Source organism: Leifsonia sp. Y878 (assembly GCF_057669685.1).
In genome coordinates this window covers 1-56,086 of the sequence record NZ_JBYHFS010000002.1, presented here as the reverse complement: position 1 = coordinate 56,086, position 56,086 = coordinate 1, and the positions used below count along the sequence as shown (strand labels likewise).

At 64.4% G+C, this 56,086-nt stretch carries 55 protein-coding genes and 3 tRNA genes (1 of these 58 cut by a window edge); 20 read left to right on the top strand and 38 right to left on the bottom strand.

Translation table 11 applies throughout. The features are described 5' to 3' along the window. On the top strand, positions 1-670 hold the 3' portion of the coding sequence (locus tag AC25Y4_RS06565) for a GH1 family beta-glucosidase (protein ID WP_488119593.1). 821 nt of this gene lie to the left of the window's left edge; 670 of the gene's 1,491 nt are visible here — the last part of the coding sequence; its start codon lies off the left edge, out of view; its stop codon occupies positions 668-670. A 63-nt stretch (positions 671-733) separates the two neighbouring features. Here the strand turns inward: AC25Y4_RS06565 and AC25Y4_RS06560 are convergent, their stop codons facing one another. The 13 genes from AC25Y4_RS06560 to AC25Y4_RS06500 all read right to left on the bottom strand — a co-directional run bounded on the left by AC25Y4_RS06560 (position 734) and on the right by AC25Y4_RS06500 (position 12,130). Continuing rightward, a complete protein-coding gene (locus tag AC25Y4_RS06560) occupies positions 734-2,260 on the bottom strand; it encodes an aldehyde dehydrogenase (NADP(+)) (protein ID WP_488119592.1) in 1,527 nt (508 codons plus the stop codon). 56 nt (positions 2,261-2,316) lie between these two features. Next, positions 2,317-3,318, bottom strand: coding sequence for a proline racemase family protein (locus AC25Y4_RS06555; protein WP_488119591.1), 1,002 nt, complete (start codon positions 3,316-3,318; stop codon positions 2,317-2,319). Positions 3,319-3,320: 2 nt separating this feature from the next. Then, entirely contained in the window at positions 3,321-4,259 is a 939-nt protein-coding gene (locus AC25Y4_RS06550; protein ID WP_488119590.1) for a dihydrodipicolinate synthase family protein, read from the bottom strand. Then, positions 4,256-5,722, bottom strand: a complete 1,467-nt coding sequence (locus tag AC25Y4_RS06545; protein WP_488119589.1) for an FAD-dependent oxidoreductase — start codon at positions 5,720-5,722, stop codon at positions 4,256-4,258. The genes AC25Y4_RS06550 and AC25Y4_RS06545 overlap by 4 nt, the downstream gene beginning before the upstream one ends. Beyond that, positions 5,719-6,045: a (2Fe-2S)-binding protein gene (locus tag AC25Y4_RS06540; protein ID WP_488119588.1), complete on the bottom strand. Its 327-nt coding sequence runs from the start codon at positions 6,043-6,045 to the stop codon at positions 5,719-5,721. Before AC25Y4_RS06540 ends, AC25Y4_RS06545 begins: the two co-directional genes overlap by 4 nt. Then, complete coding sequence (locus AC25Y4_RS06535) at positions 6,045-7,241, bottom strand: NAD(P)/FAD-dependent oxidoreductase (RefSeq protein ID WP_488119587.1); 1,197 nt, start codon at positions 7,239-7,241, stop codon at positions 6,045-6,047. The genes AC25Y4_RS06540 and AC25Y4_RS06535 overlap by 1 nt, the downstream gene beginning before the upstream one ends. A 19-nt stretch (positions 7,242-7,260) precedes the next feature. Continuing rightward, positions 7,261-8,556 (bottom strand): alpha/beta fold hydrolase, encoded by a 1,296-nt coding sequence (locus AC25Y4_RS06530; RefSeq protein WP_488119586.1) that lies wholly within the window; start codon positions 8,554-8,556, stop codon positions 7,261-7,263. Positions 8,557-8,668: 112 nt separating this feature from the next. After that, on the bottom strand, positions 8,669-9,340 hold the full coding sequence (locus tag AC25Y4_RS06525; protein ID WP_488119585.1) for a GntR family transcriptional regulator: 672 nt from the start codon (positions 9,338-9,340) through the stop codon (positions 8,669-8,671). Positions 9,341-9,503: 163 nt separating this feature from the next. Next, positions 9,504-9,668, bottom strand: coding sequence for a hypothetical protein (locus AC25Y4_RS06520; RefSeq protein ID WP_488119584.1), 165 nt, complete (start codon positions 9,666-9,668; stop codon positions 9,504-9,506). A 145-nt stretch (positions 9,669-9,813) separates the two neighbouring features. Beyond that, a complete protein-coding gene (locus AC25Y4_RS06515) occupies positions 9,814-10,428 on the bottom strand; it encodes a DNA-3-methyladenine glycosylase I (RefSeq protein WP_488119583.1) in 615 nt (204 codons plus the stop codon). Between the two features lie 31 nt (positions 10,429-10,459). Further along, complete coding sequence (locus AC25Y4_RS06510; RefSeq protein WP_488119582.1) at positions 10,460-11,098, bottom strand: methylated-DNA--[protein]-cysteine S-methyltransferase; 639 nt, start codon at positions 11,096-11,098, stop codon at positions 10,460-10,462. Continuing rightward, the gene (locus tag AC25Y4_RS06505) at positions 11,095-11,574 is read right to left on the bottom strand and encodes an RNA polymerase sigma factor (RefSeq protein ID WP_488119581.1); all 480 of its coding nucleotides are present in this window, start codon (positions 11,572-11,574) and stop codon (positions 11,095-11,097) included. The genes AC25Y4_RS06510 and AC25Y4_RS06505 overlap by 4 nt, the downstream gene beginning before the upstream one ends. Before the next feature lie 19 nt (positions 11,575-11,593). Beyond that, positions 11,594-12,130, bottom strand: a complete 537-nt coding sequence (locus tag AC25Y4_RS06500; RefSeq protein ID WP_488119580.1) for a methylated-DNA--[protein]-cysteine S-methyltransferase — start codon at positions 12,128-12,130, stop codon at positions 11,594-11,596. A gap of 150 nt (positions 12,131-12,280) precedes the next feature. On the opposite strand from AC25Y4_RS06500, the gene AC25Y4_RS06495 reads away from it, so the two are divergent. Both AC25Y4_RS06495 and AC25Y4_RS06490 read left to right on the top strand, forming a co-directional pair. Then, positions 12,281-12,469, top strand: a complete 189-nt coding sequence (locus AC25Y4_RS06495; protein ID WP_488119579.1) for a DUF1918 domain-containing protein — start codon at positions 12,281-12,283, stop codon at positions 12,467-12,469. 39 nt (positions 12,470-12,508) lie between these two features. Further along, positions 12,509-13,060, top strand: coding sequence for a GNAT family N-acetyltransferase (locus AC25Y4_RS06490; protein WP_488119578.1), 552 nt, complete (start codon positions 12,509-12,511; stop codon positions 13,058-13,060). On the opposite strand, the gene AC25Y4_RS06485 is transcribed toward AC25Y4_RS06490, so the two are convergent. After that, positions 13,031-13,573, bottom strand: coding sequence for a GNAT family N-acetyltransferase (locus AC25Y4_RS06485; RefSeq protein WP_488119577.1), 543 nt, complete (start codon positions 13,571-13,573; stop codon positions 13,031-13,033). The genes AC25Y4_RS06490 and AC25Y4_RS06485 overlap by 30 nt on opposite strands. 132 nt (positions 13,574-13,705) lie before the next feature. Between AC25Y4_RS06485 and AC25Y4_RS06480 the strand changes: the two genes are divergently transcribed. After that, complete coding sequence (locus AC25Y4_RS06480) at positions 13,706-14,611, top strand: phosphotransferase family protein (RefSeq protein WP_488119576.1); 906 nt, start codon at positions 13,706-13,708, stop codon at positions 14,609-14,611. 47 nt (positions 14,612-14,658) lie between these two features. Here the strand turns inward: AC25Y4_RS06480 and AC25Y4_RS06475 are convergent, their stop codons facing one another. The 3 genes from AC25Y4_RS06475 to AC25Y4_RS06465 are packed head-to-tail and all read right to left on the bottom strand — an operon-like array spanning position 14,659 to position 17,959. After that, entirely contained in the window at positions 14,659-15,582 is a 924-nt protein-coding gene (locus AC25Y4_RS06475) for an acetamidase/formamidase family protein (protein WP_488119575.1), read from the bottom strand. 3 nt (positions 15,583-15,585) lie between these two features. Continuing rightward, the gene (locus AC25Y4_RS06470; protein ID WP_488119574.1) at positions 15,586-17,019 is read right to left on the bottom strand and encodes an APC family permease; all 1,434 of its coding nucleotides are present in this window, start codon (positions 17,017-17,019) and stop codon (positions 15,586-15,588) included. Between the two features lie 37 nt (positions 17,020-17,056). Then, positions 17,057-17,959 (bottom strand): proline iminopeptidase-family hydrolase, encoded by a 903-nt coding sequence (locus AC25Y4_RS06465; RefSeq protein WP_488119573.1) that lies wholly within the window; start codon positions 17,957-17,959, stop codon positions 17,057-17,059. A gap of 190 nt (positions 17,960-18,149) precedes the next feature. Between AC25Y4_RS06465 and AC25Y4_RS06460 the strand changes: the two genes are divergently transcribed. After that, positions 18,150-18,902 (top strand): FadR/GntR family transcriptional regulator, encoded by a 753-nt coding sequence (locus AC25Y4_RS06460; RefSeq protein WP_488119572.1) that lies wholly within the window; start codon positions 18,150-18,152, stop codon positions 18,900-18,902. Between the two features lie 65 nt (positions 18,903-18,967). Here the strand turns inward: AC25Y4_RS06460 and AC25Y4_RS06455 are convergent. The 6 genes from AC25Y4_RS06455 to AC25Y4_RS06430 form a co-directional block, all read right to left on the bottom strand. Further along, positions 18,968-19,041, bottom strand: a tRNA-Met gene (locus AC25Y4_RS06455). 34 nt (positions 19,042-19,075) lie between these two features. After that, a tRNA-Thr gene (locus tag AC25Y4_RS06450) sits at positions 19,076-19,147 on the bottom strand. A gap of 83 nt (positions 19,148-19,230) precedes the next feature. Further along, entirely contained in the window at positions 19,231-21,087 is a 1,857-nt protein-coding gene (locus AC25Y4_RS06445) for a glycoside hydrolase family 13 protein (RefSeq protein WP_488119571.1), read from the bottom strand. Positions 21,088-21,110: 23 nt separating this feature from the next. Beyond that, positions 21,111-22,016 (bottom strand): sugar ABC transporter permease, encoded by a 906-nt coding sequence (locus tag AC25Y4_RS06440; RefSeq protein ID WP_488119570.1) that lies wholly within the window; start codon positions 22,014-22,016, stop codon positions 21,111-21,113. Then, on the bottom strand, positions 22,016-23,641 hold the full coding sequence (locus AC25Y4_RS06435) for an ABC transporter permease subunit (RefSeq protein WP_488119569.1): 1,626 nt from the start codon (positions 23,639-23,641) through the stop codon (positions 22,016-22,018). Before AC25Y4_RS06435 ends, AC25Y4_RS06440 begins: the two co-directional genes overlap by 1 nt. Positions 23,642-23,734: 93 nt before the next feature. Then, positions 23,735-24,970, bottom strand: a complete 1,236-nt coding sequence (locus tag AC25Y4_RS06430) for a sugar ABC transporter substrate-binding protein (protein WP_488119568.1) — start codon at positions 24,968-24,970, stop codon at positions 23,735-23,737. A gap of 173 nt (positions 24,971-25,143) precedes the next feature. Here AC25Y4_RS06430 and AC25Y4_RS06425 point away from each other — a divergent pair, with 173 nt between their 5' ends. Next, positions 25,144-26,817 (top strand): glycoside hydrolase family 13 protein, encoded by a 1,674-nt coding sequence (locus tag AC25Y4_RS06425; RefSeq protein ID WP_488119567.1) that lies wholly within the window; start codon positions 25,144-25,146, stop codon positions 26,815-26,817. 114 nt (positions 26,818-26,931) lie between these two features. Here AC25Y4_RS06425 and AC25Y4_RS06420 read toward each other — a convergent pair whose 3' ends face one another. The 6 genes from AC25Y4_RS06420 to kdpF are packed head-to-tail and all read right to left on the bottom strand — an operon-like array spanning position 26,932 to position 34,730. Next, the gene (locus AC25Y4_RS06420) at positions 26,932-27,648 is read right to left on the bottom strand and encodes a response regulator (RefSeq protein WP_488119566.1); all 717 of its coding nucleotides are present in this window, start codon (positions 27,646-27,648) and stop codon (positions 26,932-26,934) included. Next, on the bottom strand, positions 27,645-30,158 hold the full coding sequence (locus AC25Y4_RS06415) for a DUF4118 domain-containing protein (protein ID WP_488119565.1): 2,514 nt from the start codon (positions 30,156-30,158) through the stop codon (positions 27,645-27,647). Before AC25Y4_RS06415 ends, AC25Y4_RS06420 begins: the two co-directional genes overlap by 4 nt. A 2-nt stretch (positions 30,159-30,160) precedes the next feature. Then, on the bottom strand, positions 30,161-30,769 hold the full coding sequence (kdpC, locus tag AC25Y4_RS06410; protein ID WP_488119564.1) for a potassium-transporting ATPase subunit KdpC: 609 nt from the start codon (positions 30,767-30,769) through the stop codon (positions 30,161-30,163). Between the two features lie 31 nt (positions 30,770-30,800). Then, positions 30,801-32,963: a potassium-transporting ATPase subunit KdpB gene (gene kdpB / locus AC25Y4_RS06405; RefSeq protein ID WP_488119563.1), complete on the bottom strand. Its 2,163-nt coding sequence runs from the start codon at positions 32,961-32,963 to the stop codon at positions 30,801-30,803. Between the two features lie 3 nt (positions 32,964-32,966). Further along, positions 32,967-34,640 (bottom strand): potassium-transporting ATPase subunit KdpA, encoded by a 1,674-nt coding sequence (kdpA, locus tag AC25Y4_RS06400; protein ID WP_488119562.1) that lies wholly within the window; start codon positions 34,638-34,640, stop codon positions 32,967-32,969. Then, positions 34,641-34,730: a K(+)-transporting ATPase subunit F gene (gene kdpF, locus AC25Y4_RS06395; protein WP_488119561.1), complete on the bottom strand. Its 90-nt coding sequence runs from the start codon at positions 34,728-34,730 to the stop codon at positions 34,641-34,643. It lies immediately after the preceding gene. Positions 34,731-35,169: 439 nt separating this feature from the next. On the opposite strand from kdpF, the gene AC25Y4_RS06390 reads away from it, so the two are divergent. After that, complete coding sequence (locus AC25Y4_RS06390; RefSeq protein ID WP_488119560.1) at positions 35,170-35,748, top strand: hypothetical protein; 579 nt, start codon at positions 35,170-35,172, stop codon at positions 35,746-35,748. Positions 35,749-35,839: 91 nt separating this feature from the next. Here AC25Y4_RS06390 and AC25Y4_RS06385 read toward each other — a convergent pair whose 3' ends face one another. Together AC25Y4_RS06385 and AC25Y4_RS06380 are read right to left on the bottom strand one after the other, a co-directional pair. Beyond that, a complete protein-coding gene (locus AC25Y4_RS06385) occupies positions 35,840-36,358 on the bottom strand; it encodes a hypothetical protein (RefSeq protein ID WP_488119559.1) in 519 nt (172 codons plus the stop codon). A gap of 5 nt (positions 36,359-36,363) precedes the next feature. Further along, the gene (locus AC25Y4_RS06380) at positions 36,364-36,510 is read right to left on the bottom strand and encodes a hypothetical protein (protein ID WP_488119558.1); all 147 of its coding nucleotides are present in this window, start codon (positions 36,508-36,510) and stop codon (positions 36,364-36,366) included. A gap of 184 nt (positions 36,511-36,694) precedes the next feature. On the opposite strand from AC25Y4_RS06380, the gene AC25Y4_RS06375 reads away from it, so the two are divergent. Beyond that, positions 36,695-37,264 carry a DUF6611 family protein gene (locus AC25Y4_RS06375; protein WP_488119557.1) on the top strand — a complete coding sequence of 190 codons (570 nt, stop codon included), beginning with the start codon at positions 36,695-36,697 and terminating at the stop codon, positions 37,262-37,264. Here AC25Y4_RS06375 and AC25Y4_RS06370 read toward each other — a convergent pair. The 4 genes from AC25Y4_RS06370 to AC25Y4_RS06355 form a co-directional block, all read right to left on the bottom strand. Next, complete coding sequence (locus tag AC25Y4_RS06370) at positions 37,261-38,511, bottom strand: M23 family metallopeptidase (RefSeq protein WP_488119556.1); 1,251 nt, start codon at positions 38,509-38,511, stop codon at positions 37,261-37,263. The genes AC25Y4_RS06375 and AC25Y4_RS06370 overlap by 4 nt on opposite strands. A 337-nt stretch (positions 38,512-38,848) precedes the next feature. Further along, a complete protein-coding gene (locus AC25Y4_RS06365) occupies positions 38,849-39,697 on the bottom strand; it encodes an inositol monophosphatase family protein (protein WP_488119555.1) in 849 nt (282 codons plus the stop codon). Positions 39,698-39,755: 58 nt separating this feature from the next. Beyond that, positions 39,756-39,965 (bottom strand): DUF2795 domain-containing protein, encoded by a 210-nt coding sequence (locus tag AC25Y4_RS06360; protein WP_488119554.1) that lies wholly within the window; start codon positions 39,963-39,965, stop codon positions 39,756-39,758. Positions 39,966-40,119: 154 nt separating this feature from the next. Next, positions 40,120-40,204, bottom strand: a tRNA-Tyr gene (locus tag AC25Y4_RS06355). A 187-nt stretch (positions 40,205-40,391) separates the two neighbouring features. On the opposite strand from AC25Y4_RS06355, the gene AC25Y4_RS06350 reads away from it, so the two are divergent. Continuing rightward, entirely contained in the window at positions 40,392-41,411 is a 1,020-nt protein-coding gene (locus AC25Y4_RS06350) for a LacI family DNA-binding transcriptional regulator (protein WP_488119553.1), read from the top strand. Positions 41,412-41,486: 75 nt separating this feature from the next. Then, on the top strand, positions 41,487-41,975 hold the full coding sequence (locus AC25Y4_RS06345) for a YajQ family cyclic di-GMP-binding protein (RefSeq protein ID WP_414804481.1): 489 nt from the start codon (positions 41,487-41,489) through the stop codon (positions 41,973-41,975). Positions 41,976-41,988: 13 nt separating this feature from the next. Here the strand turns inward: AC25Y4_RS06345 and AC25Y4_RS06340 are convergent, their stop codons facing one another. Further along, a complete protein-coding gene (locus tag AC25Y4_RS06340; protein ID WP_488119552.1) occupies positions 41,989-42,984 on the bottom strand; it encodes a stage II sporulation protein M in 996 nt (331 codons plus the stop codon). 17 nt (positions 42,985-43,001) lie between these two features. Between AC25Y4_RS06340 and AC25Y4_RS06335 the strand changes: the two genes are divergently transcribed. Then, positions 43,002-43,853 carry an RDD family protein gene (locus tag AC25Y4_RS06335; protein ID WP_488119551.1) on the top strand — a complete coding sequence of 284 codons (852 nt, stop codon included), beginning with the start codon at positions 43,002-43,004 and terminating at the stop codon, positions 43,851-43,853. Here the strand turns inward: AC25Y4_RS06335 and AC25Y4_RS06330 are convergent. After that, a complete protein-coding gene (locus tag AC25Y4_RS06330; protein ID WP_488119550.1) occupies positions 43,806-44,819 on the bottom strand; it encodes a DMT family transporter in 1,014 nt (337 codons plus the stop codon). The genes AC25Y4_RS06335 and AC25Y4_RS06330 overlap by 48 nt on opposite strands. Positions 44,820-45,108: 289 nt before the next feature. Between AC25Y4_RS06330 and AC25Y4_RS06325 the strand changes: the two genes are divergently transcribed. The 9 genes from AC25Y4_RS06325 to AC25Y4_RS06285 are packed head-to-tail and all read left to right on the top strand — an operon-like array spanning position 45,109 to position 55,092. Continuing rightward, positions 45,109-46,266 (top strand): ROK family transcriptional regulator, encoded by a 1,158-nt coding sequence (locus tag AC25Y4_RS06325; RefSeq protein ID WP_488119549.1) that lies wholly within the window; start codon positions 45,109-45,111, stop codon positions 46,264-46,266. Then, a complete protein-coding gene (locus AC25Y4_RS06320; protein WP_488119548.1) occupies positions 46,263-47,447 on the top strand; it encodes a Gfo/Idh/MocA family protein in 1,185 nt (394 codons plus the stop codon). Before AC25Y4_RS06325 ends, AC25Y4_RS06320 begins: the two co-directional genes overlap by 4 nt. A gap of 59 nt (positions 47,448-47,506) precedes the next feature. After that, on the top strand, positions 47,507-48,802 hold the full coding sequence (locus AC25Y4_RS06315) for an ABC transporter substrate-binding protein (protein WP_488119547.1): 1,296 nt from the start codon (positions 47,507-47,509) through the stop codon (positions 48,800-48,802). 5 nt (positions 48,803-48,807) lie between these two features. Next, complete coding sequence (locus AC25Y4_RS06310; protein ID WP_488119546.1) at positions 48,808-49,773, top strand: carbohydrate ABC transporter permease; 966 nt, start codon at positions 48,808-48,810, stop codon at positions 49,771-49,773. 46 nt (positions 49,774-49,819) lie between these two features. Further along, positions 49,820-50,659 carry a carbohydrate ABC transporter permease gene (locus AC25Y4_RS06305; protein WP_488119545.1) on the top strand — a complete coding sequence of 280 codons (840 nt, stop codon included), beginning with the start codon at positions 49,820-49,822 and terminating at the stop codon, positions 50,657-50,659. Positions 50,660-50,670: 11 nt separating this feature from the next. Beyond that, entirely contained in the window at positions 50,671-51,708 is a 1,038-nt protein-coding gene (locus AC25Y4_RS06300) for a Gfo/Idh/MocA family protein (protein ID WP_488119544.1), read from the top strand. Beyond that, on the top strand, positions 51,705-52,763 hold the full coding sequence (locus AC25Y4_RS06295; RefSeq protein WP_488119543.1) for a Gfo/Idh/MocA family protein: 1,059 nt from the start codon (positions 51,705-51,707) through the stop codon (positions 52,761-52,763). The genes AC25Y4_RS06300 and AC25Y4_RS06295 overlap by 4 nt, the downstream gene beginning before the upstream one ends. Before the next feature lie 55 nt (positions 52,764-52,818). After that, positions 52,819-53,862: an L-threonine 3-dehydrogenase gene (tdh, locus tag AC25Y4_RS06290; RefSeq protein WP_488119542.1), complete on the top strand. Its 1,044-nt coding sequence runs from the start codon at positions 52,819-52,821 to the stop codon at positions 53,860-53,862. Positions 53,863-53,877: 15 nt separating this feature from the next. Continuing rightward, a complete protein-coding gene (locus AC25Y4_RS06285) occupies positions 53,878-55,092 on the top strand; it encodes a glycine C-acetyltransferase (RefSeq protein WP_488119541.1) in 1,215 nt (404 codons plus the stop codon). A 123-nt stretch (positions 55,093-55,215) separates the two neighbouring features. Here the strand turns inward: AC25Y4_RS06285 and AC25Y4_RS06280 are convergent, their stop codons facing one another. Further along, positions 55,216-55,656: a pyridoxamine 5'-phosphate oxidase family protein gene (locus AC25Y4_RS06280; RefSeq protein ID WP_488119540.1), complete on the bottom strand. Its 441-nt coding sequence runs from the start codon at positions 55,654-55,656 to the stop codon at positions 55,216-55,218. Positions 55,657-56,086: the final 430 nt, after the last annotated feature.

Sequence of the window (56,086 nt, the reverse complement as noted above, 5' to 3'; positions counted from 1 at the left end):
GCTGCACGGCGCATACCCTGAGGACGTCTTCGTTGACACAGCGGATGTCACGGATTGGGCATTCATCCTCCCAGGCGACCTCGAGCTGATCCACCAGCCGCTCGACCTGCTCGGTGTGAACTACTACTCCACCACCCTCGTACGGATCTGGGACGGCGTCAGCCCGCGAGCCAACAACGACGGCCACAAGGACATGGGTGGATCACCGTGGCCGGGCGCCGACCGCGTCGAGTTCATCGCGCAGGCCGGCCCGTACACAGAGATGGGCTGGAACATCGAGCCGGCCGGCCTCGAAGAGCTGCTGGTGGCGTTGCACGAGGAGTTCCCGGCCCTGCCGCTGATGATCACGGAGAACGGCGCATCTTTCGCTGATGTCGTCACCTCTGAGACCACAGAGTCCGGCGAGACCGTCTCCGTTGTGCACGACGAGCAGCGCACCGACTACCTGCAGCGCCACTTCACCGCCGCTCACCGGGCCATGGCCCGCGGCGTCGACCTGCGCGGCTACCAGGTGTGGTCGCTGATGGACAACTTCGAGTGGGGCTACGGCTACTCGAAGCGGTTCGGCATCGTCTACATCGACTTCGAGACGCAGGAGCGCATCATCAAGGACAGCGCCAAGTGGTACTCGAAGGTCATCGCCACCCGCACCATCCAGCCGCTCAGCTAACGAGAGCGACACCAAAAAGGCCGGGCCGCACCGAATCATTCGGTGGGGCCCGGCCTTGTTGTGTTAGCGGGCGTCGCCCTGCAGGGTTCCCCACGACTGGGATGAACCGGCGGCGTTCCGCTGCTGCGGAACATTCCACGGGTTGTCATCGCGCAGTGGAGTCGGCAGCAGTTCCTGCGGAACGCTCTGGTAGGCGACTGGACGCAGGAATCGGCCGATGGCCGCGCTCCCCACAGAGGTGCCGCTGTCGTTGCTGGTGGCCGGCCACGGCCCGCCATGCTGCTGCGCCGGCGTGACGGCGACGCCAGTTGGCCAGCCGCCCAGCAGTACACGTCCGGCGTTCTGGGCGATCCAGTCGATAATCCCGCGGAGGGCAGCGCTGTCTTCACCGGTGCCGGCGTGCACCGTACCGGTGAGGTTGCCCTCGAACAGCTGGCTCGCCTGCGCCGCGAGCTCTGCAGCGTCGTCGTACTCGACGAGCACTGACAGCGGGCCGAAAGCCTCATCGCCCAGGGTGTCGCGCCCGGCAAGCAGGTCGGTGGACGACACCGACACGATGGTGGGCGTCGCCCAGCCATTGCCGTCGTCGTCGACACGAACTGAACCCAGCACGATGGGCGTGACTCCAGCGGTTCCGAGGATCGCGTCGCGCCTGGCCTGGTAGCCGGCGGTGATCCCAGGGTTCAGCAGGCGGTGTTCTCCCACAGCGGCCGCCTTCGCCACCAGAGCATCGGCCAGGTCGTGACCGCTCGGCACGAAGAGGAAGCCCGGCTTGGTGCATAGCTGGCCGGCTGAGCCCGACACGCTCGTGACGTATCCGCCTGCGATGGCGTCGGCATCCTCATCGAGCGCGGCCTGGGTGACGAACACCGGGTTGACGCTGCCGAGTTCACCGTAGAACGGGATGGGGGCTGGGCGTGCCGCAGCGATGTCGGCCAGAATGCGGCCGGCCTTGATCGACCCTGTGAAGCTGGCGGCTGCGATGCGCGCGTCCTGCAGCAGCTGCACGCCCTCTGCCTGGCCGGTGATGAGCTGCAGGATTCCGGCTGGCGCTCCAGCGCCCTCGAGCGCTGCGGCCACGATCTCTGCCGTGCGCGCAGAAAGCAGCGGATGCCCAGGGTGCGCCTTCACGATAACGGGGCACCCAGCGGCGAGGGCAGCGGCCGTGTCTCCGCCGGCGACGGAGAACGCGAACGGGAAGTTGCTGGCGGCGAAGTTCAGCACGGGGCCGACCGGTATGCGGTAGCGGCGGAGGTCTGGACGGGCACCGAGCACGAAGCCGGGGTCTGCATCGTCGATGCGCACATCGAGGTACGACCCGTCGATGACGACCTCGGCGAAGAGCTTCAGCTGCACGGCCGTGCGGCCGACCTCACCGGTGAGGCGCGCAACCGTCAGGCCCGTCTCGTCCTGCGCGATCGCGACGAGCTCGTCGCGGGCCGCGATGAGGGCATCCGCTGCCGCCACCAGGGCAGCTGCACGCACGCTCGGCTCTGTGGCGGCCCAGACGGGCGCCGCAGCCACTGCGCGGTTCGCGATCGCATCGAGCTGCTCTGGGGTGGTGACGGGGGTACTCGTTGCGGTGCTCATGGCACGACGCTCCTTACAGATAGAACGGGGTGAAGCAGAGGAAGAACGGGGTGAAGCTAGAACTGGAATCCGGTGGGGAACGGGTCTGCGGGGTCGAGCAGGTACTGGCCGATGCCGGTCACCCAGGCCCGACCTGTGATGGTTGGGATGACGGCGGGGATACCGGCAACCGTCGTCTCCCGAATCAGGCGTCCGGTGAACGTCGAGCCGATGAATGACTCGTTCACGAAGTCCTGGTCGAGGCCGAGCTCACCGCGAGCCCAGAGCTCTGCCATGCGCGCAGACGTGCCGGTGCCGCACGGTGAGCGGTCGAACCAGCCGGGGTAGATCGCCATCGCGTGCCTGGAATACTCGGCCGTCGAGCCCGGCGCGATGAACTCGACATGGTGGCAGTGGTCAAGCCCGTCGATCTCTGGGTGCTTCGGCGGGTTCGTGGTGTTGATGGCGTCCATGATGGCCAGGCCGGCGGCGAGGATCTCCTGCTGGTTGGCGCGGTCGAACGGCAGGTTGACCGCATCGAGGTCGACCATGGCGTAGAAGTTGCCGCCGAAGGCGAGGCTGTACTCGATGGGGCCGTAGTCGGGCACATCGACGGTGTCGTCGAGCCGCACGCTGTATGACGGCACGTTCTCCAGCGTGACGGAATCCGCATGGCCATCGCTGACGGCCACCCTGGCGATCACGAGGCCGGCCGGAGTGTCGAGGCGGATGGTGGTGACCGGCTCGACGACCTCGACCATGCCGGTTTCCACCAGCACGGTGGCAACCCCGATGGTGCCGTGCCCGCACATCGGCAGGCAGCCGGACACCTCGATGTACACGACGCCCCAATCGGCATCCGCTCTCGTCGGCGCCTGCAGGATCGCACCGCTCATGGCCGCGTGGCCGCGTGGCTCGTTCATGAGGAACAAGCGGATATCATCCATGTGCTCCATGAAATGGAGGCGCTTCTCGTTCATGGTCGCGCCGGGGATGACCCCGATGCCACCGGTGATGACCCTGGTGGGCATCCCCTCTGTGTGGGAATCAACCGCTGTATACATTCGCGATGAGCGCATGACTATGCGGCGGAATACGCAGCGCGGCGCACAGCCAGGTAGTCGAGCGCCTTCTTCGTGTCTGCACGCACCTGGGCGTCGACGGCCGGGCTCAGCGGTCCGCGCGGCGGACGCGTGGGTCCGCCGTAGCTGCCGCCAGCGAGGTCGATCGAGAGCTTGATGGCCTGCACGAACTCGGTCTTGGAGTCCCAGCGGAACACGGTGACAAGCTGCGTGTAGATCTCAAGTGCCTCAGCGATGCGGCCATCCTTGACGAGGTTGTAGATCTCGACGGCCTCACGCGGGAACGCATTCGGGTAGCCGGCGAACCAGCCGGTCGCGCCGGCAACGAGTGACTCGAACAGCAGGTCGTCTGCGCCGGCGATGACGTCGATGTCGCAGAGTTCCTTGATTTCCAGCACGCGACGGATGTCGGCGGAGAACTCCTTGACCGCGACAACCTCAGGGATCTCGGCCAGCTTCGCCACGAGGCTCGGCGTCAGGTCGACCTTGGTGTCGTACGGGTTGTTGTACGCCATGATCGGCAAGCCGACCTCTGCCACACGCTGGTAGTGCTCGATGACCTCTGATTCGTTCGCACGGTAGAGGGTCGGCGGCAGCAGCAGCACGCCATCGGCGCCGTCTTCCTTCGCGTACTCTGCCCACTTCTTGGCCTGGTGCCAGCCGACACCGTGCACACCGGCAACGACGAGACCGCGGCCGTCGACAGCCTCAACGGCCACCTGGACGACCTTGCGGCGTTCCTCGTCGGTCAGCGAGGAGTACTCCCCCAGCGAACCGTTCGGGCCGACGCCGCGGCATCCGTTGCTGATCAGCCAGTCGCAGTGCGCGGCGAACTTGTCGTAGTCGACCGCGAGTCCGGCGGGAGCCGACGAGTCTTCCTTGAATGCGAGGGTCGTGGCGACGATGACGCCGCCGAGATCGAATGCCTGCTTGGTCATTTCGGTCCTTTCGTAGGTGCTTGGTGTGATTCGTGAAAACCTGCGGTGGCATCGCCTGCCGAAACCACGGGAGCTGCCAATTCGCCCAGCCGGATCGGCGCGGCGATTGGGCGACGATCCGTCGATACGCCATCGGAAAGGCCACCGGTGCGGGTGGCGAGCAGCGCCTCGACGGTTCGCCCGCAGACGCGACCCTGGCAGAGGCCGAGGCCGGCCCTGCTGCTGAGTTTCAGCGCGCGAAGCGAGTGCGAATGGGTGGCGTCGGCCGCACTGCAGAGCGCCCCATAGCTCACCTCTTCGCAGCGGCACACGATGGTGTCGTGCGTGAGCATCGTCGGCCAGCCGCTCCGAATGCCGTGAGCCGCTTCGATCCGCTGCGCGAAACCGCGGAATGTCGTTCGCTTTCGCGTCGCCTTGGCGAGTGTCGCGTCGGCCGCGGTGCCGCCGGCGGCGACATGTCCGGCGATGCTGCCCTCTGCGAGCGCCAGGTCGACTCCGCCGATGCCGGTGATCTCGCCTGCGGCGAAGACCCCTGGGACGCTGGTCTCCTGGCCTGCGTCGACCTGCACGAAACGCTCAGGGGTGAGCGCGCAGCCGGCGGCGATGGCCAGCTCAAGCCGCGGCGCGAAGCCGTGGCTCACGCAGACGGCGTCAACGGCGATCCGCTTCTCGGTGCCGGGAATCGGCGACCAGTCAGCCGTGACGGATGCCACAGTGACCGCTTCAACCCTGTCGGTGCCGTGCGCGGCGATGACGGCCTTGCCCAGTCGGTACGGGATGCGGTTCTTCAGGTGCCCAGCCACATACCCGCCGAGCTCTGCGCCCTTGCTCGCCGCGGGGAAGAGCTGCCAGAAACGTGGCAGCCAGCCGCGCACCAGCGCCGGCATCCGGTTGGCTTCGAAGACGCCGAGCACGCGTGACCCCGTTGCCGCCAGTGAGGCTGCGACGGGAAGCAGGAATGGCCCTGCTCCGGCAACGACGACGCGGTCACCCACCGCGAGGCGCTCTCCCTTGGCGAGTGCTTGCGCTGCGCCTCCGGTGAAGACGCCTGGCAGGTCCCAGCCGGGGAACGGCAGGGTGCGGTCGTGCGCGCCTGTTGCCAGCACGATCGCGTCCGGGTGCAGCACGAGCCGGTCGCGGCCGACGCCGTCTGGTTCGCCGATGACGACGTGCACTGTGCCGGCGGCGTTGTCCCTCAGCTCGATGGCCCAGACCTGCGCTGAGGTGATGATGCGGCATCCGTCGTCGCCCTCGAGCGCGGCAGCCATGGCACGGAATTGTGCCCAGCCGTGGTGCAGGATGCGCTCATTGACCGCTGGGCGCTGCTCTGGCAGGTGCCGCCAGAACTGGCCGCCCAGCTGGTCTGACGAGTCGAGAATGGTGACGGATGCCCCAGCCTCGCGAGCGGCGAGAGCTGCGGCGAGACCGGCTGGTCCTGCCCCGATCACGAGAACGGTGTTCACTCTGCACCACCGCCCGGCAGCTCGTCGTGCTGCGTGACGACGACATCACCAGCGGATGCCCGGCGCTGGCAGGCACGCACGTCGCGTTGGCCGTTCACCACGACCACGCAGTCGAAGCACACGCCGATGCCGCAGAACACGCCGCGTGGGGCGTTGCTCACCGAGGTGCGCCGGAAGCCGAGGGTGCCACTGCCGAGGATGACCCCGGCCAGGCTCTGCCCTGCGACGCCGGTCGCAGGTTCACCGTCGACCGTGATCGTCACCGGCGTTGGTGGGGCTGGGCGCACGGGGTCGAGGCCGTTGTGGAAGAGTCGGGGAGCCATCAGGCCACCTCCGTGAGGTGAGGAATCAGGTGGGGTGCCAACGACGGGCGTGACAACGAGAACGGGGTCGCGTCGAGTGCGGTGGGCGTGCCGAGCATCAGGTCCCTGATCATGGCCGCCGTCGCCAGGCTGAGGCCGATGCCGGCGCCTTCGTGTCCTGTCGCGTGCCAGAGTCCTGGCAGTCGCGGGTCTTCGCCGATGACGGGCAGGTGGTCTGGCATGAACGGGCGGAAGCCGCCGTAGCTGCGCATGATCGCCGCGTCTGCGAGGAACGGGAACAGGCGCATGGCCTTGGTCGCGATCTCGTGCAGCGCATCGACTCTCAAACGGGAGTCGAAGCCGACCTGCTGCCTCGACGAACCGATCAACACGGTGCCGGCTCCGGTGGACTCGACAACGCTGGAGGTCTGCAGGGCGCTGTCATCCGACCCGACCGCGCCCACATAGTCGGCGTCGTAGACCTTGTGGAAGATGCGATGGCGCATCCGGCTCGTCACCAGCACCTCGCCCCTGCGAGGTCGAACCGGGAGGTGCACACCGAGGAGCGCTGCGACTTCGGCCGACCACGGACCGGCAGCAACGACGACCCGCGGTGCACGGAGCGCGCCCTCTGGGGTGATCACGCCGACGAGCGCACCCGCAGAATCGAGCAGCGGACCGAGCACGGGGGTGTTCTCCAACACACGGGCGCCGTAGAGCCTGGCGGAGGCCATGAGCGCGTCCGTCGCGATCGTCGGCTGCACCTGCGCGTCTTCCGGGTAGTGCACGGCCGCCTGGATCCAGGGCGCGATGTCGGGTTCGAGCACCCTGGCCTCGTCGGTGCTGATGACGCGGGCGTCAACCCCTGCGCCCAGCTGGCGGGCGGCGAACGCCAGCAACGGCGCGGCACCTTCCGGCGTTGTCGCGACGACGAGGCCGCCCTTTGGGTCGTATTCGACAGACGGGAATGACTCGCCGAGCTGCTCGCGGAGGTCGATGGCCGCCTGCTTCCACAGCGTTGCGGTGTACTGCGCGAGGGCGAGCTCGTGGCCTGCGCCCTTGTCGGAGACCAACAGATTTCCCTCGCACGCCGATGACGTGCCGCCGGCCACCGTGCCGCGATCGATGACCGTCACGCTCAATCCCGCAGCGGACAGCGTGCGCGCGCAGGCGGCACCGATGATGCCGGCGCCGACGATGATCACATCCTGTGCCATGCCCAGCCTGTTGTTTCCATCACGGTCGCTCTCCGCCTGTTCTCGCAACGAGTTCGGTGAGCCGGGTGAACACCCGATCAGACCCGATGCCATCGTGTTCGTATTCATTGGTCACCCACGCTTGGGTGTTTCCGACGTTGGCTGACGTCTCCAGCTGCAGGTGCGAGTCGACATACATGTCGTCGTAGTAGACGGCCGCGGCGACCGGCACCTCATTGGCTGCGAGCGCGTCACGGTCGTACAGCGCACTCCAGTCGGTCTGCGCCGCCATCAGTTCCACCGCGCCACGGAACGGCCGCAGCGCGCGAATCTCTTCGAACATCCACGGGTACATCATTTCTCCGGTGAACAGCAGCGGCCGTGCTGATTCAGCGAATTGCGGATGGCGAGCACGCTCGCGCTCTGCCGCCCAGTTCGTCGCACCCGTGGTGTCTGCGGCGTAAATGCTCTCCTGCATGACGGCGAAGAGCGGGTTGTCAGCGTAGGAGGTGCGGGCTTGCACCTGGCTGAGGAATGTCTCGCTCAATCGGTCGTTGCCGGTGGCGAATGCCTCGTCGACCAACCAGTGCATGCGCTCGAATCCGGGCTTCATGCCGAAGTCGATGCCGAGGCTCTGGAAGCGTCGTACCGTCAGGGTGTCGCCGTCTGGCAGCACGACGTCGCCCGCCGCGAGCAGGTCAGCGATGCGGCCGACCTGTTCTTCGTCGTGCGGGAAGCGGGCGTAGAACTCGCGGTTCTTACCCTCCGTGCGCGGGTATGTGCGCCGGTAGACCTCGCTGGCGTCTGGGCGCACACTGGCCAGGCCGCCCGTGACGTAGCAGGCGCGAAGCCCCTCAGGTGCGAATGACAGGTAGCTGAGCGTGAGGAATCCGCCGTAGCTCTGGCCGAGGGTTGCCCACGGCTTTCCACCGAACACGGTGCGGCGCAGGAACTCGGCGTCCTTCACGATGGAGTCTGCCCTGAAGTGTCCGAGGTATGCGGCCGCGGCTGCATCGTCATCGAATGACGCGATGACCTGGCCGTCGATGCGCGAGCTGCGGCCTGTGCCGCGCTGGTCGAGCAGCACGACGCGGTGAGTCGCGAGGGCGTGCCCGAGCCATCCGCTCGGCTCGGTGGGCCGTGGACCCTTGCCGCCTGGGCCGCCCTGCAGGAACACCAGGTATGGCAGGTCGTCCGCACGGCGCACCGGGTCGACGATCTCGCGCGCGAACACGGTGATGCGCCGGGTCTCTGTGTCGTCGAACCAGTTGAGGGGCACCTCGACGTCGTGGTCAGTGATGCTCATACCGGGCACCGTGTAACTGGCGGTGATCATGCCAGGACTCCTTCTGTTCACACTGCGTGATCAAGACCCTATGGTGATAGGTGACATATTACAATCCTGCACAACCCCTGCTGCGCGTGGCTTCGCGGCCACGGGCGTGCGCCTAACTGATTTCTGGCGTGCCGGCCCACCAGCCGACAACGTGGCCGAGGTGCAGCACGACGAGCTCTTCCAGGCCCGCACCGTCGCCCTTTTCGAGCAGATCGAGCATGAGGTGGTGCTCGTGCGCCGAGTCACGCAGCTTGCTGCTGTGAGTCATGCGGGCCAGGTTCACCATGCGGGTCTGCTGGCGCAGTTCCCGCACCATGTCGACCAGATGCGTGTTGCCATAGAGCTCAAGGAGCCCGAGGTGGAAGTCGCGGTCGCGCTCCACGAAACCGGTGAGGTTCGCGGTGTCGGCGTGTGTGCTGATCTCGTCGGCAATGGCACGCCATTTCGGCAGGGTCTCGACAGGGAAGTTCGCGGCGAGAGCGCGCATTGCAGGCGCCTCGAGCAGCTGTCGAAGTTCGAGGATCTCCCTGAGGTCCTGCTCACTGACATCGGTCACCCTGAAGCCCTTATTGCGTACAGACACCACGAAGCCGCGCTGCTCGAGGTCAAGCATGGCTTCGCGCACCGGCGTGGCCGACACCTCGAACTGGGCGGCAAGGGTGGGAACGGAGACAAGCGTTCCCGGCGCCAGCTCGCCAGAGATGATTGCGGCAGAGAGTGATTCGCCGATGCGATCGCGCAAACTCGCCAGCTGCTCCACCTTATGGATCGCTGAGACGGTCATCGTGTACTCACTCTCGTAAACGCGGTTTCGCGCTGTTGCCGGCCGCGCGCCCGGTGAACCATATCGAATGGTAGCCGACGGCGTGATCCGTTAACGAGCGAAGGACCGCGTGAGTACTCACACGGTCCTTCGGGCGCACTCCCTCAGGAGTGGCAATCAATGGCTAGACGTTCTTCCGTCCGGAGATTGAGCGCATCAAGAATACGATGACTGCGATGACGGCCAGAACGATTCCGACCCACAGCAGGAAATTCAACGACTGCACGAATCCACCAGTGATGAGGAGGAGGACAGCAACGATTACAACAATGATCAGCAGGAGATTCAAGGGGTGACTCTTCTCTGTTCTTTTTCGCGGAGACGATCTCCGGCCTGATAGCTTACCCCCAAATAGGGGTGACGTGGTAGAAAATCATGAACCCGGGCGTGTCGCGCCTCCCGAAGAAGGGCTGATCACGTCAATAACGGAGCCCTCACCATACGCCGGACGAGCCGCGCCGGTGACTGTCGAGCAAGTGGGTGTCGACGATCCCTGTCGCCTCCATGAGTGCGAACATCGTGGTCGGGCCGACGAAGGCGAAGCCCTTCTTTTTCAGCGCCTTAGACAGTGCGATCGATTCCGTAGATTGCGTGGGAACCTCCGCGTGCGACCGCGGCTGCGGGGTCTCTGACGGACGGAACGACCAGATGAAGTCGACGAGGCCACCGTCCTCGCGCAGCGCGACAGTGGCCCGCGCATTGGTGATCGTGGCGAGCACCTTGAGCCGGTTGCGCACGATGCCGGCATCCGCCATCAAGCGTTCGTAGTCGGCATCCGTGTATGCGGCGATGAGGTCTGGATCGAAGTTATCGAAGGCGGCCCGAAAGGCCGGGCGCTTCTTCAGGATGGTCGCCCACGACAGCCCAGACTGAAACGCCTCGAGGCTGAGCCGCTCAAAGAGGCCGTGCTCATCGCGCACCGGCATGCCCCATTCGGTGTCGTAGTACTCGCGCATCAGCGGATCGGTGGCCGCCCAGGTCGGCCTGGCCAGCCCGTCAGCGCCATGCACGACAGCGCCATGCACGACAGCTGTCACGATTTCGCTCACCGCAGGTTCTCCTTGCTCATCGAAAGGTGCATCACACGGATGCCGCCTCAAGCGTAAGCAATATGCGCTTGGCTTCCGTACCTCCCGCATAGTTGCCGAACGATCCGTCTGAACGCACAACGCGATGGCACGGCACGATGAGGGGCAGCGGGTTCGTGGCGCACGCGGTTCCGACGGCGCGCACTGCATTCGGACGCCCCGTCGCGCGCGCAACCTCTGTGTAGCTCTCCGTGTGGCCGTAGCGGATGTCGGGCAGATGCTCGATCACGCTGCGTCGGAATCCGGCCGTCAGCCGCAGATCGAGCGGCAGGTCGAAGGTGCGGCGCGTGCCGGCGAAGTACTCGTCGAGTTCGCGAGCGAGCGCGTCGAGCCTGGCCGGCGCGCGCAGGATCCGCGGGCTGATCCGCGTGCCGAGAGTCTCGAGCACCGCATCGTGGTCTTCACGATCGAACGCCACCCGCACAACGCCCTGGTCGGTTGCCGCGAGCAGCATGAGACCGACAGGCGTATCGAGGGTGCGGTATGCGACGTCCAGGTCGCCGCGCTCGGCGGCAGTGAGCCCGAGTGCGGCATGCAACCGGTCGAGGTCGCTCTGCGCGACAGCACTGGCCGGCGCGAGCAGCGCAGCGATCTCTGTGTCGTCAATGTCAGTGTCGTCAATGTCAGTCATCCGACTAGTCCTTTCACGCGCAGCCGCACTCGCAGTGACGAGATGCCGTCCGCTGCGGCGCGACGGGCGGCATCCGTTGTGCCACCGAGGATTTCGGCAACATCGCGATGCGGGAGCCCGACGATGTAGTGGTACGTCACGGCCTGCCTTTGCTTGGCGGGAAGCGTGCCGATGGCCGCCCAGAGGTCGCGGTCGCGGCCGTCTGGAATGCCGAGTCGCGACTCCCCTTCCAGCAGCCGTTCGACCGGGATCGGCGTGCGGCCCCGCAGCCGAATGATGTCGATGGCCTTTCGGTGGGCGATAGTGACGAGCCAGGCTTCGACGTTCGCGCCTTCGCCGAGCTCCGGGTACGCCCTGAGGGCCGCGAGGAAGGTCTCCGACCAGGCATCATCGGCGTCGACGGCTCCGACGACCGCGCGACAGACACGCAGAACCGTGGCCCCGTGCTCGGCGACAACCTGCTCGAATGGTTTCATGGCCTCAGATTTCGAAGGCTCAAAAGAGCCGGTCGACGCCGGCCTCTGCCGGTTCTTCGAGGCCGAGGAGGTACCGTTTGCGGTCAAGGCCACCCGCGTAGCCGGTGAGGCTGCCGTCGGCTCCGACCACACGGTGGCACGGCACGATGATGCTGAGCGGATTCTTGCCGTTGGCCGTTCCGACCGCGCGAGCGAGATTCCGATCGCCGAGCAGCGTGGCCAGCTGCCCGTATGAGCGGGTCTGCCCATACGGAATCTCCCGCAGCAGCGCCCACACCTTCAATTGGAATCCATCGCCAACCGGCGCCAGGGTGAGGTCGAACGTGGTGCGGTCACCGGCGAAATATTCGGCAAGCTGAGTGACGGCATCCGTGAATGCATCATCGTCGCGCAGCCCGAACGCCTCGGCCTCAGGTCGGCGCTTGTGCTCAGCGAAATACACGGCAGAAAGGCCCGCGGATCGGCCGACGAGCGTCAACTCGCCCACCGGGGAGTCGATGATGCGATAGCGGATGCCTGCATCACGAGAGAGATCCGCACTGCTTTCGATGCTCATCACGAGTTCCATCCTGTCGTTCCTATTCTGTCGAATCGGTGCCTCTATGGGGTAGACGTAGCCCAGTATCCAAACGTGAGATCGCTATTCCATTCCGCACCCGCGGCGTAGCGTGGCAGCACGGGTACGTGACAGCCGGAGGTAAGTGACATGCAAGCCCACGTTGGCGACCGAATCATCATTCGAGGCAAGACAGTCGAGACCCCTGATCGGCACGGCTCGATCATTGAGGTGCGCGGGCAGGATGGTAACCCGCCCTATCTCGTGCGGTTCGAGAATGGCCACGAGATCGTGGTGTATCCCGGCACTGACTTTGTGGTGGAGCATCCGCACGACTGAGCTTGCCCGGCTGAGCGCAGTGTTTGCAAGAATGAGGGCATGAACCACGGCACGCCTGCGAACCCGACCCTCCTGGTGCGAGACCGCCGCGCCTCGGATGCAGGAACTCTCGTTCCTGCCCTCGCAGAGGTGCACCGCCTCGATGGATATCCCATCATGGAGAGGCACGTCAACGCCCAGTGGCTCTTCGACGGAGACGTCGAGCAAGCATGGGTCGCTGAAGTCGAGGGAACGTGCGTTGCACATGTGTCGCTTGTTCGAGCGTTTCGTGCACCAGGCCTCGCTGACGCGCTCGAATTGGATGCGCCATCGGTTCTGGGGCTCACCCGGCTGTTCGTCACACCCGCAGGCCGAGGTCTGGGTGCCGCCTCTGCGCTCATAGCGCGAGCAGAGGCCTACGCCACCGAGTCAGGCGCATCGCTGGCGCTCGAAGTCGTCGACCACAATCAGGACGCCGTCACCTTGTACGAGCGACGGGGATGGAAACGGATCCACTCCTACGAGTCTTCGTGGTTTGGCGTGGACGGGCCGCATCCGATCTCCCACGTCTACCTCGCGCCGCTACTCACTCAGGATGCGTTGGAACAGTAAGTGGTCCTGCCAGCTGCCGGCGATTTTGAGATAGTTTCTGGCCACGCCAATGGGTTCGAATCCGGCCTTCTGTAACACGCGCTGTGAGGCGACGTTGTGCAGCAGGGTGCCGGCTTCGAGGCGGTGCAGGCGGAGCTCGTCCCTGCTGTGCGCGACGAGGTGGTCGAGGGCTGCGGATGCGAGGCCAGCTCCAGCGTGTTCCTTGTCAACCCAGTAGCCGACGCTGGCGCTCTGGAAGGGTCCGCGCACGATTCCTGAGAGCGTCATCCGGCCGATGATGGTGTTGCCGTGCACCATGACGAGCGGATACCCGGCTCCAACTCCCAGCTGCGCGATCTGGTTCGCCAGGATCTGGCCCTGTTCGGTCGACTCGAAGAACGACTCCGCGCGTTCCGGCTCCCACGGCGCGAGGTGTTCCCGGTTGCGTCGATACGCATCGCGAATCGACTCAAGGTCGCGGGCCGTGACCAATCGAAGTGTCACATCGTCTGACAGCGCAACGGGATAGGGCATCCATCGATGCTAGCCACCCCGGGGCGCCATGTCGCGGATGAGGTCCGCGACGCGGGCGACGGTCAAGAAGTAGCTGGCGCTGCCCCACCACTGCTCACCGGCCTCACTGCCCGAACGGCCATACTGATCACCATGGATTCCATGGGCCCAAACCAGACAGTCCTCGATTGGGCCGCAGGCCGCGTCGGCGCATCCGCTAGCTCCTGGGAGCGCACGCTACACGGTGGCGAGCATGCCGTGACAAGTGTCATAACTACGTCGAATAACAAGTCACTCGTGCTGCGGCAATTCCCGCGGGGCGACACCGCGGTGCGGCGCGAAGTCGTCGTCCTTGGCGCGCTCGGCAGCGCTGGCATTATCGGCGGCGCTGGCGGTTTCGCACCACTGCTCCTCGCGGCCGACGTCGACGGAGCTGAGTGCGGTCAACCGACAATCCTGACGTCCCTCATGCCCGGTGTGGCCAACATCACCCCGCGGAACCCCATTTGGTTCGCGCAACAACTAGGCCAGCTCCTCGCGTGCATCCATGCTCATCCATTGCATTCTGGGTTGCCGGACATCATGGCAAAAACCACGCGGATACCCGCCCTCGGCGACCAGTGGGACGTCTTGCTCGACGACTCCCCCGTCGTCACGCACAATGACTTCTGGTCTGGCAACACCCTGTGGCAGGGTGACCGTCTCACTGGGGTGGTGGATTGGTCTGGTGCCGGCCTGGCGCCGCGTGGATTCGACGTGTCCTGGGCTCGTCTCGACCTCGTCCTCCTCTACGACGAAACAATCGCGGATGCCTTCACACAGTCATACGAGCAGACCAGCGGCGAGCGCGTCCCGCACCTGCACCTGTGGGACCTGTTCGCCGCCCTCAACGCGGAACCGAACATCGAGAGCTGGGCTCCCAACTATCAGGGCCTCGGCCGAGAAGACCTGGGGCCAGCCAGACTTCGACAGGATCTCGAAACCTGGCTGGTAAACGTGCGGCACCGCGACAAAGAAGCGCGAGGCTCATACGTCTCCGAGATACCTCCCGACGCATGACGAAGGCCCCGATTCCGGATCGAATCGGGGCCTTGATCATGTCTTCACTACGCCAGCACGCTTTTCGCCAAGCGGTGAATCGTGACGGCACCAACGGCGGCAAACGGATGCAGCGGGTCAGGCTCGCCAGACCCGGTCGGTCCGCCCAGACGGGAATGCCCGACCGCGCTCATCACCGCGTATGCATCACCCTTGCTCCAGCCGTTGTCATCGACGAGGAACGAGAACATGTCCTCGTACCCGCGCTGGATGCTTGTCTGCACTGGATCGCCGAGTCCGACGAAGATCCACTCGTCTGCGGTCTCCACACGCGGTGCACGCAGTGCCATCCCGCGCACGAGATCGATGCTGACGACGGCAATGCCTTCGGCTTCGATCGCCACGAAGGACGATTCGCCCTCCGCCATGATCGCGTGGATGTCGCCGATTGAGAGGTACGCACCCTCGACCATAACCGGCAGATAGACGGTCGATCCCGGTCGGCATTCGGTGACATCCATGTTGCCGCCCTGCGGAGTCGACGGCATGATCGTCGAGTTCGACCCTTCTGCTGGGGCCGTGCCGATGCATCCGATCATCGGGCGCGGTTCGAAGACGTGCCGATCTGTCACGTGCACGCCAGCGTCGTCGATCGGCACCTTGCGGGTGAAGACGTCGTCGCCCATCAGGTGTTGCAACGCGCCAGAACCAGGCAGGCTCACCGACCAGCCGTGCTCCTTCAACCGAATCTCGTGGATGGTCACGGCGAGGGCGTCGCCGGGCAGCGCCCCCTCGACGTAGACGGGGCCGGTCACCGGGTTAATGCCCGCGGTGACCTGTGCGAGGTCCTTCAGCTCGTGCAGCTGCGCGTAGACGGCATCGCTCGTTTCGAAGCCGATGCGCTCTCCCGTGCCTGGCGTGATGCGAATGGCCGGCTCCACATCTGCGGAGAAGCCGAACTTGCCGTGCGACTTGTCGAGAAAGTGATCCATGGGTTACAGCCCCCCGCGTTCGCCCGTTGCCGGAACCTCGAGTGACTCGGCTTCGCCGGCAAGATCGGTCTTGCGGCCAGTGACCCGGTAGTAGAAGAAGACCCCTGCACCGAGAATCAGCCAGACGATACCGCCGAGCTTTGCCTCGATGCTCGCGTTCAGCAGCACATAGCCGATGATCAAGAAACCGATGATCGGCATGACGAGGTGCAGGAGGAAGTTGCGTGACTTCTTGCGCACGATGTAGAACACGATCACCGAGAGGTGAAGCATCATGAAGCCGAACAGCGCACCGAAGTTCACGAGCGACGAGATCAGGTCGATCTGGCCCACGAAGAACAGCACGAGCACGGCCGAGAGCGCTGAGACAAGCAGCACGGCGTTGCGGGGCACCTGGCGTCCGCTGATCTTGCTCAGGAACTTCGGCAGCTGACGGTCGCGGCTCATCGAGAACAGCAGGCGCGATGTTGCGGCCTGGGCGGCCATGGCGTTGGCGATACCGACGGCCAGCACGTTGACCACGAAGAACGCGTTCATCCAGCCGGTGTTCGAGGCAGCCTGCACGATGGTGAAGAAGGCGTTGCCCACTTCGTCGTCACCGAACGACTCACGCCCACCGGCGAGCGCTGCCGCGAGCCAGGTCTGCAGGATGAAGCAGAATGCGACGATCACGAGGGCAATGATCATTGCCTTGCCGGCCGAGTTGCGGCTACCGGTCGATTCTTCGGCCATGGTCGAGATGCCGTCGAACCCGAGGAAGCTAAGCACTGCAATCGACAGAGCGGATGCGATCAGTGGCCCTGTCATCTTGCTCGGGTCCCAGATCGGGTCGATCGTCAGCTCAGCGCCCGGGATGGTTCCGCTGTTGAGTGCGGTGACGGCGATGACCACGAAGATCAGGATGAATGCGAGCTCAACGACGAGGAAGATGCGGTTCATGCGCTTGATCGAGCTGATTCCGAGCAGGTTGATCGTGGTGTTGATCGCCACGAAGACCAGCGCCCAGACCCAGCGAGGGGTGTCGGGGAAGATTCCGACCATCGACTCGGCCGCGAAGACGTAGAGCAGCGTCGGCACCAGCAGGTAGTCGAGCAGGATTGCCCAGCCAGCGAAGAATCCGGCCGTTGGATGGATGCCCTTTCCGACGTAGGAGAAGACCGAGCCGGCCAACGGAATCGACTTCGACATCTGCTGGTAGGCGACAGCGGTGAAGATCATCGCGATGAGGCCGATCAGGTAGACCAACGGAACCATGCCATCGGCCGCGTTGTAGACGACGCCGAAGATTGCCCACGGCGCGATCGGCACCATGAAGATCAGGCCGTAGATCAGCAGGTCCATGGTGGAGAGCGAACGCTTCAGCTCTTGTTTGTAGCCAGCTGCCTCGAGCTGTTGCTGTGGGGTAAGCACAGTGGATCCGGTTTTCAATGTTGACACGGTGGTGTCCTTTCGACGGCGGGTGGGTGTGGTGCGGTCAGGACCTGTGGAGGGGGTCGTGACTGGCGAGGAATTCGCCGATGACGCGGCGGAACGCGTCGGGATGCTCCAGGTGTGCGCAATGGCTGGCGTCGGGGAAGACGTGGCTGGTCGCGCCACTGATTCCGTCAACAAAGGGTTGCCACGTCAGAGGGGTCGCCTCGTCGTGTTCACCCGCCACGACGAGCGTCGGGGTGTCGATGGCCCCGAGCCGGTCGATGATGGTCCAGGAGCGCATGCTCCCGATCACATGGAACTCATTGGGGCCGTTCATGGTGTGGTACACCGTGGGTTCGGCCTCCATTTGGTCGACACTCTCCTGATAGTCAGTCGGTGTCGGGGTGAGCATGCAAACGTGCCGTTGGTAGAAGACGTCGGCGGCGCTCAAGTATTCGGGGTCGAAAATGGTGCCAGCCTGCTCGTGTCGGTCGAGCGCATCCTGCACCTCGGCCGGCAACTGGGCGCGCAGTTCTGCCGCGGCTTCGCTCCAGAGCTGCATGGATGCAGGCGAATTGCAGATCATGAGGCCACGAAGACCTGCGGGTTGCCTGGTCGCGATCTCGGCGGCGAGCATGCCACCCCACGATTGGCCAAGCAGGTGGTATTCGGTCAGTCCCAGGTGCTCGACTAGGTTCATGAACTCATCGACGAACAGCTGCGGATTCCAGAACTCCGCCGGTGCGTCTGGCAGATGGGTGCTGTTGCCACAGCCCAACTGGTCGTAGTGGATGACCGTGCGTCCGGCATCCGCCAACTCAGCGATGTTGCGCACGTAGTTGTGCCCGATGCCCGGCCCTCCGTGCAGCACGATGAGCGGAATCGCGCCCTGCTGCGGCGCCTCTGGCGACGCAATGCGAACCCAGGTCTCCCACTCACGAAACGGGATGGTCTCGGTAGCCACGTGGTGCACTTCAGGTCCTTTTCTCGATGGGTACGACAGCAACGTGCCCAGGTCACGGCGAACGCTCAGCCGGCGGAGGTGGGTGTGCAATATCATGGCGCATTAATGGTCTTGTGCCAAGACCATTGTTGAGTCTTAACATGGTCGTAACGCGGAAGCCGAAGACGGATGCCGCCAGAATGCACGAGGAATGGGGACTTCGATGGCTGGTGCACTCGGCACGCCGGTGGCCACCCCGTCACAAGCTGACGAAGTCACCGACCGCTTGATCACTGCGATTGCCATCGGCGAATACCTGCCTGGGTCGAAGCTGCCGGCAGAGCGCGACCTGGCCGCGTCCCTGCATGTGGGACGGATGACGGTGCGAGCAGCACTCGCGCGGCTGGTCGATCACGGCCTGCTCGAGACCCGACTCGGTCGTGGCGGCGGATCGTTCGTGCTTGAGCAGTGGGCAGCCACCTCGAGCGACTCTGTTCAGCGCACCCTGACTGCTCGGTTCGACGCGATGCTTGAGACCCGCGACGCTATCGAACGGCTCCACGGAACTATTGCGCGGGCGGCAGCTGAGAACCACACAAGCGCCGACAACCTCGTTTTACAGCAACGACTCAACGCCTTTCGCGACGCGGATTCCGGCGTGCAGAAGCAGCACGCCGACGAGTTGCTTCACACCGCGATCTTCGACGCCGCACACAACACAACCTTGAAGACGGTGCTCGTCGACCTCGAGGCTGGTCTGAGCATCGTCGCCCCAGCGCATCTCTGGGGCTCAGGGGAAAGCATGCTCACCATGGAACGCCGCGCCCTGCTCGAGCATGTGAACCTGGTCTCTGCGATCTGCGAACGACGCGCCGACGACGCGAGCAGGATCGCGCGCGAGCACGCAGGGATCGACCTGGAACTACTCGAATACGCGATGTCGCAAGCCGGGCGAACCCAGTAGGCGTCAAGCAGGCATGAAAAAGGCCCCGATTCCAATGGAATCAGGGCCTTTTTCGAATGTCCGTGTAGCGGGAGCGGGACTTGAACCCGCGACACCACGATTATGAGCCGTGTGCTCTAACCACCTGAGCTACCCCGCCGCAACCTAATCGAAGAGTACTACGACCAAGTCTGAGCCCCCTGTGGGAATCGGACCCACTACCTCTTCCTTACCAAGGAAGTGCTCTACCAATGAGCTAAGGGGGCGCGCATCTCGAAGAGAAGCATGCCGCTTTTGGCAACCGAACTAGATTATCACCCCGGCGGGCCGGTTGCGTACACGAGGCGCCTTATACCCCCCGAACGCCGGGCAGAACCCACGCCGTAAACGACGTTTCCCCCGTAATTACGCGGAAGTTTCCGTCTGAAATCACAATTTCTCCGCTGCCAAATTCTCGCTGCGCATCCACGATTCCTGCCACTGCGTGCCCGGGTAGCGTCAGTTCACCTCCGGTACGCGCTGCCAGCACGAGAACGGATGCCTCCGCGGCCTCCCGCACGAACAGGAGAAGATCGTCGTCCACATGCAGCCAGCGCATGCCGCCGCCATTTAGCGCCGGCTGGGATCGCCTGAGGGCGATCAGGTCGCTGTATAGGTCGATCACTCGCTCGGTCTCAGGAGCGGATGCCTGATCCCACGGAATCGGGGTCCGCGAGTGTTCGCCGTCAACACCGGTCAAGCCGAACTCGTCGCCAGCGAACACCACAGGGATGCCGGGCAACGTGACCGATAGCCCGAGCGCGACAGGAATCGCTCCCACGAGAGCCCTCGTGCGGAACCGCGGAGTGTCATGAGTGTCGAGCGCGTTCATCGTCGCCAGGCGGGTGCGCCACGGGAAGCCCGCCGCGAACCGCGTGTGCGCCTCGAAGAACTGCCGTCCGGTGAACGTCGGCACCTGGTTCGCGGCGAAGCCGATGCCACCGCCGGCCTGGCTCCCAGGCTCTGACAGCCAGCTCCACAGCGGCCGGGTGAAGTTGGCGTACGTCATCGCCCCGTGCCAGGCGTCGCCCTGGAAGTCGCTCGATGCGTCGTTCGTCGACTCGCCAAGCAGGATCGTGTCTGGATTGATGTCGATCATCGTGCGGCGGATGGTCTGGCGCACCTCGGCATTCAGGTCTTCGTCCTTGAGCCTGCCCGTCATGTTCGCCACGTCGATACGCCAGCCGTCGAAGCTGAACGGCGGCTTCAGCCAGCGGGCAACGACGGAGTCCGGCCCCTCGATGAAGCGGCGGCGCAGCTCTGTCGAGTTCCAGTTGAACTTCGGCAGGCTGGGCACACCGAGCCACGACTCGTAAGCCGTGTGCTCCGCATTCCGCCAGTAATAGAACTCGCTTTCAGGGGCATCCGGTTTGCCGAGGGCAGCGAGGAACCACTCGTGCCGGTCGCCGGAGTGATTCGAGGTGAGGTCGCCGATGATCTTGAACCCTCTGGCATGCGCGGCGTCAACCAGGCGAATGAGCGCCTCGTCACCGCCAAGCAGTGGGTCAACCTCGTCGAAGCTCGAGGCGTCGTAGCGGTGGTTCGACCCGCCTGGGAACACCGGAGTCAGGTAGATCAGCGTGACGCCGAGGCGCTCAAGGTGATCGAGGTGTTCGATCACGCCGTCGAGGTCTCCCCCGTAGAACTGCTGCGAGCGACCAGGCGGCAGCTGGTCAACCTCGTCGCCCCACGCCGCTGGGATAGCCCACTCCGGCAGCTCACGCTCGTCTGCGGCGATGGAACGCCCGAATCGGTCGGGGAAGATCTGGTACATGACGCTGGATGCGGCCCAGTCCGGCGCAGCCGGGTACGCGAGCAGCTTGAAGTCCTCAGAATCGAGGGTTTCGACAGCATGCAGGCCCGTCGCGTTCAGCCAGAACTGCCGACCGTCGGCCATCGCCAGGTGGAACCGGTAGCCGTGCACAGGGTTCTCCACCTCGACGGATGCCTCCCACCAGGTCCAACCATGGCCCGCGCCGTCTGCAGCAGCTACAACGGATGCCGGTGCAAACCTCGGCTCCCGATTCGGGTTCGACCTGGTGTGCACCGAGGCCACATCGCCGAAGTCAGCGGGGATGCGCACGCGCACCTGCACGATGTCGCCGAGCTCCGGCTCCTGGGTGGACACATACAGCGGGGATCCGTCGTGGTGCGGAAGCAGCGTCATGACTCGAACTTACTTGACCGGCGCTACTTGACGGAGCCGGCCGTCAGGCCGCCGACGATGTACTTCTGCAGGAACAGGAACAGCGCCATCACCGGCAGTGCGGCAAGCACGGCGCCGGCGGAGAATGCGCTCCAGTCGGCGTAGTTCGGGTTCGACACCAGCTTGTAGAGGCCGACGGCGAGCGTCTGCTTCTCCGGGTCGATGAGGAGCACGCTGGCCACCACGAACTCGTTCACCGTCGAGATGAATGAGAGCAGGGCCACCACGGAGAGGATCGGGCCGACCAACCGCAGAATGATGGTGAAGAAGATCCGGGCGTGCCCTGCCCCGTCAATCTTCGCCGCCTCATCAATCGACGACGGCACGGTGTTGAAGAAGCCGTACATCAGGTAGGTGTTCACGCCGAGCGCCCCACCCATGTAAACCATGATCAGGCCGATGTGGGTATTCAGCCCAATGGCAGGGAAGATGTCGCTGATCGTGCTCATCACCAGGAAGATCGCCACGACGGCCAGCAGCTGCGGGAACATCTGCACCAGCACGATGGTCAACAGCCCTGCACGACGCCCGGTAAAGCGCATGCGCGAAAAGGAATATGCCGCGAGCGCACCGAGGAACACGGTGCCAAGCGCCGTGATGCTGGCAATGAGCAGCGTGTTTCCGAACCAGGCGGCGAACGGCTGGTCCGGGTTGGTCAGCAGGCGCTCGTAGGCGTCGAAGCCGATCGAGGAGAAGAGTGCGTTCGATCCCGTCAGCGTTCCGGCCGGGTTGAGCGACGCAGAGAGCACGTACAGCAGCGGGAACACGGAGAACACGACCAGGACGGCACCGATGAGGTGGCGCCAGCCTGTCGCCCTGAACCAACGGCTGAAACTGAATGGACGGCGGGTGGAGATGATCTCCCCTGACGCAGTAGTGATGATTGGCATCAGCTGAGCTCCTCCAACGCCTTCGTTTTTCTGAAACTGATGATGGCAATAAGCGCGACGACGATGAAGATGATGATCGAGAACGCACTGGCCAGGCCGTAGTCACGGGTTTGACCCGTGAAGGCGACCTTGTAGACCATCGAGATCAAAATGTCCGTCGATCCGACGTTGACACTGGCCGCCGGGTCACGGGGCCCGCCGCCGGTCAGCATATAGATGAGGTTGAAGTTGTTGAAGTTGAAGGCGAATGACGAGATCAGCAGCGGCGCAACCGTCACGAGCAATAGCGGCAGCTTGATCAGCCTGAACACTGCCCACGGCTTGGCGCCATCGACGGTGGCCGCTTCTTCGAGCTCTTCCGGAATCGACTGCAGCGCGCCAGTGCAGACCAGGAACATATAGGGGAAGCCGAGCCACAGGTTCACGACCAGGATGCTGATCTTCGCCAGTGTCGGGTCGGTCAACCAGGGAATCGAGGCACCCCCAAGCAACACCTGGTTGATGAAGCCGAAGCTCTCGCTCAGCATTCCGGCCCAGACCAGTGCGGAGAGGAAGGCAGGGAACGCGTACGGCAGGATCATTGCGATGCGGTAGAACTTGCGTCCTCGCATCCGCTTGTCGTTGAAGACGATGGCCAGGAAGAGGCCGAGGAAGAAGGTCGAGGCGACCGAGATGAGCGCGAAGGCGAACGTCCACAGGGTGACGCCGATCAGCGGGCCGCGGATGCTCTCCTCCGTGAAGGCGCGGGTGAAGTTGTCGAAGCCGACGTTGACCTTCCAGCCAGGCAGCAGCTGCGTGCCGTCCGTCGCGGTGAAGGCGCCATCCCCGGTGTCGGCGTAGACCGTGCCAGTGGTGACATCCGTCATGGTGTCTGCCGTGGCATCGAATTCGAGGGTGGAGCTGTAGACGTACGCGCTGCTGCCGTCTGACGTGCGGAGGGCACCGTCGTTCGGGTCGCTGGAGAACGGCACAGCCATGGCCGTGATCTCGTCGGTGCGCTGCAGCACGGCTGCGAAGTTGAGTGCGGTGTATCCATCGAGGGCGACGGCCTTGCCGCCTTCCATCGTGGCGTTGTCGACGGCGTGAAGGGGCGAGTCAGCGTTGCCGACACTCACGTCTCCGTCTGGGTCGGTCACGAGCAGGTTGAGCTGCCCGGCCTGATCGAGCACGGTGACGGCGTAGGTGGGTGAGTCAGGAACGCGTTCGAGCGCAGAGCCCATAAGAGCAGAGATGGCCTGGCTCTTATCGCCGTTGTGGCCCGTGCTGTAGTTGGTGAAGCCGATGTATGCGGTGTAGCCGATCACGAAGATCTGGAAGATGACGAGGAAGATCACACCGGGCGTCAGATACTTGGCCGGCAGCTTGCGCTTGGAGAAGTAGATCCAGTTCACCAGGGCAGTGACGATGACGACGAGGGCGAAAATCACCCACTCGGCCTTGGCGAACAATATGAACAGCGCGTAGACGGCGATGGCGTCCACCAGCCCAAGCGACACGATCTTGACCAGCAGGGTCTTGACCCCGACGGATGCCGATTCGGCGATGCTCGAGGCCTGCTTCTGCCGCTTCGTGGGCGGCTTCTCGGGGCCGGCTACGACGGCTTCCTCTTCTATGGTGGCGCTCATTGCTCTTACTTTCGACACGTCGTTGTGGTGCATGGGACAAAGCCCCCGGGGCTGCCGTGTATTCGACGGCCCCGGGGACTCGGGGTGCTGCTGTTAGCCGATTGCTGCCTGCACGTCGGCGGCCAGCTTCTGCCAGGTGGCAACCGGGTCTGCACCGTTGATGATGGCGGCTTCCGCGATGCCCCAGTACTGCCAGACCTGGCCCATGGCCGGGATGGCCGGCATCGGCACAGCGTTGGCGCCTGCAGCGGCGAACCCGGCGATGAGCGGGTCTTCCGAAGCGGTCTCTGCGGCCGCAGTCAGAGCGGGCAGAACGTTGCCAGACTTGAACAGCGCGAGCTGCACGTCTTCGGTTGCGATGTAGTTGACGAGGAAGTCGTTCGCGGCAACCTTGTTCTTGCTCTGCTCGTTGACGAAGAAGCCCTTCACACCGGCGAACGGCTGCGCCGTCTCAGGCCCTGCGCTCGGGATGGCGTCAACGGCGACGTTGATGCCGGCATCCGTTGCAGCGGCGACGTTCCACGGGCCGGTCAGCCAGAAGGCTGCCTGGCCGGTCGTGAAGGCTTCCTTCGCGATGTCGCCGGTGATCTCCGTGTTGAAGACTCCGGTTCCGGTCTTGCCCTGGCTGCCGAGCCAGGTTGCGAATGAGTCGCCACCGGCGTTGCCGAGTTCGAGGTTGGTGGCGTCATAGCCGCCGTTCGCATCGGTGCCGAAGACGGGTGCTCCGAAGCCGGTCTGGAACGGGTACAGGTGGTACGGGTCGCCCTCTGTGCCCTGCTGCACGATGAACGGGTACGTGACACCGGCGGCAGTGCCCTGCGCGATCATGTCGTCGTAGCTGGTGGGAGCGGTCGGGGCGAGGTCAGCGTTGCGGAGCAGCGCAAGGTTCTCGACGGCGTACGGCAGCTGGTAGACCTTGCCGTCATAGGTGGCCGCGTTGAGGGCGACGGGCAGGAAGTCTGCCGACTTGTCGCCGAGTTCGATGGGAGACACGACGCCGTTGGTGACCAGCTCGCCGAGCCAGTCGTGAGCGCCCATGACCACGTCAGGACCCTTGCCGGTTGGCGCCTGCTGGATGAAGTCATCCTTGATCTTCGCGGTGTCCTTCGACACGAGGTCGACCTCTACGCCGGTCTTCTCCTGGTACGCAGCTGCCGCGTCCTTCAACGCATCGACGCGTTCAGCGTCAACCCATACGGTCAGGGTGCTCGAAGCGGATGCGGCGCTGTCGCCAGACCCAGAATCTCCAGCTGAACATCCGACCAGGGCCAGAGAAGCTACGACCATGACTGCACCAGCAGTCAGAAGGCCATTCTTTTTCACCGTCATTGGTGTTGCCTTTCGTGAGAATGCTGGCAAAAATGCAAGCGATTACATGTATAGCTGCTCGTGCGCGGATTGACAACTCAACGTTTATCCATCGAGATCAGTTCGTGATGATCGCCCACGCCGCCAACTGTGCAAACGCTTCCAAAGGCGCCAGATGCCGTAAGGTATCGCTCATGACAGGCAACACAGAGTGGTGGAGAACCGCCGTTATTTATCAGATCTACCCGCGCTCCTTTGCGGACGCCAATGGCGACGGCATGGGCGACCTTGCCGGCATCGAAAGCAGGCTGCCAGCACTGAAGCAGCTGGGCATCGACGCAATCTGGCTTTCGCCGTTCTACACGTCGCCTCAGCGTGACGCCGGATACGACGTTGCCGACTACTGCGACGTCGATCCCCTGTTCGGCACCCTCGCCGACTTCGACGTGATGTTGACCAAGGCACATGACCTCGGCATCCGCGTCATCGTCGACCTCGTGCCCAACCACAGCTCAAGCGAGCACCCGTGGTTCCAGGCGGCACTCGCTGCAGGGCCCGGCAGCGAAGAGCGCGGACGCTACATGTTCCGCGAGGGCAAGGGCGAGAACGGCGAGCTTCCCCCGAACAACTGGGAATCGGTGTTCGGCGGCCGCGCCTGGACGCGCGTGACCGAGGCCGATGGCACGCCGGGCCAGTGGTACCTGCACCTGTTCGACACGACTCAGCCCGACCTCGACTGGGACAACCCCTGGGTGCGCGAGCAGTTCCGCGACATCCTGAGCTTCTGGCTTGACCGTGGTGTCGATGGCTTCCGCGTCGACGTTGCACACGGCATGATCAAGGCCGCAGGCCTGCCAGACTACTTCCCGCCGGCCGAAGGCGGCAGCATGGGCGGCGGCAGCGCCACCCTCGAACCCGCGATCAGCACCGAGCCGCCGGCTCCCGCTCCCTACTGGGCGCAGGAAGGCGTGCACGAGATCTACCGTGACTGGCGCGAGCTGCTCAACTCGTACCCCGGTGACCGCATCCTGGCCGCAGAAGCATGGGTCGACCCGCTGTCCCAGGTCGCCAAGTGGGTGCGCCCAGATGAAATGCACCAGGCGTTCAACTTCGCGTACCTCGAGACCCCGTGGAACGCTGCTGCGCTGCACTCGGTGATCGATGCGTCGCTTGAGGCATTCGGCGCGGTCGGCGCCCCAAGCACCTGGGTGCTCTCCAACCACGACGTCGTGCGTCACGCCTCCCGCCTTGCCCTCACCGCAGAGAACCTGCAGGGACACGGCATCGGCCCGAAGACCCCCGGCCTGCCGGACCCGGTCGTCGGACTCCGCCGTGCACGTGCAGCCACGAGCCTCATGCTCGCGCTCCCGGGTTCCAGCTACCTGTACCAGGGCGAGGAGCTCGGCCTGCCAGAGGTCGTCGACCTGCCTGACGAAGCCCGTCAGGACCCGACCTGGTTCCGCACCAACCACGAGCGTTATGGCCGTGACGGATGCCGCGTGCCGATTCCCTGGGAGGCCAACAGCCCCTCATACGGCTTCGGCCCGTCAGACCAGAGCTGGCTGCCGCAGCCCACAGAGTGGGCAGAACTTGCCCGCGACGAACAGGTCGGCGTCGCAGGCTCGACGCTTGAGCTCTACACGCTCGCGCTGAAGCTGCGCCGCGAGCTAGGCCTGGCGCTCGGCGCCGTCGAGTGGCTTGACGGCTACGAAGCGGATGTCGCGGCGTTCCGCAATGGCGACCTGATCGTCATCGCCAACACGGGCTCTGACCCCGTTGAGCTGCCGGACGGCGAGATCCTGCTCAGCAGCGAAGCGTTGGCCGGTCGCACGCTGCCCGGTGACACCACCGCCTGGATCCGCGCGTAATCCTCCTCGTTGATTGAGGAACGAGCGCCAGCGAGTGTCTCGAAATCCAGTGGGCCGATCTCTGAACTTCCGGAGATCGGCCCTCGGTGGTTTCGAGACGGCCTGGCGGCCTCCTCAACCAACGACCGGGTCTGGCTGAAACCGATAGCCCATGCCCGATTCGGTGAGCAGGTAGCGCGGTCGGCCGGGGTCCGGTTCGATCTTCTTGCGGAGCTGGGCAATATAGAGCCGCAGGTAGCCGGTGTCTGTGATGTGCTCTGACCCCCAGATTTCGGTGAGCAGGCTTTGCCGGGTGACCAGTTTGCCTGCGTTCCGCACGAGCAGCTCAAGCACCTGCCATTCGGTCGGGGTGAGGCGCACCAGCTCTGCACCGGCAACACCAGCAGAACCAGCAGCAGCGACCCTGGTGATGCTCTTGGCTGCCAGGTCGATGGAGATGTTCGCAATGGTGACCACCGGCGTTGCCTCCTGGTTCGGCACCCGGCGCGTGAGCGCCCTGATTCGCGCCAGCAACTCGTCGATGGCGAACGGCTTGGTCACATAGTCGTCGGCGCCGGCGTCCAGCGCATCCACTTTGTCGCCGGCACCCGTGCGGCCGGACACCACCAGGATGGGCGCACGGGTCCAGCCCCTGAGCGCTTCGATCACCTGGATGCCGTTCAGCTGGGGCATGCCGAGGTCGAGCATGAACAGGTCGGGGTTGTGCTCGATGGCCGCGTTGACTGCTTCTGTACCGTTCGCCGCTGTGATGATGTCGTAGCCGCGCGCTGACAGGGTGATGCGCAGTGCGCGGAGGATCTGCGGGTCGTCGTCGGCTATAAGGATTTTCATGCGGTTTCCTGTCGATTGTCCTGTCGCTGGGGATCCTGGCGTTCACCAGCGGGAAGGGTGATGACCATGGTGAGCCCGCCGCCAGGGGTGTCTTCGGTGTCGAGGCTGCCGCCCATGCCCTCAGCGAATCCCTTGGAGAGCGCGAGCCCGAGGCCGAGTCCGGTGAGGTTGTCGGTGTCGCCGAGACGTTGGAATGGCACGAAGACCTCGTCGCGCCGTTCAGCGGCGATGCCGGGGCCATGGTCAATGACGCGAATCTGCACGGTGTTTCCGAAGCTGCTGGTCGAGATCCGCACGCGCGTTCCCTCTGGGGCGAAACGGTGAGCGTTGGCGAGGAGATTCACGACGACCCGCTGCAACAGTCCGGCATCGGCCAGCAGCGCCGGCAGCACGGGGTCGAGGTCGAGTTCGACGTCTCCAGGGCCCAGGCCCAGCTCGTCGAAGGCCGGCAGGATCACGTCTTCCGCGTCGACCGGCGCCAACGAGATCCCCAGCACGCCGGCCTGCAACCGGCTGACATCCAGCAGGTTGGTGACCAGGCTGGACAGGGTGGCAAGACTCTCCTCTGCCGTGGCCAGCAGCTCTGCCCTGTCAACGGGTGACCACGACACCTCTGTGGAGCGGAGCCCGGTGACCGCGGCAGTGGCGGCCGCGAGCGGACGCCTGAGATCGTGGCTGACCGCGGAGAGCAGCGCGCTTCTCACCCGGTCGGTTTCGGCGAGTGGGCCGACCTCCCTCGCCGTCTCGCTGAGGTCTGAATGTTCAAGTGCGGCATCAATCTGTGTGGCGATGACAGCCAGGAGCCGACGTTCGGACGAGGCCAGGTCTGCCCCGTGGAGCTCGAGTATCGCGCGGCTTCCGACGGGGATGGTGCTGAAGGTCTCACCAGCCGGCTCCCCGTCGACGCACAGCACCTGGTCGCCCTTCATGAGGCGCACCCCGGTGAGGTTGAAGGCTTCCCGGGTGCGGCTGACCAGCGCCTGGAGCGCGCCTTGCCCACGGAGCACACTTCCGGCGATCGTGGCGAGCAGTTCGGATTCGGCTGCCGCACGCGACATCGCCCGTGATCGCCGAGCGGCCTGGTCGACGACGTAGCTGACCAGCACTGCGTTGAGGATGTAGAGCACCAGGGCCAGGAGATGCAGAGGCTTGTCGACGGTGACGGTATAGAGCGGTTCGACAAAGAAGTAGTCGAGGGTGAGGCCGGAGAGCAGCGCGGCGAACAGTGCTGGCCAGATGCCGCCGACAATCGCGACCAGCACAACCAGCAGCTGATAGGCCAGCACATCGCTGGTGATGGAGTCGGTGGTGCGCAGGGTGATCAGCAGCCAGTTCAGCAGCGGTCCGCCGATCAGGGCGATGGCGAGACCATAGACCCGGCGCTTGGTGGTGAGCCCACCGGAGATTCGAGGAAGTGTGAAGCGGCCGCCTGCACCAGCGTGGTTCACAATGTGCACGTCGATGTTGCCTGATTCGCGGATGACGGTGGCGCCGATCCCCGGACCGGTCATGGCCGCCTGCAGCCGACTACGCCGGCTGACCCCAATGACAAGCTGGGTGGCATTCGCCGCCTTCGCGAACTCCACAAGCGAATGCGGAATGTCGTCTCCGATGACCTGGTGGTACGTTCCGCCCAACTTTTCAACCAGGGCCCGTTGGGCGGCCAGCGCCTCCGGATGGGCGGTTCTGAGACCGTCCTGGCTGGTGATGTGCACGGCCAGGAGCTCCCCTCCCGCAGAGCGCGCGGCAATCCGCGCACCACGGCGCAGCAGGGTCTCACCCTCCGGTCCCCCGGTAAGGGTGACAACGACCCGTTCCCGGGCCTCCCAGGTGCTGTCGATGCCCTGCTCTGCCCGATAATTCTTGAGCGCACTGTCGACCTCGTCGGCCAGCCACAGCAACGCCAGTTCACGCAGCGCGGTGAGGTTGCCGAGCCTGAAGTAGTTGGACAGCGCAGCATCGATGCGTTCCGTCGGGTAGACGTGCCCATCGGAGAGACGATCCCGCAAAGCCTGCGGCGCCAGATCGACAACTTCGATCTGGTCGGCAGCGCGCAGCACACCGTCGGGGATCGTTTCGCGCTGTGGGACTCCCGTGATCTGCTGCACGACATCGTTCAATGATTCGATGTGCTGGATATTCACCGTCGACATGACGTTGATGCCGGCAGCAAGCAGCGTCTCGACGTCTTGCCAGCGTTTCTCATTCGGCGATCCAGGAGCGTTGGTGTGAGCGAGCTCATCGACCAGCGCAACCGCCGGGTTTCGCCGCAGGACAGCGTCAAGGTCCATCTCATCCAGCTCAACGCCGCGATGGGAGACGCTGGTGCGTGGCACGATCTCCAGACCGTGCGTCATTGCGATCGTGGCGGCGCGGCCGTGGGTTTCCACGACCGCGACAACCACGTCTTTACCTTCGCCCAGCAGCCGTTTGCCCTCTTCAAGCATGGTGAAGGTCTTTCCGACACCGGGAGCGGCACCGAGCAGCACTCGAAGCCGCCCTCGTTTCATGGCTAGCCGTTCAGCTCGCCGAGTGCGAGGTTGAGCTGCAGCACGTTCACCGTCGGTTCGCCCAGGTATCCGAGGTCACGCGCCTGGGTCTTGCTCTCGACCAGGGCGCGCACCGCATCCGCTGTCAGGCCTCGTGCCGCCGCAACGCGCTCTACCTGAAGCAGCGCGTATGCGGGACTGATGTGCGGGTCGAGCCCTGACGACGACGCGGTCAGTGCATCGGCGGGGATGTCCGCCGGCGCGACCTGGTTGAACTCGGCGATCTGCGCCCGGCGTTCGTCGATGGCTGCGATGAGGTCGGCGTTCTCCGGCCCCCAGTTGCTGCCGCTGGATGCGCCGGCGTCGTAGCCGTCACCGGCCGCTGACGGGCGCGGCTGGAACCATTCAGGCAGCGGGTTGCCGTCGGCATCGGAGAATGACTGCCCGATCAGGGCGGAACCGACAGTTTTGCCGTTCACTTCAACGGTGGAGCCGTTGGCCTGCGCGGGGAAGGCCAGCTGGCCGACCCCGGTGATCGCCAGCGGGTAGACAACGCCAAGGACGGCGGTGAGCACAAGCATGGCGCGGATGGCGACCCCGTAGTGGCGGAAGCCGGTGCGAGGTGAACTCATTTCGTTATCTTCTTTCTTGGGTGAGGCACGGTTAGAAGCCGGGGATCAAGGTGACGAACAGGTCAATCAGCTTGATTCCGATGAAGGGAGCGATGATGCCGCCGAGGCCGTAGACCAGCAGGTTGCGGCTGAGGATCTTCGAGGCGCTGAGCGGCCGATACTTCACGCCGCGCAGAGACAGCGGGATGAGAGCGACGATGACCACGGCGTTGAAGATGATGGCGGACAGCACGGCCGATGATGGCGAGTGCAGGCCCATCACGTTCAGCACGGCGAGGCCAGGGAACACGCCCATGAACATCGCGGGGATGATGGCGAAGTACTTGGCGATGTCGTTGGCGATCGAGAACGTGGTCAGCGCACCGCGGGTGATGAGCAACTGCTTGCCAATGCGCACGATGTCGATGAGCTTGCTCGGGTCAGAGTCGAGGTCGACCATGTTCCCGGCTTCCTTCGCCGCCGAGGTGCCAGAGTTCATCGCGACACCGACGTCGGCCTGGGCCAGGGCAGGGGCGTCGTTGGTTCCGTCACCGGTCATGGCGACGAGGTGCCCGCCCTCCTGCTCCCGACGGATCAGCGCGAGCTTGTCCTCAGGGGTGGCCTCCGCGAGGAAGTCGTCCACCCCGGCTTCAGCGGCGATCGCCTTCGCGGTCAGCGGGTTGTCACCGGTGATCATGACGGTGCGGATGCCCATGGCGCGCAGTTCTGCGAAACGCTCAGACAACCCCTCCTTCACGACATCCTTGAGGTGCACAACGCCGAGGATCGTGCCGACGCCCTCCGGGGATTTCACCGCGACGACCAGCGGGGTTCCGCCGTCCTGCGAGATGCGTTCGACGTGCGATTCAAGATCGGCAAGCACTGAGCTTGCGGCCCGCTGCCCTTCTTCGATCCAGGCGATGACGGCAGAGCCTGCACCCTTGCGGATCAGGGTGCCATCTGGCTGGTCAAGGCCGCTCATCCGGGTCTGGGCGGTGAACGGCACGATGTCGCCCACCGCGAATTCGCCCACGTGCACGCCCTGCTCATGGGCAAGGTCAACGATCGACTTGCCCTCTGGGGTGGGGTCCGCAAGGGAGGAGAGCGCTGCGGCCCGCACGAGCTCTGCGTGGCTCACCCCGCCGAGCGGCACAAACTCGGACGCCTGGCGGTTGCCGTAGGTGATCGTGCCTGTCTTGTCCAGGAGCAGCGTGGTGACGTCACCGGCCGCCTCGACGGCACGACCTGACATGGCCAGCACGTTGTGCTGCACGAGCCTGTCCATGCCTGCGATGCCGATCGCAGACAGCAGGGCGCCGATGGTGGTCGGGATCAGGCAGACCAGCAGGGCGACAAGCACCGGCAGGCTGACGGTCGCTGCCGAGTACGACGCGATCGGATTCAGGGTCAGGGTGACGATCACGAAGATGATCGACAGGCTGGCCAGCAGGATGTTCAGGGCAATTTCGTTGGGCGTCTTCTGACGAGACGCCCCTTCAACCAGGGCGATCATCCGGTCGACGAACGTCTCCCCCGGCTTCGAGGTGATCCGAACGACGATGCGGTCTGAGAGCACCCTCGTGCCACCGGTGACGGCGCTGCGGTCTCCACCCGACTCCCTGATCACCGGCGCTGACTCCCCCGTGATGGCGGATTCGTCGACAGAAGCGATGCCCCAGACGATGTCTCCGTCACCGGGGACGAGTTCGCCGGCCGTGACAACGACAATGTCTCCGAGCTGCAGCTCTGCCGACGACACGTCGTGCAGGCCGGAACGCTCAGCTTCGGCATCCGTGACCTCGTCGTAGTTGCTGACCCGCCAGGCCATCGTGCTCGTGCGCGTCTTTCGCAGGCTGTCAGCCTGCGCCTTCCCGCGGCCCTCCGCGACCGATTCGGCGAGGTTCGCGAAGATCACGGTGAGCCACAGCCAGAGCGCGATGCCCCACGTGAAGCTGCCGGGAACTACGCTCCCTCCGGAGGATTCCGCACCACCGAGGAAGGGCTCTGCGAACGCAAGCACCGTGGTGAAGAGCGCGCCGATCTCGACGATGAACATGACGGGGTTCCGCCACATCAGCCTCGGGTCGAGTTTTCGGAATGCGCCTGGCAGGGCGGCGAGCAGCTGGTCAAAGCTGAAGGCGCCCTTCGAGGGCTTCGTGTCGTGCCCGACGCCGGATTTCTCCGGTGCAGGCAACGTTGGTGTTGTTATGGACATGGTTTACAGCAGCCCTTCCGCCAGGGGACCCAGCGCGAGAACGGGGAAGAAGGTGAGGGCCGTCACAATGACAGTCACACCGATGAGGAGGCCGACGAACTGCGGTCGGTGGGTGGGCAGCGTTCCGCTGGTGGCTGGAATCTTGTCCTGCGCGGCCAGGGAGCCGGCCAGTGCGAGTACGAAGACGATCGGGATGAAGCGCCCGAGCAGCATCGCAACGCCCAGGGCGGTGTTGAACCACGGCGTGTTCGCGGTGAGGCCGGCGAAGGCAGAGCCGTTGTTGTTCGCCGCAGAGGTGAAGGCATACAACACCTCTGACATGCCGTGGATACCGGGGTTCCAGATGGACGTCGATTCGACATCCGCCCTGATGGCCGGGATCGCGAACGACAGTGCGGTTCCGACAAGCACGAGGGTCGGCGTCACCAGGATGTAGAGGCTGGCGAGCTTGATCTCCTTCGGGCCGATCTTCTTTCCGAGGTACTCCGGCGTGCGGCCGACGAGCAGTCCGCCGATGAAGACGGCGATGACAGCGAGGATCAGCATGCCGTAGAGACCGGAGCCGACGCCGCCTGGGGCGACTTCGCCGAGCATCATGTTGATCATCGGCATCATGCCGCCGAGCGCGGTGTATGAGTCGTGCATCGAGTTCACTGCACCGGTTGAGGTCAGCGTGCTCGTTGAGCCGAACAGCGTGGACGCGAAGATGCCGAAGCGCGCCTCCTTGCCCTCCATGGCTCCGCCGGCGAGTTCTGGCGCTGTGCCGGCACCTCTCGCCTCGAAGAAGCTCAGGCAGGCGAGTGAGACGGTGAAGATTGTCGCCATCACGGCGAGGATCGTGTACCCCTGCTTGTGACTGCCGACCATGCGGCCGAAGGTGCGCGGCAGGGCGAACGGAATCATCAGCATCAGGACGTTCTGCAGCAGGCTCGTCCAGGCGTTCGGGTTTTCAAACGGATGCGCTGCGTTGGCGTTGAAGAAGCCACCACCGTTGGTCCCGAGGTTCTTGATCGCTTCCTGCGACGCGACGGGGCCGCCGGGCAGGTTCTGTGTTCCGCCGACCAGCGTGGTGAGCTCGGTGAAGCCGTTGAAGTTCTGGATCACGCCGCTGGCCAGCAGCACGAGCGCGCCGAGCACCGAGATGGGGAGCAGCAGGCGCAGGGTGCCACGCGTGAGGTCGACCCAGAAGTTGCCGATCGTGCCGGACTTTCGCCGGGCGAAGCCACGCACGAGCGTGATTGCGATTGCAATGCCCACTGCGGCAGAGACGAAGTTCTGCACGGCGAGGCCGGCGATCTGCACCGTGTACCCCATCGTCAGTTCAGGGGAATATGACTGCCAGTTGGTGTTGGCGACGAACGACGCTGCCGTGTTGAACGACAGCCCCTCGGGAACGGCCGGCAACCCCAGGGAGTATGGAAGCGCGGCCTGGAAGCGCTGCAGCAGGTAGACAAACACCACGCCGACTGCGGAGAACGCCAGCACACCGCGCAGGTAGGACTGCCAGGTCTGCTCTGCGCGGGCATCCACTCCGATGAGCCGGTAGAAGCCTCGCTCTATCGCGAGGTCTTTCGTTGACGTGTAAATGCGCGCCATGTACTCGCCGAGGGGGCGGTAGAGCACGGCGAGGATGAGAGCCAGGGTGGCGACTTGGAGGATCGCGAAGAATACGTCCATTTAGAAGCGCTCCGGTTTCACGAGGGCGTATACGAGGTACACCACGGCGGCAACGGCCAGCGCGGCGGCCAGGAGGTCGAAGAAGATCACAGCTTCTCAACCCCCCGCCCGATGACGCCGACAAGCGCGAACACGGCGATGATGCCGAGCACGTAAACAATGTCAAGCACGAAAGACTCCATCTGGAGAGGGATGACGCGACCCGGTCGGGGCGCGCCTGCCGCAGTGGCACGGTGGTACAGCGGCACAGCATCCGATTAGATACCCGTATTCACGGCAGATTCCCGGCCCTAACGATTCCCACACGGCCTTCGCGCAAATCCTCACGGCATCCATACGGCCGACCCTCGGCGCCTGCGGCACCCCGTTGATTGAGGAGCGAGCGCCAGCGAGCGTCTCGAAATCCGCGAAGATCCATCCATCGCACCGACCTCAGACCGTATGAAGACCGTTAGGTTTGTCCGCTTACCCGTATGGATGCCGTTCACACACCTCAGATGGAATCTGACCTGGCGTAGACCTGACCCTCATGACCCTCACTTCGCTCATGCCATCGCTGCGCCGCAGCATTCCCGATCCCATCAATATCAACCTGTGGCCAGAGCACACCCAGGTCTCGACGACCGACGTGGTGGTGTCTGGGATCTCGATGCTGCGATTGGTTGAGATCTGCGACACCCCGTGTATTCACACCGCGGCAGCCGTGATTCCTGGCACAGGCGGGCGCGCATCGTCTGTCGACCAGGCTGCGGTCATCGTCGTCACCGTCACTGCGGTCCTCGGCACCTGCGACGACGACCGAATCGTTCTCGTGGATGCGTGTCTCGATCGGATTCCGGTCGTGTGGTGCGAGCTGCGCCTCATCGGGCGCTCCTCCACCGCGCACCACGTGCGAGCAACGGTCCTTGCCGATGAAGCCCATGGCGGATGCGTGCCCTGCGAGATGAACGGCGCTGCCAGCCTGCCGTCCGACGTCAGGGTCGGAGACCTGCTCGCGATTCCGTGTGCAGCCATGGTGGTGCTGCGTGAGCTCAGGTCGGCGCGAGATCGACAGGTGGTCGACGCACTGGACGACGTGAACCAGAGCTGGTTGAGCCGGCTCGGCTAGCCGTACTGGGTACGCAGAAGGGGGCGAGTGGATGCATCCACTCGCCCCCTTCTGCGTCGTTCAGGTGCGTTGTCGTTCAGGAGCGTTGCCGTCAGGCGCCGCGTAAGCGCAGGTCGTGGAGTGCCGCAGGTTCCGCACAGGGGAATGCGATGAGGTCACCGATCGCCAGGTCACGGGGAAGCAGCACAACTGAGGTCGCCTGCGCCGCCATCGGGCGGAGATGCACCCGCTGGGTTCGAGTTGAGCTCCTCCGGCCAATGAGCCGGCATTCACCGAGAATGGGAACGCAACCGTCGAGATCTGCGTCGACCCAGACGTCACGGCCGTCGCCGGCCGCGTGCGGCAGGATCTCCTGCACCTGCGTGACGACGACAGAGACGAAGCGCGTGTGCGCTGGGCGGTACACACCCACTCCTGTCGCGATCAACGGCACAGGCGCGGCAGCGGTGCGCACGCACGGCGTGCCCGTCCGTTCTGCGATCTGGGCCATGGAGGCACCGACGACCCAGACATCCGTCGCGCCCAACACCGTGTACTCCGGCCAGGCTTCCAGGGCAGACAGGTGCAGAGCCAGGTTTCGCATCGATGCGATCGTGTGCATCAGACTCATCTGGATCACCGCCTGCAGTGAGAAAAGGGCAGGTCGGCTTCCTCGTCATCGTCCGGAACGAGAACGAGAACGACCGGCTGACGGGACGCGGCCGGGGCGGACTGGGTGGCGTCTGCCATTGTCGTCGCAGCGCTGTGCATAAGAAATGTCATGGAAAGGGTCTACCTCTCGGGCCGCTCCATCGCGTGCGTGCTAACAAAACCCGTGCACATTCGGTTCGGCAATGCGCCATTTGCTCACACAACGCATGCACGGCTCGCCAACGGCGGGCAGCGGGAGTGCATGGATTCCGTTAGGCCCCGACTGGCGGCGCGTGAACCTCACTAGCGTCAGAGCGTGACCACGCAACATCCTCTCCCCGGCGCCGGACAGCCGCGCAACGTCTCTCCATTCGCCCGCGAGCTTCTCCGTCGGGCAGTGGGGGGCGAGCACCGGTGGGGGCGCATAGACGTGAGCCCCAGCATCCGCTCTGGTTGCGTGAGCACGCGGCTGAGCGTCTACCCGCCAGGAACGACTGCTGGCGAACGACGTGCGCTGCATTTCCACCGGTCGTGGCCACTGTCAGGGGCATTCTTCACCCTGGCCGTCGCCATGGTTCTCGCCCCATGGCCGCCCGTGCTCGTCGCAACGACTGCGGTCGCACTCTATTGCGCTGGCCTGTGGGCCGCCGCAACGATGACCAGGGACGTGCGTGCCGGCATCCGTTCCATCGCCGTTGCGGAGTTGGCCACGGTCAGGGGAGCCGAAGTCGTCGGCGATGTCGAGCGCCTGCGCACAACGGTCCGTCAGCTCACCGCGCTCGATACGCTGCTCTCCATCGGCGCGATCGATGCGGTCGACCATGAGGCGCGGCTCACGGCCATTTACGAAACCCTGCCCACAGTGCAAGGTTCGCCAAACGCCTAGTTCGTGTTCGCCTTCAGCCAGACCAGCGGGTTGACGTGAACGCCGTTCACTCCGCCGAGGCGAATCTCGAAGTGCAGGTGCGGGCCGGTCGACATGCCCGTTGTGCCCGTCTTGCCGATGATGTCGCCCACCTTGACCAGGTCACCGGTCTCGAACAGCATCGAACCGTGGATCATGTGCGCGTAAACGCTGGTCACGACTTCGCCGTCGATCACATGATCGATCATCATGTGCACGCCGAGGCTGCCGTTGCCGTCCTGCGTGTAGCTCACGACACCGTCTGCGATGGCCTGGATCGGCGCGCCGAGGCCTGGGTTGAAGTCCTGGCCCTGGTGGTTCGATGAACAACCGGCGCAGTCGCGGGAACCGAATTCGTCACCGACGTGCACGCCAACGGAGAACGGCCACTGGATGGTGCCGTTCGGGTTGTTCGTGAACGTGTTCTCGAGGCGAATACCGCTTGCCGCGGCGACTTCGGCGATGCTCTTGGATTCGTAGCCATCGCGTTCCACCGATGCGCCACTCGTCACCGTGCCGCTGGCGGCCACTGACAGGCTCTGCGACGGTTCCGTCTGCGACGACTTCGTGGCTTCGATGGCGGCAGCCTGCACGTCGGCCGACGACAAGAGGGCTTCGGCCGGGATCGAGGTCGACACGGCGATCAGGGCTACGACAGCCATGGCCGCGAACGATGCTCCCTGGGCGGCCAATTTGCGCATGCGGCCCGTTGGGGCGGCAGCGGTGAGGGCTACAGGCTTCGTGCGTTCAGCCGTCGCCCTGTTCCTTACAGAGGTACTGGGGCTCCAGCTGCTCGCCGGACGCTCTGCGTCAGAGACGGAGTGCGATGTGCGAGCGGATGCCTTGGCATCCGACCTCTTGAACGGAGCGAAATTGGCACGCATCGTGGGTGCTGCCGCAGCTGCCTGTGCGCGCTGCTCACGTCTCGAGGTGAACAGCAGCGGAATTTCAGTGGACGTCGTCGTCGACGGCACTTCGTTGTCTTCGGTGCCGTTACCGTGACGCACGACGGGAATAACCATCGTTTGCACCGTAACAGTGGGAACGTCAGCGGCAAAGGGGCCAGTGGGGGCCACTGCGGCCGGCACGATGACCGTCTGAGCGTCGCTGGCTGCCGGCACGGTGTCCGCGGCGGGTGAGGCCTGGGCTGCAGGTGCCGGCACTGCCGGTGCTGCCGGTGCTGCGCCGCGGCGCTCGAGTTCGCGCATTTCGCGACGGGTAAGTGGCATAACCGGCTCTATGGCCACGGTTTCCGTCGGCGCAGGCACTGTCAACGCAGCTTCGACCGGCCGAGATGCCGAAGCATCAGAGGCTGAGGAGTGACGTGACAAAAGGTGAGTGCTCTCGCTAAGTGACGGGATTTAAATGCTCATCTTGGCCAACGCCAAAATAACGAATTGGTAAAAGGCTATCCCGCCAGCCACGAGACTTCAAAGGAAGAGCACGCGTTTGCCCCCAGAAAAGGGGGCGGATCACGCCTTACACTCCAGACCGGTCTCCACGACCAAATACCGCGTCGCCAGTCACTCGCTGGTCAGCGGGGGCAGAAGCCACAGGAGCAGGCGATCAGTCTTCGTCGGTCATGAATTGTGAAAAAAGTTCTGCCAGGAGGGGCTCAACCGTGTCGTAGAGATCAGGTGCCGCCGCGATCGTCAAGCTTTGGCCAGCTTTGGCTCCGTCGAAACCGCCAACGCGAGCGCCTGCTTCCGCCGCGATCAGCGCGCCGGCAGCGTGGTCCCACGGGTTCAATCCACGTTCGTAATAGAGGTCCAGCCGGCCGGCGGCCACATTGCACAGGTCGAGGGCCGCTGACCCGATGCGACGGATGTCACGCACCTCGCCGATCAGGCCATGCACCACCTGGGCCTGGCGCTTGCGCCTGGCAGCCGAGTACGAGAATCCGGTGCCGATGAGGGCAAGGTTCAGGGCGACGCCGCTGGTGACTGCCAGCTTCTGGTCGCCGAGGTATGCGCCCTCCCCTGCCGCCGCTGTGAACAGTTCGCCACTGGCCGGGTTGAACACCACACCGGCCAGCGCGCTCCAGGTCTGCGGGTCGGCCTCACCGGCAACGACGGCAATACTCACCGCATAGCTCGGGATGCCGTAGAGGAAGTTCACGGTGCCATCGATCGGGTCTACGACCCACGTCAGTCCTGAGGTGCCGGACGTCGCATCCGATTCCTCGCCGTAGAAACCGTCATCGGGGCGTACCACGGCGATCAACCGACGGATGAGCACCTCTGTCTCGCGGTCTGCGTGCGTCACGATGTCTTCTGGTGCCGACTTGGACGCGGCGACCTCAACACCCTCCTCGCGCCGGGTGCGTGCAAGCTCCCCAGCGGCGAGCGCGATCGTCGTAGCGAGGCCCAGCAGTTCAGCAGGCGTTGGCAGATCAGCAGGCGTTGGAGTCGACATGCGACCAGCGTACCCTCGCCGATTTTGCCGATCTGGTGCCCTAAGCCGTTCTGGTGCTCTAAGAAATGACAGCGAGCGGAGCTTCGTTGTGCGCGAGCGCCCGGCGAACGTCGACGGCACCCTGATACGACCGCTCATTCAACGTTGCGAGCGGAAGCACATCATCGTCGGAGAAACCGCCTCGCTGCGCCTCACGAATGAGATCCTCCGGCCTGGCCGGGTACTCCATCCCTGACAGGAAGCGGTTCATGCGCCCTGTTACGTTCATCGCCTTCCCCTTCCCTGGTGAGAAAAACCATGCGCTCGGTACAGCCCAACGTTACGCGCGGCATGGCAGGGAATCAACGGATTGACGGGAGCTCACAGTGGCTCAGGAGAAACAGCGAAGGCCCCCTGCGAATCGCTGGGGGCCTTACGTGTATTGGTGGCGAGTGAGGGATTCGAACCCCCGAATGCTGAGCAGTCTGATTTACAGTCAGATCCCTTTGGCCGCTTGGGTAACTCGCCAGTGCGCACCCGACCATATGAAAAATCACCTGACCGAAGACGCTCATCAAGAATACTCATGACTTGGCCCCCACGAGAAATTGAGAGGGCCTTCCGCGCCAAATTGGTTCCAAAATGGCGCGAAAGGGGCGATTTCGTGCTCGGTCGATAAGATCAAGCACACCCCACCCACCACGACGAGGTAACAATGGTTGGCATCGACGAGGTCGCCCGCCGCGCGGGTGTCTCCACTGCAACGGTTTCCCGCGCGCTGAGCGGCAACGGACACGTTTCCCCTCCGACGAAGCTCAAGGTCGAGACGGCTGCCGCCGACCTCGGGTACGTTGTCTCCTCGAATGCGTCGAGCCTGGCATCCGGTCGCATGAAGAACATTGGCGTCGTGGTGCCGTTCCTCAACCGCTGGTTCTTCTCCAGCGTCGTCGAAGGCGCCCAGCAATCGCTGCTGCGCAACGGCTACGACCTCACCCTCTATAACCTCACGGGTGGAGGTGAGGAACGTCGCAGCGTCTTCGAGCATTTCCTGCTGCGACAGCGAGTGGATGCCGTCATCGCCATCTCTCTCGAGCTGACCGAGAGCGAGGTCACGCGCCTGCACGCGCTGAATAAGCCGCTGGTGGGCGTTGGCGGTCCTCTTGAAGGGGTGCGCACCCTCACCATTGACGACATTGCCGTCGCGCGGCTGGCGACCGAGCATCTGCTTGCGCTTGGCCACACCCGCATCGCCCACATCGGCGGTAATAAGGACTACGACCTCGATTTCCATCTCCCGACGAACCGCCGGTTCGGCTACGAGGCTGCGCTGAATGCCGCGGGCATCCCGTTGGCCCCCGAGCTGTTCCAGCCGGCTGACTTCACCATGCGCGGTGGCTACCAGGCGGCCAAGCAACTCCTCGGCACCCCGCACAACCGACCGACGGCGATCTTCGCTGCATCGGATGAGATGGCGATGGGCACCATCCTTGCTGCCCGTGACCTCGGCCTGATCGTTCCGCGAGATGTGTCCGTCATCGGCGTCGACGACCACGACCTCGCCGACTTCTTCGGGCTGAGCACGATCGCCCAGTTCCCCAAGGGCCAGGGCCAGAAGGCCGTGGAGATCCTGATGGACCAGCTGCACCCTGGCCAGCACGACCAGTCGGGGTTGAGCACCCCAATGCCGTTTGAACTGATCGTGCGCTCCAGTACAGCCAGCCCCGCCTCGCACTGAACCTCGCACTGAACAGTCCGGCCCGTTCCGCCACACCAGACGCCGTCAGCGTGCGTACTCGGTAACATGGCAGGTATGGCAGATTCAACGTTCGACATCGTCAGCAAAGTCGACCAGATGGAGGCCGACAACGCCCTCCACCAGGCTCAGAAAGAGGTCGCTCAGCGCTACGACTTCAAAAACGTCGGAGCCTCGATTGAGCAGAGCGGCGACAAGGTGCTTATGAAGGCCACCAGCGAGGAGCGCGTCAAGGCGATCCTCGAGGTCTACGAAGCCAAGCTCATCAAGCGCGGCATCTCCCTGCGCAGCATCGACGCTGGTGACCCGTACCCGTCTGGCAAGGAATACCGCATCGAGTCAACGCTGAAGGCCGGCATCGACCAGGAGAACGCGAAGAAGATCAACAAGATCATTCGCGACGAGGCGCCCAAGAGCGTCAAGAGCCAGATCCAGGGCGACGAGCTGCGTGTCAGCTCCAAGAGCCGCGACGACCTGCAGGCCACCATGGCGCTGCTCAAGGGCAAAGACCTCGATGTCGCCCTGCAGTTCGTGAACTTCCGCTAGCGAGAACCGGCACTCAGCCGGCGAAGATCCGACGTGCGCCAGAGTCAAACTCGCCCAGGTCGCCGGTCTCGCCGGCTCTGTATGCCCTGCGCCCCAGGATGAGCATGTAGGCGAGGAACGCGCAGAGCGCCGCAGCGCCGATGCCGATCTTCACGGGCCATGGCCACGGCGCCGGGGTCACAAATCCTTCGATGATGCCGGAGACGAGCAGCACGAAGACCAGGCCGATCGCCACCGTGAAGAGCGCACGGCCGTCCTCGGCGAGCGCCTGCCCGCGGGTCCTGGCCCCAGGCGCAATCCACGCCCAGAAGATGCGGAGCCCGCCGGCCGCCGCCACGAAGATCGCCGTGAGCTCCAGTAGTCCGTGCGGCAGGATGTACAGGAAGAACACGTCCCCCTTGTCGTAGGCGAACATCACGGCAGCTGAGACGCCCACGTTCTGCGCGTTCTGCAGCACGATGTACGGCACATAGACGCCGAGGATGCCGAAGGCGATGCACTGCGCGGCAATCCAGGCGTTGTTCGTCCACACCTGCCCCGCGAATGACGCGGCCGGGTTCTCTGAGTAGTAGTTGACGAAGTCGTCGCTGGCCAATTTCTGCAGGTCGGCGTCCGAGCCAAAATTGGCGAGCACCCGGGGATCGCTGAGGGCCCACGAGGCGTAGAGCCAGGCGACGAGAACGGTCACGACGGCAACGGCGAGCGTGATCCAGCGCAACCGGTACAGCGCGGCGGGCAGCTGCAGCAGGAAGAACTGGGGAAGCTGCGACATCAGATTCGTGCTGGTGCCGGTGAAGCGGAGCCGCGCCCGCGACAGCGCCACCGACAACCGATCGCCCTGCACCGTGGAACCGGCGGTGGTCTTGATCGCCGAAAGCTGGGTGGCACCCGACTGGTACAACTCGATTAATTCGTCGGCTTCCGCACCCGACAAACGCCGCCGTTGGCCGAGTTCGGCGAGGCGGTCCCATTCGGCGCGATGCGCTGCCGTGTATGCGTCGAGGTCCATCTGGTTCAATAGTAGACATGGCAGACCTGCAGGTGCCCGTCCACGACGAAGATGTCCCCGGCGAGTACGAACTCGTGACGGGCGAGGCCGTCGCGCTTGATGTACGTCCGGCGAGCGTCATCCTGCGGGCAGCGGGCACCATCATCGACTGGTTCGCCTACATCGGGCTCTACCTCGCACTTGTCCTGATCGTGAGCTGGCTGTTCGCCGACTCCCTCGACGCCGCCTTCATGCAGGCGCTCTCCATCGCCGGCCTGGTGTTCGCCATCCTCATCGTGCCGACACTGGTCGAGACAGCGACCGGTGGCAGGTCCCTCGGCAAGCTAGCGGTCGGGGCGCGCATCGTGCGTGACGATGGCGGCGCCATCGGGCTGCGGCACTCGTTCATTCGTGCGCTCGTCGGGGTGATCGAGATCTACATGACCTTCGGCGGCATCGCGGCCGTGGCCGGGCTCCTCAATTCTCGATCGAAGCGCCTTGGCGATCTCCTGGCCGGAACGTACAGCCAGCACGAGCGGGTCCCCCAACTCACAAACGTGGTGTTCGGCATGCCTCCTGAGCTCAGCGCCTGGGCTGAGACAGCGGATGTCGCATCCCTGCCAGACGCCCTCACTCGCCGAATCTCGCAGTTCCTCCAGCAGGCGGCCAAGCTCAGCCCCACGAGTCGGGCGCGCATCGGCGCAGAACTGGCCCATGAAGCCACACCTTTTGTCTCACCTGTCCCGCAGTGCCACCCGGAGGCCTTCCTTGCCGGTGTCCACGCTCTGCGCCGCGAACGTGAATACACGGCACTCATGCTGGAGCGAAACCAGCTGAGCCGGTTACGTCCGGTGCTCACCGGGCAACCCCACGACTTCCCCACCCGCTGACGCCGGTTCAGGCGTGCGCACCGCTTCGTGGATCAGTGCGGGAGCGGGCTTGCGTCGGATAACAAGGAACATCCCGAATAGCGTCAGCGTCATGCCTGCGATCTGAAAGGGTGTGGGGACCGCTGCCAGGCGTAGCGCCGCAGAGCTGGCTCCGACCAAAACCGGAGTGGCGAGCCCGAGGAGCGCCACGTACGAGGGCCCGCTCGTCACGAGGAGCCGATGCTGGAGGAGATAGACGGGGACGTAAATCACGATACCGAGGAACGCCAGCATCCCGATCGATGACCAGTTGACACTGTCGCCAGCCGCAACCCGCACCGCGGCCCAGATCGCGAGAGGAATGGCGCCCACCCCGAAGATCGGCAGGATCCGCGGAGCCATCGCTCCCTGATACCCACGGTTCACCCTCGCGAAATACAGGGTGTAGAACGCCATCGACAACATTGCCGCCGCTGCGACACAGGCACCGAGCCAGACTCCCTGAGCTGTCGCGTCCGAAAGCCGGGGAAGAACGTAGCCAACCGCGCCTGCGACCGCGAGGGTCGTTCCAGCGACCACGCGTGCTGGCGGGCGAGTGCGGGTCGTGAGCGCTTCGGCGACCAGGACCACGGCCGGCGTGAGCGCCATGACCAAGGTTGGCAGCGCGGGGCCGCTCAGGCTGATTGCAACGGTTGACAGTACCGTATAGGCACTCACGCCGGTCAGCGCGAGGAGCACCACCTGCCACCAGCGGTATCGGGATGGGGTCGCACGGGAGGAATCGTCGTTTCTCGAAGACGATGGCGTTCTGGACACCGACCACCACGTGAGGGCCAGCAAACCCATGACGGTGAACCCCGTCCGCCCCGCCGACACAATCGCCGTACTGGCTTCATGAAGTGACGCTCCGACAATCAGCCACGTCGACGCCAGAAGCACCACCAGTGCGGCAGACTCCCCCACCGATCGCGCCGTGCGGCCGCTCACGCCTCGATTCGTTCCGCAGATGTGCCGGACATTCGTGCTCGCTTCCACGTCGTTGTTCGCTGGGCCAATCATCGTTCGTCGACACAGCATTCGCCTAATGGAACGTGCTCATCGAGTTCTCAAACGTGGTTTTGTATCAACCAATCGACGTTCGTGCTTCGCCATTGCTTTATTTCAGTGGTTTGTAACAAAGATATTAAGAAGTTGTTTCGGGTTTCGATAGGTGGTTACATAACCTGCTAGCTTTACCTTCACCGCATCACGTGCTGCGGGAAAGAGAGAGCTCATCATGGTTGCCCCCAGTCCCGCAGACATCCGTCATGCGAACGCACTCACCTGCGTTCATGTGCTTCGAACCTCCGCCGGCCCGCTGACAATCAGTGATATCGCCCAGCGCACCGGGCTCTCCCGCCCGACGGTGGACGCCGTCATTGCCGGCCTTGAGGTACACGGAGTCGTCGCTGGCGCCTCTGCCGATTCGTCGACCGCGAGCGGCGGGCGTCCGGCACGCCGCTTCCAGTTCCAGGCCGACAGCGCCATCGTGGCCGGCGTCGATGCAGGTCCACGCAACATCCGCGTTCTGCTGGCCAACCTGCAGGGCACTGTGATTGCACGCGCAGAACGAATGATCGAGGGCGCCCCCACTGCCAGCCAGCGGATGGAGCTCGTCGCTGAGACCGTCAGGGACGCGTACACCGCCTCCGGCGTTGGCGCGGGAAAGCTCAAGGCACTCTGCCTCGGGGTGTCGGGCATCATGGGCTTCGACAACAAGCTCTCGCACAGCTTTGCCGTGCCTGAGTGGAACGGCGCCGACATTGCCCAGCGCCTCGGCGCCACCTTCGACTGTGATGTCGTCCTCGAGAACGACATCAAGCTCGCGGCCTTCGCCGAGCACCACATGGGCGCCGCGCAGCTGGTCGACAACACTCTGTACGTACAGATCGGCAACCGCATCTCTCTCGCGCTTACGCGGGACGGTGGCATCTACCAGGGCGCGCATCGCAGCGCAGGCGAGGTGGGCAGCCTCCGCGGTATGCACTGGACGAAGAATTCAGTGCAGGGGCAGCTCGTCTGGACGAGCGCGCCGACTGCCGAGCAGGTTTTCGCAAAGGCCCTCGCCGGCGATGCGGACGCGTTGGCCGAAATCACGCAGCTCGCAGTCGAGATCGCTCCGCGCCTCACCACCGTCAGCCTGGCGCTCGACCCCGACCTGATCGTGGTCGGCGGCGGGCTTTCCCAGTCTGGGGGGCTCTTCGTTGAGATACTGCGCACCGAGATCCACCGTCTCATCATGATCGAGGGCAAACCGAACGTCGCCGCGTCGACGCTCGGCTCAGATGGCACAGTGCTCGGCTCCCTGGCACTCGCCTTCGAGAGCGCATCAACGCGCCTCTTCGGCATCGACGGAGTTCCTGTGCCAGACATCAGCGTCGGGGACAACGCGTGAGCGCCGCAGACCTCCGCGTCGCCCTGGTCGGCGTCGGGGCACGTGCCGCCATTGGTAACTGGGTCGCCGCAGACGGCAACCGGGCAGAACTCGTCGCCGTCGCTGACGTGCGCCCCGCAGCGGCACAACGGGCACGCGACCTCTTCGGCGACTCCGTCGAATTCGTCACGGACTACCGCACACTGCCGCAGCTCAACATCGATGCGGCCATCGTCACGGTTCCAGACGATGCCCACGCAGAGGTTGCCGAATACCTGTTGCGTGCCGGCATCGCCGTGTACCTCGAGAAGCCACTCGCCATCTCCCTGCCAGACGCCGACAACATCCTGCGTGCCGCCTACGAATCGGGCAGCAAGCTCTACATCGGCCACAACATGCGTCACATGAGCGTCGTCCGCCAACTGCGCGACATCGTGCAGAGCGGTGCAATCGGTGAAGTGAAAGCCGTCTGGTGCCGGCACTTCGTCGGCAACGGCGGTGACTACTACTTCAAGGATTGGCATGCAGAGCGCGAGCATGTCGGCACGCTGCTCCTCCAGAAGGGCGCGCACGACATCGACGTCATCCACTGGCTTGCCGGTGCGTACACCGAGCGGGTCACCGGTATGGGCGACCTCGCCGTGTACGGCGACGTAACCTCACGGCGTGACAACACCGACCGGCTGATGGGCGACTGGTTCAGCCACGACAACTGGCCCCCTGAGGAGCAGACAGACCTGAACCCTGTCATCGATGTCGAAGACATCTCGATGATCCAGATGCGGCTCACCAACGGCGTTCTGGCCTCCTACGAACAGTGCCACTTCACTCCTGATTATTGGCGCAACTACACCGTGATCGGCACACGCGGCCGGGTCGAGAACTTCGGGGATTCAGCCGGCGGCGTCATCCGGGTCTGGAACAAGCGCCACAACTATCAAGAACAGGGCGACCTGGAGTTTTCCATCGGAGGTGACGAGCACGGCCACGGCGGTGCCGACCAACTCACGATGGCTGAGTTCCTGCGGTTTGTGCGTGAGGGCGGGGCGACCGAGACGTCGCCTGTCGCCGCGCGTCAGGCCGTTGCGACGGGTATCAAAGCCGCGGAGTCACTGCGCGACGGATCGATGCCACACGTGATCGAGCCGTTGCCGGAGCAGCTGCTTCGGTATTTCGACAATCACCAAACTGCATCCGGGTAGACGGCTCTGCCGCAACGCCTCGCAGATCACCGAACAACCAACGTAATAAGGAGTATCGAATGCGCCTGTTTCGAACAACGGTAGGAGTGGCCGCACTGGCACTTCTGCTGACGGGCTGTGCCACATCGGCGACCGGCAACGCGTCAAGCGGGATCGACACCGACACAGCCCCGGCCGACGTCAAGGGTAAAATCTCGTACGCGATCTGGGACATCAACCAGGAACCTGCGATGAAAGAACTCGTCGCCGACTTCAACAAGACCTACCCGAACGTCGATGTATCGGTAGACGTCACCGCATACGGTCAGTACTTCACCAAGCTGCAGACCCAGGGCTCGTCCGGCACGCTGCCCGACGTGTTCTGGATGAACGGCCCGAACTTCCAGCTGTTCGCGTCCAACGACCTGCTCGCACCCGTTGAGCCGTTCGCCGACGCCGACCTGATCGACCCGGCCAACTACCCGACGGCCATGAACGACATCTACACCTACGACGGTGAGCAGTTCGGCGTGCCGAAGGACTTCGACACCATCGCCGTCTTCTACAACAAGAAGATCCTCGAGCAGGCCGGCGTCGCCGCGCCGACGGAGGACTGGACGTGGGACGACTACCACGCAGCCGCCAAGAAGATCTCCGACACCCTGGGCGACCAGGGCATCGTTGGCTCCGGTGACAACTACGACAACCAGGCCATGGTCTACCCGGCAATCCTGAGCAACGGCGGCACCATCCTCGAAGACGGCGTCTCCGGCTACGACGACCCGAAGACCATCGAGGCACTGCAGTTCTGGGCCGACATGGTCGCAGACGGCTCGATGCTCTCACCGGCTCAGAACGCCGACACCTCTGGTCTCACCAAGTTCCTCAACGGCCAGGCCGGACTCGTCTGGACGGGCAACTGGCAGGTCTCCGGCCTGCTCGAGTCCGTCGTCGCCGACGACGTGACCACTGCGCCGCTGCCGCTGTCCCCTGCAGGCAAGCGCGAGACCGTCATCCACGGTGTCGGCAATGCGCTGAGCGCGAAGTCTGCCGGTGACCCCGCAGCGCAGGCGTTCTTCACCTACCTCGCCTCGAAGGAAGCTGCCGTCATCCAGGCAGAATCCGGCGTCGCCAACTCGGCATTCACCGGAACACAGCAGACCTTCGTCGACTCGGTTCCCGGCTACAACCTGCAGGTGTTCCTTGACGCTGCCACCGACTACGCCGTCGCTTACCCGGTGTCAAAGAACACGAGCGCCTGGAACAAGCTCGAAGGCGCGTTGCTTCCAGAGGCATTCTCTGGGCAGCGCCCGGTCGCCGAGGTCGCACAGGACCTCGCTGACCAGATGAACGAAGCACTGACCAAGGAGAAATAGGAACCATGGTCATCACGAAGGAAGGGGCGGGCGCAGCTGTCGCGTCCGCCCCGGCGACGGGCAAGGCATCCGGTGCGCCCGTAGCGCGCAAAAAACGCCCCATCGATGGGTACTGGCCGGTGTTGTTCGTGCTCCCGCTCTTCGTGGGTGTGGCACTGTTCTACCTCTGGCCCCTCCTGCAGTCGTTCTACTTCAGCTTCACCGAATGGGGAGCTTTCGGCGGAACAACCTGGATCGGCCTCGACAACTACGTGCGGCTCGCTGCTGACCCACAGGTCGGCCGGGCGATCGCCAACACGCTGATCTACACGGTCATCCTGCTCCTCGGCATCCCGATCGCTGTCGGCTTTGCGAGCCTGCTGAACCAGCCGGGCCTCAAGTTCGCGATGGTCTATCGCACCTGCTTCTTCCTGCCGTATGTGGCCATGCCGACCGCCATCTCCATGGTCTGGAAGATCATCTACAACCAGGAGTACGGCGTCATCAACTCGGCTCTTCGCGTTGTGGGCATCGAAGGCCCTGCGTGGATTTCCACCGAGTGGTTCTCTCTCATCGCCGTCGCGGTGATGGGTTTGTGGATGTCGATCGGGTTCAACATGATCATCCTCTCTGCCGGGCTGAAGAGCATCCCGCCAGAACTGTATGAGGCCGCTTCAATCGACGGCGCGAGCCGGTGGCGACAGTTCGGCTCCATTACGGTGCCGCTGCTCAGCCCATCCATCTTCTTCCTGTCAGTCATGACGCTGATCAGTGGATTCCAGCTTTTCGACATGCTCTACGCCCTCCTCGGCCCGAGCAACCCCGTGATGCCGAAGACGCAGTCGCTCGTCTTCCTCTTCTACGATGCAGCCTTCCTCACCAACGAGAAGGGCTACGCGTCAGCCATCGCCATGTTCGTACTCGTGATCATCGCGGTCTTCACGTTCTTCCAATTCCGACTTCAGCGCAGATGGGTTCACTATGTCGACTGAAACTCTCTCCCGCGCGATACACGCGGAACCGACACGGCGAAACCGTGTGAAGGCGTCGCGGGGCACCGTCAACCACGGCAGCAACTGGATCGCACACACGATCTTGATCATCGCCTCAATCGTCATGATCTTCCCGTTCGTTTGGCAGATCAAGATGTCTATCTCCACGGAGGCGGAGATCACCTCGATCCCGCCGAACCTCTGGCCATCGGGCATCGAGTGGGAGAACTACGCAGAAGTCTTCCAGCGGCTGCCGTTCCTCAGCCAGTTCTGGGTCTCCATCGGCATCACAGCGCTCCGCACCCTCGGTCAGGTCGTTATGTGCTCGATGGCAGGTTATGCATTCGCCAGAATGCAGTTCAAGTTCAAGGGCCTGCTGCTCGGGCTGATCCTCTCGATCCTGATGGTGCCCGGCCAGGTATACCTGATCCCGCAGTACCAGATCGTGCAGAACCTCGGCCTGCTCAACACCATCATCGGTATCGCAGCTCCCGGCCTCTTCAGCGCCTTCGGCACGTTCATGATGATGCAGTTCTTCAAGACGATGCCCACAGAGCTGGAGCAGGCGGCCAGGCTCGACGGCTGCAACAGCTGGCAGATTTTCTGGCGCGTCATGCTGCCGCTGGCCAAGCCGGGCATCGTCTCGCTGGCGATCATCACCATCCTGGCGTCGTGGAACGACCTGTTGTGGCCGCTCGTCGTGGCCAGCACTCCTGAATCCATGCCGCTGTCCGTCGGACTCGCCACCCTGCAGGGCTACCGCGGAAGCGTGCACATCGGCGTGATGATGGCGGCCTCGCTCCTGGCGATGGCACCCATCCTCATCGCTTTCATCCTGTTGCAGCGTCGAGTCGTCGAAGGCATCGCCTTCTCTGGCCTGAAGTAAGAGAGAAATTCATGAACACCACGCCTACAGGCGCGTCCACCTCGGCATTCGTCGTCGGACTGATCGGAGCCGGCGGTATCTCACGGGTGCACGCCCCAGCGTGGAAAGCGCTGGGCGCCCACGTGCTCGTCTATTCAGAGGTCGGAGCCGCCGAGCTGGCTGAGCAGTTCGACCTTGAGGTCGTCGACACCTTTGATGAGGTGCTGCGCCGCGCCGAGTTCATCGATATCGTCACCCCGACGCCAACGCACAAGTCGATCGCGTTGGCGGCTATCGCGGCCGGCAAGCAGGTCGTCTGCGAGAAGCCGCTGACGCTGACCGCTGCCGATTCCCGCGAGGTGCACGCGGCAGCGATGGAGGCCGGCGTTCAGCTGTATCCCGCTCACGTCGTGCGTTTCACCGCCCCGTACGCTGCCGCTCACCGCGCGGTAGCTGCGGGCAAGATCGGGCAGGTCGCCGTTGCGCGGTTCTTCCGTGAGGGTTCGAGTCCCGGCATCGGAACCTGGTTCCAGGACCAGGCCGCGTCAGGCGGCATCGTGATGGACCTGATGATCCACGACTTCGACCAGGCCCGCTGGACCTGCGGCGAAGTCGAGACCGTGTACGCCGTGCAGAACCCGCCAACGATCGACAATGTCATCCCCCCGTTCGTCTCTGCGCACGTCACGCTGACACACGTCGGCGGCGCCATCTCGCACATCCACGCCACGTGGGGTGCGCTGGGCACCAAGTTCAAGACCGGCTTCTCCATCGCGGGCGACAAGGGCGTCATCTCGTACTCATCGCTCGACAACAATGGCTTCACCGCCGAGCTGCAGGTGCCCGACGAGGCGAACCTGGTCATCCCATCGTCATCGCTGCGTGAGAGCCCGTACCTCACAGAGATCCGCGAGTTCGCGGATGCTTTCAGGGGCGGCCCCGTGCCGCGGGTCACGGCAGAAGACGGCGCCATTGCGGTGTACCTGTCTGAAGCAGCCCAGGAATCCCTGGCGACCGGGCAGGTCGTCACCATGTCGAAGTTTGCATCGAAGGCAGAGGTAGCAGCATGACCGCCCCGGCACCACTGAAAATTGCCATTGCGTCATTCGCGCATGTGCACGCGGCCGGCTATGCCTCTGCTCTCGCCGCGATGCCGGGCATCCAGGTCCTCACCGCAGATCCCGACGGCGCTGCTGCACCGGATGCCGCGCTGCGCGGGGCCGCTCTGGCAGCCTCACTGGGTGTCGACTATGTCGACAGCTACGACGAGCTCTTCGCCTGGAAGCCGGATGCCGTCGTGATCACGAGCGAGAACTCACGCCACCGTGCGCTCGTCGAGCAGGCTGCGGCGGCCGGGGTGCATATCCTGTGCGAGAAGCCGCTGGCCACAGAGGTCGCCGACGGCGAAGCCATGGTTGACGCCTGCGCAGCGGCCGGCGTCATCCTGATGATCGCGTACCCGGTGCGCTTCGCTCCCCAGTTCACGGCACTGCGCGGCTATCTCGACGCTGGTCGTCTGGGCGAACCGTTCGCCGTCTTTGGCACAAACAACGGCAAGATCCCGATCGACTCCCGTCGATGGTTCACCGACAGGGAGCTCTCCGGCGGCGGCGCTCTCGTCGACCATGTCGTGCACTGCGCCGACCTGATCGATGTCATCACCGACGGCGCGCGCGCACGCACGGTGTACGCGGCGGCCAACAGCATCCTGCATGCAGACAAGGGTGTTGACGTTGAGACCGGCGGCCTGGTGACGATCACCTATCCGAGCGGCCTCATCGCCACGATCGACTGCTCATGGAGCCAGCCAGACAACGCCCCGACCTGGGGCGGAGTGACGCTGCAGGTGACGGGAACCCTCGGTTCCGTCGAGGTCGAGCCCTTCGCAGAGCACGTCGGCGGCCAGGGCGTCGGGGGCGGCATCCGCCTCGGCTTTGCCACCGACGTCGACAGCCTGCTGCTGACCGAGTTCCTGCGCGCGGTGCAGCTCTCCGGAGCACCGACCCCCGGCGAAGCTCCGGCAGTACAGCCGCAGCCCGACGGCCATGTCGGGCTGCGGACACTGGAGATCGTCGACGCGGCACGTCGCTCGGCGCTCTCCGGCACACCGATCACCATCGCGTAGCTCGCTCAACCGCCCAGCCCACTGCACGTCAGCCCCACCGCACTAAGGACACCTGATGAAAGCCCTCCTCACGTCGGCGACCGGTCCCGGTCTCGAACTTGTCGACCGTCCGGAACCGATCGCCGGCGAGACCGAGGTCACGATTCGGGTGATGCGCACCGGAATCTGCGGCACCGACCTGCACATCGAGTCGTGGGACAACTGGGCGCAGAGCATGATCACGGCACCGCTGGTGCCTGGTCACGAGTTCTATGGCGAGGTCATCGCTGTCGGACAGAGTGTGCGCGATGTGAAAATCGGCGACCGGGTGTCGGCAGAGGGGCACGTGGTCTGCGGCATCTGCCGCAATTGCCGGGCAGGCCGCGGCCACATGTGCATCCGCACCGTCAGCGTCGGCGTGCAACGTGACGGCGCGTTCGCCGAGATGGTCGTGATCCCGGAGAGCAATGTGTGGGTGCACCACGCGGATGTGACCCCAACGCTGGGCGCGATCTTCGATCCGTTCGGAAATGCCGTCCACACCGCACTGAAGTTCCCGGTGGTGGGCGAAGACGTCCTGATCACGGGCGCAGGCCCCATCGGCCTGATGGCGACCGCGGTTGCCCGCCACGCCGGCGCCCGATTCATCGTCGTCACCGACGTGTCCCCCGCCCGCCTTGAGCTGGCCCGTGGAATGGGAGCAGACCTCGCCGTCGACGTGCGCTCAGCCGATGTGGCCGGCGCGCAACGAGAGCTCTGCATGCGCGAGGGCTTCGACGTCGGTCTTGAGATGTCGGGAAACCCGAGGGCTCTCCCCGAGATGATCACCAACATGAACCACGGCGGATCCATCGCGCTTCTCGGCTTGCCGAGCGCACCCATCGACGTCGACTGGGCGACTGTCGTGAGCCACATGATCACCCTCACCGGGATCTACGGCCGCGAGATGTTCGAGACGTGGAATGCCATGAGCGCCATGCTTCAGTCAAGCGTTGCCCTCCGCGAGTCGATCACCTCGGTTGTGACCGACGAGCTTCCGGCATCAGACTGGCAGCGCGGCTTCGATCTTGCACGCGCCGGTGGCGGCGGCAAGGTCGTGCTCGACTGGACCCAGCTCTAAACACGAAGGAACACGATGACATACGCAACGGTGCAGGACAGCCTCAAGGGCGAGCTCGATGACATCAAGGCCAGCGGCCTGTACAAGGCGGAGCGGGTGATTGCCTCCGCGCAGTCAGCTCGCATCACGGCGGGGAACGCCGGCGCCGATGCTGCGAGCGTGCTCAACTTCTGCGCCAACAACTACCTGGGCCTGGCGAACCACCCCGCAATCATCCAGTCGGCCAAAGACGCCATGGACACCCGTGGGTTCGGCATGGCCAGTGTGCGGTTCATCTGCGGCACGCAAGACCTCCACCTCGAGCTCGAGCAGCGGATGTCGCGCTTCCTCGGCACCGACGACACCATCCTGTTCTCGTCGTGCTTCGACGCCAACGGTGGTGTCTTCGAGGTCATCGCGGGCGCCGACGACGCCATCATCTCCGATGCACTGAATCACGCATCGATCATTGACGGTATCCGCTTGTCGAAGGCAGCCCGCTACCGGTACCGCAATACGGATATGGCTGACCTCGAGGCGAAGCTCATCGAGGCTGCAGGTGCCAGGCGGCGCGTGATCGTCACCGACGGTGTGTTCTCAATGGATGGGTCGCTCGCTCCCCTGGCCGAGATCTGTGCCCTGGCGGATCGGTACGACGCGCTCGTGATGGTCGACGATTCCCACGCGGTCGGCTTCATGGGCGCTGGCGGACGCGGCACCCCAGAGCTCGCCGGTGTTGGCTCTCGGGTGGACATCTACACGGGCACCTTCGGGAAGGCGCTTGGCGGCGCATCCGGCGGCTACGTCAGTGGACGGGCTGAGATCGTGGAGTTGCTGCGCCAGCGTGCGCGGCCCTACCTGTTCTCCAACAGCCTGGCTCCGGCCATTGTCGCGGCAACGCTGACGGCGCTCGACCTGGCAGAGGACGCCACCGAGCTGCGGACACGCCTGCACGAGAACGCAGCCCTGTTCCGGTCGAGGATGGCGGACGAAGGCTTCGACCTGCTCCCCGGTGAGCACCCGATCGTGGCTGTGATGTTCGGCGATGCCGCAGCGGCCACCCGGATCGCGACCGACATGCTTTCCCGCGGAGTCTTCGTGACCGCCTTCAGCTTCCCCGTAGTCCCGCGCGGAGAAGCCCGCATTCGCGTGCAGCTGTCCGCCGCACACTCCCCCGCCGACGTAGAGACCTGCGTGAGCGCCTTCGTGGCGGCCAGGGCGGCGACCACCACCACCGCCTCGACGGCGTAACGCCCGCCCCAGCGCGGCCGATACCGAACCCCGTTAGTCAGTTACACCCGAACGTCCCCAGGCTGCCGTCGCCCAGGCACGCGCCACTGCTGCTGCAGCACTTGGTGGTGTCTCGTGGTCCTTCTACAGGATCGTTCCGGTCACCGTGGTTTCTGTCACGGTCGGCGGCGTCGCGGTGACGTCATAGACCCGAATCCAGACAGGTCGGACAACGACGACGGCAAACCCACTCGACTGCGCGCGCGATCCAGGAAGTTGTCGGTTGTATTCCGCGCCAAACGAGTCCCGCTCGGCGCCTTGGACGATAGCTGCGATCCCTTCTATCTGAACCGAAACGCCACCGACCGTGCCTGCCACAATCGCAACTCGGTCAGTCGAGCGAAGATTCACGATCTTTCGGGCGTCCTCATGACTGTTGAAAAGCAGTGTGCCGTCGTCGAGGATGGCGAGCCCAACTAGTGCTGCTTCTGGTTGCCCGCTCGAGGAGACCGTGGCGACAACGCCGCGACCGGCAGCGCGAATGAACGCAACGACGGTGGCGAGATCATTCGCGTTTACAGCCATGCCACAGGATAACAACGTCTCTCACCGCCGAAACGCACAAGCGCCGCAGCGGCGCGAGTTCGCGCCGTCGTCTCACGGGCCCACAGCTACCCGCCACCCGGCACAATGTCGTGCGGCGCGGGTTGAACGCAGCTGCGCGCACTCTGCAGTGCCCGCATACCTGCGTTCGATGAGCGCGGCGCCCCAGTGAGCCCCGCCGGCGCACTTGCACCGTCGCGTCGCGGTCGCGAGGACAGGACGGATCAGCCTGCTGTCACCGGATACCAGATAGTTTCGCTCGGTCCACCACGCTCATCCTGTATCCGCACCGCCTAGCAGCCTTCGCCCGCCGGCCTGGTGGCCTCGCCGGCTGTCCGGAGTGGTGGGTGTGGCGGGGTGCCGAGTTATGGGGGTGTGGGGCAGGCCCGGAGCCTGCGGAGGGCCTGCCCCA

Coding starts and splice junctions, on each gene's coding strand:
- AC25Y4_RS06560 (WP_488119592.1), bottom strand. CDS start 2,260: ATGAGCACCGCAACGAGTACCCCCGTCACCACCCCAGAGCAGCTCGAT.
- AC25Y4_RS06555 (WP_488119591.1), bottom strand. CDS start 3,318: ATGCGCTCATCGCGAATGTATACAGCGGTTGATTCCCACACAGAGGGG.
- AC25Y4_RS06550 (WP_488119590.1), bottom strand. CDS start 4,259: ATGACCAAGCAGGCATTCGATCTCGGCGGCGTCATCGTCGCCACGACC.
- AC25Y4_RS06540 (WP_488119588.1), bottom strand. CDS start 6,045: ATGGCTCCCCGACTCTTCCACAACGGCCTCGACCCCGTGCGCCCAGCC.
- AC25Y4_RS06535 (WP_488119587.1), bottom strand. CDS start 7,241: ATGGCACAGGATGTGATCATCGTCGGCGCCGGCATCATCGGTGCCGCC.
- AC25Y4_RS06530 (WP_488119586.1), bottom strand. CDS start 8,556: ATGATCACCGCCAGTTACACGGTGCCCGGTATGAGCATCACTGACCAC.
- AC25Y4_RS06525 (WP_488119585.1), bottom strand. CDS start 9,340: ATGACCGTCTCAGCGATCCATAAGGTGGAGCAGCTGGCGAGTTTGCGC.
- AC25Y4_RS06510 (WP_488119582.1), bottom strand. CDS start 11,098: ATGACTGACATTGACGACACTGACATTGACGACACAGAGATCGCTGCG.
- AC25Y4_RS06505 (WP_488119581.1), bottom strand. CDS start 11,574: ATGAAACCATTCGAGCAGGTTGTCGCCGAGCACGGGGCCACGGTTCTG.
- AC25Y4_RS06500 (WP_488119580.1), bottom strand. CDS start 12,130: ATGAGCATCGAAAGCAGTGCGGATCTCTCTCGTGATGCAGGCATCCGC.
- AC25Y4_RS06495 (WP_488119579.1), top strand. CDS start 12,281: ATGCAAGCCCACGTTGGCGACCGAATCATCATTCGAGGCAAGACAGTC.
- AC25Y4_RS06490 (WP_488119578.1), top strand. CDS start 12,509: ATGAACCACGGCACGCCTGCGAACCCGACCCTCCTGGTGCGAGACCGC.
- AC25Y4_RS06485 (WP_488119577.1), bottom strand. CDS start 13,573: ATGCCCTATCCCGTTGCGCTGTCAGACGATGTGACACTTCGATTGGTC.
- AC25Y4_RS06480 (WP_488119576.1), top strand. CDS start 13,706: ATGGATTCCATGGGCCCAAACCAGACAGTCCTCGATTGGGCCGCAGGC.
- AC25Y4_RS06475 (WP_488119575.1), bottom strand. CDS start 15,582: ATGGATCACTTTCTCGACAAGTCGCACGGCAAGTTCGGCTTCTCCGCA.
- AC25Y4_RS06460 (WP_488119572.1), top strand. CDS start 18,150: ATGGGGACTTCGATGGCTGGTGCACTCGGCACGCCGGTGGCCACCCCG.
- AC25Y4_RS06445 (WP_488119571.1), bottom strand. CDS start 21,087: ATGACGCTGCTTCCGCACCACGACGGATCCCCGCTGTATGTGTCCACC.
- AC25Y4_RS06440 (WP_488119570.1), bottom strand. CDS start 22,016: ATGCCAATCATCACTACTGCGTCAGGGGAGATCATCTCCACCCGCCGT.
- AC25Y4_RS06435 (WP_488119569.1), bottom strand. CDS start 23,641: ATGAGCGCCACCATAGAAGAGGAAGCCGTCGTAGCCGGCCCCGAGAAG.
- AC25Y4_RS06430 (WP_488119568.1), bottom strand. CDS start 24,970: ATGACGGTGAAAAAGAATGGCCTTCTGACTGCTGGTGCAGTCATGGTC.
- AC25Y4_RS06425 (WP_488119567.1), top strand. CDS start 25,144: ATGACAGGCAACACAGAGTGGTGGAGAACCGCCGTTATTTATCAGATC.
- AC25Y4_RS06420 (WP_488119566.1), bottom strand. CDS start 27,648: ATGAAAATCCTTATAGCCGACGACGACCCGCAGATCCTCCGCGCACTG.
- AC25Y4_RS06415 (WP_488119565.1), bottom strand. CDS start 30,158: ATGAAACGAGGGCGGCTTCGAGTGCTGCTCGGTGCCGCTCCCGGTGTC.
- kdpC (WP_488119564.1), bottom strand. CDS start 30,769: ATGAGTTCACCTCGCACCGGCTTCCGCCACTACGGGGTCGCCATCCGC.
- kdpB (WP_488119563.1), bottom strand. CDS start 32,963: ATGTCCATAACAACACCAACGTTGCCTGCACCGGAGAAATCCGGCGTC.
- kdpA (WP_488119562.1), bottom strand. CDS start 34,640: ATGGACGTATTCTTCGCGATCCTCCAAGTCGCCACCCTGGCTCTCATC.
- AC25Y4_RS06390 (WP_488119560.1), top strand. CDS start 35,170: ATGACCCTCACTTCGCTCATGCCATCGCTGCGCCGCAGCATTCCCGAT.
- AC25Y4_RS06385 (WP_488119559.1), bottom strand. CDS start 36,358: ATGAGTCTGATGCACACGATCGCATCGATGCGAAACCTGGCTCTGCAC.
- AC25Y4_RS06380 (WP_488119558.1), bottom strand. CDS start 36,510: ATGACATTTCTTATGCACAGCGCTGCGACGACAATGGCAGACGCCACC.
- AC25Y4_RS06370 (WP_488119556.1), bottom strand. CDS start 38,511: ATGCCACTTACCCGTCGCGAAATGCGCGAACTCGAGCGCCGCGGCGCA.
- AC25Y4_RS06365 (WP_488119555.1), bottom strand. CDS start 39,697: ATGTCGACTCCAACGCCTGCTGATCTGCCAACGCCTGCTGAACTGCTG.
- AC25Y4_RS06360 (WP_488119554.1), bottom strand. CDS start 39,965: ATGAACGTAACAGGGCGCATGAACCGCTTCCTGTCAGGGATGGAGTAC.
- AC25Y4_RS06350 (WP_488119553.1), top strand. CDS start 40,392: ATGGTTGGCATCGACGAGGTCGCCCGCCGCGCGGGTGTCTCCACTGCA.
- AC25Y4_RS06345 (WP_414804481.1), top strand. CDS start 41,487: ATGGCAGATTCAACGTTCGACATCGTCAGCAAAGTCGACCAGATGGAG.
- AC25Y4_RS06340 (WP_488119552.1), bottom strand. CDS start 42,984: ATGGACCTCGACGCATACACGGCAGCGCATCGCGCCGAATGGGACCGC.
- AC25Y4_RS06335 (WP_488119551.1), top strand. CDS start 43,002: ATGGCAGACCTGCAGGTGCCCGTCCACGACGAAGATGTCCCCGGCGAG.
- AC25Y4_RS06325 (WP_488119549.1), top strand. CDS start 45,109: ATGGTTGCCCCCAGTCCCGCAGACATCCGTCATGCGAACGCACTCACC.
- AC25Y4_RS06315 (WP_488119547.1), top strand. CDS start 47,507: ATGCGCCTGTTTCGAACAACGGTAGGAGTGGCCGCACTGGCACTTCTG.
- AC25Y4_RS06310 (WP_488119546.1), top strand. CDS start 48,808: ATGGTCATCACGAAGGAAGGGGCGGGCGCAGCTGTCGCGTCCGCCCCG.
- AC25Y4_RS06300 (WP_488119544.1), top strand. CDS start 50,671: ATGAACACCACGCCTACAGGCGCGTCCACCTCGGCATTCGTCGTCGGA.
- AC25Y4_RS06295 (WP_488119543.1), top strand. CDS start 51,705: ATGACCGCCCCGGCACCACTGAAAATTGCCATTGCGTCATTCGCGCAT.
- tdh (WP_488119542.1), top strand. CDS start 52,819: ATGAAAGCCCTCCTCACGTCGGCGACCGGTCCCGGTCTCGAACTTGTC.
- AC25Y4_RS06285 (WP_488119541.1), top strand. CDS start 53,878: ATGACATACGCAACGGTGCAGGACAGCCTCAAGGGCGAGCTCGATGAC.
- AC25Y4_RS06280 (WP_488119540.1), bottom strand. CDS start 55,656: ATGGCTGTAAACGCGAATGATCTCGCCACCGTCGTTGCGTTCATTCGC.